Source organism: Dyella ginsengisoli LA-4, assembly GCF_000334915.1.
GTDB lineage: Bacteria > Pseudomonadota > Gammaproteobacteria > Xanthomonadales > Rhodanobacteraceae > Dyella_A > Dyella_A ginsengisoli_A.
In genome coordinates, this window is sequence record NZ_AMSF01000058.1 from 57672 (window position 1) to 112851 (window position 55180).

Sequence of the window (55180 nt, forward strand, 5' to 3'; positions counted from 1 at the left end):
TAGGCGAAGAACTCTTCCGCGAGGTCTTCGATCATCTCCCCCTGCATGATCTGCCCGAGCACGACGGCCGCGCGTTGCAGGCACGCCAGCGACTGTCCGACAGGATCGTAGATGTCCAGAACGACGGTGCCCTTGGCGAGATAGCAAAGCCCGCCATCTGCGCCAAGATGAGGAACCGCTGCGGGCAGCTCAGGAGGGATTTCCAGCAGCCGGATGCGAGGCAAGTCGAAGAACGTGGGGTCGAGCTGGACTTCGCACGGACAACCCTTGTCCGCTTGGGGCGAGGTCAACCGCCCGTGCAGCCTGAACCAGCCGTCATCCGTCTTGCCAACAAACGCGAAGCCTCGCTGCTTGAAGGCCTCGATCACGTCTGCGACCGCTGCGGCGCTGCTCATCCAGCTTTCGTTCGTCCGATGAGTTCGCTAGGACCAGCAGTAGCGGGAGCCGCGGCAATGGTGGCGGCAACGGACACCACCTTGACCCGATCCGGCTCGTTCGGAAAACGCGGGCCGAATTCGCCTCGCATCCAGATGCAGGCCTGTGAAGGACTGCCGGCGCCGGTTGCTCCGCGAAGCACCTTCTCAAACTCTTCGAATGCTTTGGCCGCATCTTCGACACCCGCTTGGCCAAGTCGCTCCGTGAGCGATTCGGACTCTTCCACGGGGTTGTTCACTCCCCCACGCAACCGGGCTGGCAGTGCCGCGACGACATCCAGCAGAGCGAGGTCGTCGCGCCTATCGCGTTTCTCAAAGAGCGGGGCCGCGGCGGCCATCAACAGGATCGAGGCAGGTCCTCCGCTGGACCACTTCCAATCGCGGAACGCCTTCAAGTAACGAACCACGCGGCGGAACTGCTCCCCCTTGGCTTCCACTTCGCCCAGGAACCATTCCTTCACGGGCCTCGGGTCAGAGGACATCCAGTTGCATTCACGATGGGCCAGGAGAACCTTGTCAGCCGGCAGCGCGGTCCAGGCATCGCGCTCTGCCATGTTCACCGCTTCCGTCAGCGAGTCGTAGCCATATCGCTCCATCGAAGCCTTTGCGAGCGTGACAAATTCCTCGTCGGGAATGGCGTACAGAGGAATATCAATGTGAGCATACGCAGCAATGACGATGCGGATGCAGGTCGGCTTGTCGGTGACAAGCTTCCACCGCCTTTCCTCGACCAGCGGCTTCAATGCTTCTTCCGCAGCGGCAAAGAACACCGTCGCCGCAGTGCTGGGACGCTTCGTCTGCGAGACGAAACTCATTGGCAGATAGCAGCCATCATCGACATCCGCCTGCTGAGGGTGTTGTGCCGGGGCGTTCAGCGTCTTGTATGCCCACGACCCTTGCGTGAAGAAGCGCGGCTGCGGCACGTCTTCCGTGTATCCGTTTGCCCTAAGCACGCGGGGGATGCCTGTGCGCAGGCAGTCCCTGACGTCAGTGCGTGCGCTGGCGATCCAGGCGCGCTGCCCAGGCGTCAGATCCAGCTCGTCGTGCATGCAGGATTCGTCATCAAGGGTGGTGAAGAAGAGTGGGCTCAAGTTCAGCATGCGGCCTCCGGAACATTCTTGTTGGGGCCGTGATAGAAGATGGGAGCGCCGGCCTGGTGCGCTCGAAATGGTTGGAAAAGAGGATCGCCGAGCGCACGCTGCGCCGCGTGGTTGCCGCGATCCTTGAGCGTATTCGTGGCGCCAATGGAAACCCGATCCAGCGCCTTCACGTCCTTGCTTTGATCCGGCGTCGCCTTGTCGTCGATCTGGAAGTAGTTGTTGCCCAACGCCTGCCGCAGCATGTAGTCCACCGACGACTCCTGGGCGGAGATCACGAGATCGAAGAGTCCCCCGCGCCACTTGCCGAATCCGCGGTCGAGGCTGGCGCCGCCACGAACGGTCGCACCGATGGTCATCGTGCCGATGGCGAGGACCCGAACCAGCGCATCCTGCTTCGGCGCCAGGAACGTCTTGACTTCGTGCAACCCGAACAGGCCCGGGGCGTTGCCCACCAGCCCCCCATCCGCGAAGACACCGCGGTCGTTGCGCGCCAGAGGAAAGTAGACGGGCGCGGCGGCTGTCGCCAACGCCACATCAACGACCTTCATGCGGTGATCCAGCTCAAAGGACGGATGGTGCGGTGTCTTGAAGAACTGCCCGCGTCCCGTCGAGTAGTTGACTGCCGGCACAAGAACACGATGCTTCAGGTCACCTATCGTGGTCCCTTGGAAGCGCTCGGTCAGTACCTCTTTCAATCCCGCTGAGTCATGCTTTGCAGTCAGCCAGAATCCCAGAAGCCGCCGCGGCAGGCTGCGGCAGCCAAAGATGCGGCTGCCCTGTTCTTCAAACAGTGCCTTGAGTTCGTAGGCCGGAATTTCCGCAGCCAGCCCCAAAGCCAGCATCCCTCCTGCCGATGTGCCGCAAATCAGATCAAAGTGCGAAGCGATCGGACGGCCCAGCACGGTTTCGAGTTCGGCGAGAACCGTGGCGGTGTACAGGCCGCGATAACCGCCCCCTGACAGGGCGAGCACATGGTAGGTAGGGATGCCCGTCATGGCACTTCAGCCCTTCGGCGGGAAGGAGTCGTTGCCGTGGCTGTCCTTGTCACGGATACGGCCATCCGGACGATGGATGACGAGTTCGGATTGCTGGTTGCGTGCGATATCCCTCGCTGCGTCAATGGCCTGTTGCTGCGTGTCGTGCACGGAGGTCGCCCGCTGATTGCCGGCTCCCTTCACGGCCCAACCGTCCTGATGAGGAACAACATGCTGATTCTTGCCTGCCATGATGACTCTCCTACAGTGGAACTATCGAAGTCCCAGCCGCTCGGCTAGGTTGTCAACGGCCGCCCGCTGTAGCACAATTCGTTGCTCACGCAGACAACAGGAAGGCCGAGCCAATCCAACCTGGAGCAGGCGTAAAACCTACATCTGTTGTCTGGCTGGACAACAATGTATCAGAGCGCGTGCGCCGGTGCAACTGGGCGTGCGGTGTGCGCCTTTGAACATCAACCGGATGTGGAGGGGCAACAGAGGGCTTGGCCCTTCTTCCCGCAACCGCAAGGATCAGAACTCATGCCGCAAACAGGCCTAGGCGTCGCCCTCAAGACGCTACGCGAACGCAGAACCCTTTCCCTGCGTGAGATCGGCCAGCTATCGTCAGTTGATCATGCTTATGTCCACCGTCTCGAAACAGGCGAGAAGACAAACCCATCCCAAGACTTGGTTGAGAAGCTATTGAAGGTTCTCAAGCCGGGGGAAAGAGATGCCGCACTCGTGATGTGGCTGGTTGACCACGCAGATGCTGATCCAAGCCTTGTTGAATTCGTGCTACAAGATCCCTCGATCAGCATCGATGTTTTTTCGGCCGCGGCTGGAGTCAGGCATCGGGGAAATGCAAGGCCTGATCCCGCGACGCTCATCGCCCGAATCAAGAAGGCCTTCGACGACGACGAGGACGACTGAACATGGACGAGGCGGATGTCAGGCAGAGAGCGCGCGCGTTTGTCGCGAGAGTCGATGTTTCGAACATCCGAGAAGACCTGTCCCCGTATGTGACCGCGGCTAACGCCAAGGTCAAGAAGGATGAGCTTGGCGATGGGGAGTCCGGCTATACCGTTACCAAGCCGAACGGGAAGCACATCATCACGGTGAATTCGCTGGAAACCGAAGAGCGCCAGCGCTTCACTGTCTGCCACGAAATAGCTCATATCGTGCTCGGCTTGGAATCAAGTCACGACGAGGTGCCGTCATGGTCCTATGCAAAGCGACATCCGAACGAGATCGCCTGCGACACGTTTGCCGCTGAACTGCTGATGCCCTATCAGCAATGGCTCTCCGCTGTTCCCAAGGAAGAGCCCTCCCTGGATCTCATCCAACACATGGCCGACTTGTTCGGCACATCATTCCCTGCAGCGGCGTCAAGGTTTGCCAGTCTTAGTGACATGCCGTGCGCATTCGTCACCATGGAGCGCGGTGCGGTGCGGTATGCCGCACGCTCAACGGCCTTGCGGCAAGCTGGGGCCTGGATACCTCCCAGGTCGGTCATTCCAGCAGGCTCCGTGGCTCACCGAATCCGCTCTTCAGGGAATAGCTCCACTGATACGGGGGAAGTTTCACAGGACGTCTGGTTCGACAACTGGGAAAAGGGCCTTGACCTCTGGGAACTTTCAAGACATTACCAGCGCACCGATACCACCATCTCCTTGCTATGGTTCGACAGCGACGATTTGCCGGAGGTTGAGGTGAACCGCTTCGGCGCACGTGTCGAAGACGATGGAGGCTTGGCTGAACTGACGGGAGAACTGCCATGGCCGGGGCGAAGCAGGCGCCGCTGAAAAGCGATCACGGCCACGACCGCAAGGAGGTTACTCCTATACGCCATTCGCGCGTTCTTACAGGTACTTCTTGAACGTCGCCGCCGCAATGCACACCGCCACGCCGAGCAACGCGGCGCTGGGCAGCAGGATCAGCAACGGGTTCACGCTGACCGGCAGTGCCAGGTAAGTCACCCACGGCAGCACGGCCAATGGGATCAGGCTGGCCCTGGCGCGGTGATAGATGAACCCCGATTCGCGTCCCGCGCCGAAGCGGCGGATGTCCCGGCGCACCAGGCCGTCCACGAGGCCGACGAAGGCGGCCATCAGGAACAGCGGCAGGGTCAGGCACAGCACCAGCAGCCGCACGAGGAAGACCAGCGTCGTGTAGGCCGCCGCGATCAGGTAGCTCTCCACGTTCACGTAGACCAAGCCGATGTAGTAGCGGAAATCCTTGGTCGGGCGATGGCTGCCGGCGCTGGCCTGCCCCGAGGCGTCGCGTATCCAGTCCAGCAGGCCGCTCTTCACGAACAGCCAGTCGTAGCCCTGCTCGACCAGCCGGTGCGCGGTGCGCCCCGGCTCCTGCACCAGCGCGCTGCGCGTGAAATGCGTGGAGAGCTGATCCAGCTCGTAGTGCAGCATGCCCTGCGCGTGGCGCCAGCCCTGCTCGGGCCAGAAGAAGTGCATGCCGACGCATTCGATCAGGATGCACAGCAGCAGCGCGCCGCACAGCACGCCGAAGAAGCGGAACGGCAGCGCGACCAGGCCGGCGATCAGCCCTTGCTGTCGTTGCTGCTGGCGCTGGGCCGCGACGGCCGGATCGCTCATGCTTCGGCCTCTTCAGCCGCGGCCATCTGCTTGAAGTCGTCCAGCAGGTCGTCGGGCAGCGCTTTGTCCTGCAAGCCGGGGATGCCTTGGTTCTCCCACCAGTCTCCTGCCTCGACGTAGTGCTGCCGCATGTAGCCGGCCAGCTCCTGCAGATCCTTCGGCATGGCTTCGTCGGGGTCGGGTGCCGGAAGCGGCATGCGGACTTTCCAGAGGTTGCCGCCCTCGGTCAGCGCGAAGCATTGCCCCTTGGGTAGTGCCACCACATGCGCGGGCTCGATCAACGGCACGCTGTTGCTGCTGATGCGGTCCTGGGTGTTGGACGTGAAGGCGGTATTGCCGTGCGGGTCGGAGCTGTCGGTGGCGCCGCTCATCAGTGCCGTGGCGTACACCTCGACCTTGGGCAGTTGTCGCGTCAGCAGCTCGGCGGTGGCGGTCTCGCGCACGCGCAGCATGAACAGGTTGTTGAAGTTGCCGACCACCTGGCCGGCCTTGGCGCGGTTGCCGATGCGCGCCTCGATGTCGCTCAAGGTCTGCGTGTAGGCCGTCACCTGCACGCCGGCACCGCCGCCCTTGTTGACCATCGGGATGAACTCGTCGCCCATGAGTTCATTGAATTCGTCGGCATGGACGTTGATCGGAATCTTGGTGCCCGCCGCGGCGCCGGGTAGCCCGTCGTCGATGCCGAACTTGTAGATGTGGCCGGCGACCGAGACCAGATCGCTGAACATCGAGTTGCCCACCGCCGCCGCGACTTCGGCGTCGGACAGCGCATCCAGCCCCACGTAGACCACCGCGCGTTTCCGGATGACCTGCATCCAGTCGAAGATCGGCCGCGGGTCGGACAGGTCGGAATAGTTCGGTGCGAGCAGTTGCGCGATCTTGCCGGTGGTCAGCTTCTCCAGCAGCGGCAGCAGCGAAGCGACGATCTTGTCGAAGTACGTCCTGTCGTAGCGCACGGCGCTGCGCAGGCCGTCGAGCACCGGGTCATAGACGCGCACTTGGGAGAGGTACTGTTCGAGGGCCACCACGCGCTTCTCGCGCCCGATCATGTTGCGCGGGATGTTCTTGTCGTTCAGCTTGGCTTCGAGCTGGACGATGACCTCCCAGGCCTTCGGCTCGTTCTTGGCGAAGTAGTGCTGGGCGTACTCGATGAACAGCGCGTCGATGTTGATGACGTGGCGCTGGATCAGCAGGTAGTCCGGCCGCTGCCCCAGCTCGACCAGGGCGCGCGCGATGATGTTGACGAAGCGCCAGGCGAATTCGCGGAAGGCGGCGCTGTTGCCTTCGCCCGAGAGCTGTCCGGCGATGCGCGTTGCCACCTCGGAGATCCGCCCGAACCGGCCCACAGCGTTGTAGCGCGCCGAGATGTCCGGCCAGCCCAGATGGAAGACGTAGAACTCGCCTTCGCGCCCGGCGCGCTTGGCCTCCACATACATGCGCTTCAACAGGTCCGCATCGCCCTTGGGGTCGAAGACGATCACCACCTCGTGCTCGCCGCGGACCTTGCGACGGATGTCCTGGGTGATGAACAGCTCGGCCAGCCGCGTCTTGCCGACGCGCGTGGTGCCCAGCACCAGGGTGTGGCCGACGCGCTCGCCCAGCGGCAGGGTGACGTCGACCTCGTGCGGCTCGATGCCATGCAGGCGCGGCAGTCCGCCGACCGGCGGCAGCGGCCGCGCCGGGTTGAGCGGGCTGTCCCAGGCCAGCGCACGCGCCAGCGTCGAGACGGGAAACGGCGCGAACTCAAGCCGCTCCTCCAGCCGCCGGGCGGCCCGGTAGATCGCCGTCGGCTCGACATAACGGCGGAACTCCGGCCGGTAGGTCTGCATCAGCCGGTGCGTGTGCCGCTGCTCCCAGCGAAAGCCCCGGCCGACGAACAGCCGTTGCTGACTCACCGGCACGTCGCGGCTGGTCATCACGTAGCGCGGCAGGCGGCGGATGTTGCGGCGATAGCGCAGGATCGCCCAGGCATCGCACAGGCGAATCGCGCCGAAGGTCAGGAAGGCCAGCGCCGAGCCCAGGCCGAGCAGCGGGTTCAGCGCGAGCGACCACGGTGCCACCAGGCACAGAATCGCGGCGCCGGTGCAGACCGCCACGGTATGAAGCTCCACCGCTGGCCGCAGCAGCACCTCGACCGCATGCGGTTGGGCCATTTGCGCACCTACTGCTCGACGCCGGTGGCCGTGATGAGCACCGGGTAGTGGCGCAGGCCCAGGCGCTGGGCCAGGTCGTCGCCGGAGACCGGCGAGAGGGTGAGGCCGGGAGCCAGCCTACGCAGCGCCGTCAGCGCGGCCACCGACTCCACGTTGACCACTAGGCCCACGGCGCCCAGCTCGCGCAGCGCCGCCTGCCGCTGCCGCAGCCAGGCGCGCGAACGCTCGTCGTCGCCGATCAGGAACAGCGCCGTCAGGCCCGGCGCCCGGATGACGCGGCGCTGCACCTCGCCCGGCGACAGTTGCGTCGAGCGCACCGGCAGCATGGCGGCTTCGGCGTCGGCCGTGTTGCCCGCGCGAGGGGCCGGCATCGGGGCCGGCGGCGTGGCCTGATCTGGCTGAGGATTCAGCGACTGGTAGTACGGCAGCGCGGAGTCGCCGCCACGGTCTTCGACGACGATCAGCGGCGCGGAGGCGGTCTGGGCGAAGACGGTGGTCGTGGACAGCAGACCGATGGCGGCGATGAGGACGATGTGGTTCATGGCGTGTTGGCCTGGAGGGTTGGAACGGGAACGCCGGGGTCGAGCACGCGGGTCAGGTGCCGATGCACACTGCGCCGGTAGCGCGCCGCGGGTGCCCCGCCGGCGGGCCGGTGGTAGCGGCCGATGGCAAGCAGCCAGTCCTCGCCCGGCGTGTGCTGTTCGCGCAGGATTTCCGCAGCGATGGCGAGGTTGCGGTACGGGTCCAGCAGCTCGCAGGGCTGCGTGTAGCGATGCGTGTGGTAGCCGAGATTGACCTGGCCGAGGCCGGCGTCGATGCGATTGGCCGGCGTGTGGGCGAGCGCACGATGCAGCCCCGCGCAGGCCTCGGCGCGGGTGGCATAGCGCTGCGGCGTGCCGGCGACGTTGAGCGTCCACGGCCAGGGGATCAGACGCCCGCGCAGCTTGGCGCCGCTCTCCTGCAAGGCCACCGCGTACAGCACCGCCGCCGGCACGTCTGCACGATGCGCCGCCAGTCGATAGGCCGGCGGCGGCACTTCCCGCGCCAGAGCGGCCAACGCCCAGCCGCCGGTGGCGAGCAGCAGCGCGGCGCTGGCGCAGCGGATGGCGACGCGGGACGGCCGACGCTCCCGGCCCGGCGTACCTACTGCCGCTGCCATTGGCCGTTCACCTCGCGCACCACGGCCGGCAGATCGCCGGGGAGGCCGAGCGACAGCCAGCGCCCCGCATCGTGGTTGAGCGTGATGGTGCGGGCGCGCACCCTGGCCGGGTCGATGCCCGCCTGGGTGGCCCACTGCCGGATGCGCGCGTCGTCCTGACGGCTGCCGACCATGTAGAGATCGAAGGCCGTGCCGGCCGCCTGCAACTGCTGCACGCGCTGCGCGCACGGCGCGCAGTCGGCCTTGACGAAGACCGCCAGGCGCCCGGAGCCGGTGTTGCCGGCACCCTGCGCCTTGGCGCCGAGCAGGCTCACGCGCGGCTGGCCGGGAAACAGGCGCTGCCACGCCGCGTCGTAGGCCCGCTGGTAGGCCAGCGTCTTGCCGACGCGCCGGGCCTCGGCCTGCACCTGCAACTCCGCGTAGCGCCTGCGCTCCTCCTCGCTGCGGGCCTCGATGCCCAGCGCCGTGAGCGGATCGAGCTGGGGCGAATAGACCCCGAGCGGCCCCTGCATCAGTTGCCGGTAACGTACCCACTCCTCGGGGTGAAGCCCCCACTCCCGCGCCTGACGCTCGTCGAGCGCCGCATCAGCGCCCGGCTGCACCTGGGCGGGCACCATGCGCAAATTCGTCACCGGGGCCGGCTGCGCGGATGCGCCGAAAGCGGCGAACAGGACGACGGCAGCGAGCAACGGCCGCAGGTTCATGGCGACCTCCTACGGCACCGCAACGCGCTGCGTCTGGCCGTTCACCTGGAACACACCCGCCTGCGCCTCGATGGACTGCAGTTGCCAGCCGCCCTCGGCATCGCCCTCGCGCAGCAGCCGGGCGCCCGCGAGCGAGGCCGCGGCGGTGGAGGTGATCGACAGAAAGCGCTCGCCTCCACGCAGCTCCACGCCGAGCACCCGGAACGGCGGCTCCGGCACCTTGGGCTTCGTCGCAACCGGAGCGCGCGGGCGAGCGGCGGATGCCACCTGCCGGGCCTTCTCCAGGCGGGTTTCGATTCCGTTCACGCGCGCCTGCAGCGTCTGCAGGTCGACGGCCAGAGCCCTCGCCTCGTCGGCCTCTTCGATGCGCGTCATCCGTTCGTCCAGCGCCTGCCGCGCGGTGGCGAATTCGGCCTGGCTGATCGGCGTCGGCCGGCGCTTGTCCGCATCGGCCTGCTGTTCGAGATCGGCCACGCGCAGGCCCAGCGCGTTGACCTGCGCATCCTGTGCGCTGCTCTGGGTCTGTTCGGCGAGCCGCGACAGGCCGACGCTGTTGATGAGTGCCACGGCACTGATGAGCAGCAGCCAGAAGGCCGCGGAGATCTTGAGCCAGCGCGTGCGGGAATTGCGCTCGGATGGCGCTTGGGGAAAGGTCATGGCTGCATCTCCTCGGGCCGGTCGGCGTCCGGCACGGGCGTGGCGGTGCCGGGCGGGTTGGCGGAAAGGAAGGTGGGAGCACCGTGCCGGCTGAAGCAGACCTGGCGGGTCAAGTCATCGACCGACAGCTCCCAGGCGGGGTCGGCAAGGGTCAGCAAGGCATCGCGCAGCATCAGCGGACCCAGGCGCAGGTGTGCGGCGGGCAGCGGCAGCGCGTAGAGCGATGCGGCCTCGGCCGCATCGCAGAGCCGGTAGCCGGAGCGCAGCAAAACGTGGCGCATGGCATCGCCCACGCTGGCATCAAGCATGGGCGGAATCGAGACCTCCACCGCCTGCTGCAAGAGATCACGCTGCGCGGGCTCCGGCACCAGCTCGACCAGGGTGTAGCGGCCGTAGCGGGCCACGGGCACCAGTCGCTGCTCCAAAGCTGGCTCGTCGGGTGGCGGCGCTTCTATGTGGTCAGGGGTGGCCGGTGTCGTCGTGCAGCCGGACAGCAGGCCGCTGAGCACGACGAAGATGCAGAGGAAACGAGGCAAAGACGGCAGCATGTGGCACCCCACGGTGACGGGATGCCTGCACCATTGCAGAACCGTGCTGCGCGGGCTGCCGAAAATCCGAAACGCGCGGCGCCCCATTTCCCCAAGAAGGGGCGCTCGCTACACAGTTCGACCACCCAAACAAGGAGAAGGAAGTTGGCGAAAGACGATGCAGATAAAGCGGGCAGCACCGCCGCTGTCGAAAAAGGTCTTGGAGCGCTGGAGAGAGCCTGGGATGCCCACTGGGCGTTGCGGTTGATTTGCCTCGTCCTGTTCCTCGACATGGCCATGATGCTTCGTGCCGGTCGAGGGCTGTGGCAGTGGTCGGCCGGCGACAAGGCGCTACTGAGTGATGTGGGATGGGTCGCAGTCCTCGTCGTCGCCTTCAGCTTCGCGGTAGCCATCGTGATCCCCGTCGTCCTGATCGTGCTGCGTCAGATCAGCGTTATCGTCCTCAGTTGGCTGCCGGGCTTTCTCACGGCTTCGGCTGAGCCGGCCTACCAGAGGCCACTGGGATATGCACCTGCACGCGACTTCCGAAACCTGGCTCTGCGCGAGAAGGACAATTTCCTGTTCCGCATGTATGAGGCACATGAACAGAAGAAGCAGGCCGAGAGACTGGCTCGGGAGCGAGCCGGCGAGCTGACGGCGGCAGCCCTTCTGGCGGCGCTGGCGGATTGGCTGCTCGTGCAGTGGATCTCCGGTAGCGTCGGCTTGATCGGCACGATCGTCGAGGCGCTGGCCGGCTGGGCGCCCATCGTCACGGCGGTCACCCTGCTGTGCGCTGGTTTCATCCTGAAGTGGGCCTGGTTCTCGGACACCCCTCCCGACGTGATCTACTACCCGCCGCTGGATCAAGAACTGCGGGACAAGGAACGGGAAGCCCGCGGGCTTTGCTGAAGAAAGAAGCGGCCCCCGAAGGGGCCGCCAAGTTCAGCAACGCTCAATGCACCAACTGCCGAGCCAGTGCCACCTCCACCGAGTCGCCATCCTGGTTCAGGACATCGAGCCCGGATTCAGGAACGTCGCCCGAGGTGGATTGCGACACCATGATCTTCCGGGCCATCAACCCCAGGCAGGTCATCTGCGAGGAGTTGGCGTAGCCGAGGTAGATCACGCGCACCGGCTGCTTCTGGCCGATGCGCCAGGAGCGCCGGGCGGCCTGCTGCAACGAATACACGTTGTAGCCGGACTGGAGGAACACGATGGTCGGGAACTCCAGCAAGTCCAGGCCGGTTTTCACCAGCTCGGGATTGGTGATGAGCACGTCGATGCCACGGTCCAACTGCTCGGCGATCCAGTCCTCGCGGCGGGAGGCATCCACGCTCGCGCGCAGCACCGCCACCTTGAAGCCTTCCTGCTCCAGCAGCACCTTCAAACGCGACGTGGTGTCGCGCGTGCCGGTGTAGACCGAATAGACCAGGGTCTTGCGCCCTTCTGCCTTCTCCTGCTTGCAGATCTCGATCAGCTCGCGTTCCTTGGGCATCACCTCCAGCTCGTTGAACTGAGCCGGAACGAACGCCAAGGTGTTGCGCGTGCGCGGATGCACCACCGTTTCCGACCGGAAGCAGCAGTCCGGCCAGGCCAGCAGCACGTTGAGGACCACACCGAGCAGCGTCGTGTCGCGCTTCGCCAAGGCCTGCTTCAGCTCCTGGGTCAGCCGACCCGCCAGATCGCGGTAGGCCGCGGCTTGCGCCGTGTCCATCGCGACTTCGCGGAACTCCTCGTCGTAGGGCGGCAGCACGTTGCCACCGATGTCCTTCAGCTTGAGGAAGACCGTGAACGGCAGGACGCAACGCAGCACGCCCTTGGGACCGAACCCCGGCGCTTTGACCGTGCGCACCGATACCTTGGTGCCCTTGGCCGTCTTGTGCGCCGTGCCCGCGCTCTCGGAATAGATGTCCTTGAGCACGCCGTGATCGCGCATGAACGCCATCGCGGCCGAGGTCATGCTGCCGCTCTTGGTCGGGCGGTAGCCGTCTTCGATCATCCGCCCAGGCAGGGCTCGGAACAGCAGGTGGAACAGGTCGTCGCCGTAGCCGCCCATCAGTGTGCCGGTGAGCAATAGCGTCTTGCGCGCCTTGGCCGCCAACACCCCCATGGCCTGGCCCTGTGCGGAGCCGCCGTTCTTGTACTCGTGCGCCTCGTCGGCGATGAGCAGGTCGAACGTGCCTTGGGGAAGCTGCCTCTTGATGAACTCGGACGGCTGGTAGCCGCCCTCGCCGAAGCCGAACTCCATGTTGGCCATCGCACGTTCCATGCGGTGGGCTTGCCGGTCCGAGAAGACCAGCTCGCCGTTGCCATCCATCAGGTTGATGAACTCGTGGATGTTGTCCCCGAGCATCGACGCGAGGAAGGCGTCACCGAACTTCTGCATCAGCTTCTGCGCGGTGACTTCGCCAATGGTTGGAATACGCTTCAGTGCCTTGAGCACGGTCGAGGACTGGTCGCTGGCGGACAGGCCTCTGGGACGGATCAGCGTCCACAGCGGTGAGGTGCAGTGGCTGCATTTACGGCGGGACTCTTCCGCTTCTAGATCGATGGTGTTGACAGGCTCGCCGTCCAGGTCGGTGATGACATGCCCGCAAGCCGGGCAGGCCCCCACGTCGCCGTGAGGCGTGCGCCGCCGAACGAAGACAGGCTTCCAGTGGAACCCCATCCGCATCCGCACGCGGCCCAGGACGAAGAACTCCTGGCCCTGCGCCGGCACGCCCAACTGCTCACGCAGTTTCAGCAGCTTGACCAGCGTGTCCGGGCCGTTGAGCACCCAGACCTTGGCCCCGGCCACCGTCTCCTGGATTTCGCGCCGCCACTTGTAGACCAAGTGGGGTGGCGAGAGCACCAGGGTGCGGCGGTAGCCTTCGGCGTTGAGCACGGCGGCGGTGGCAATACCCACCGTCGTCTTGCCGCAGCCCATCTCGCCGTTGACGATCGCGGCGCGTTCGCCGCGATCGACCAACAGCTCGGTGACGGCGTGGACCACATCGGCTTGCGCCGGGAACAGCTTGCGCTTGAGCGCGGCGAGGATCAGTTGCCGATGCACCCGCACCTGGCCGGTGTAGACCGGCGGATTGGCGCGGTTGAGCGAATCGAGCAGCTCGTCGCCGAACTCCGATACGAAGTCCTGCAGGCTGAGCGTGAGAGGTGAAGCGGCCGCTTCGAGCAGGTCGCCCTGCACAGCGGTTTCGGGAACAGTTTCGAGATCGAGGGACATGGTGATGCTCCAAAGCAATGGGGCATGCACCTCCCCCACGGGGCGGTGACATGCCCCTGGGTGGGAAGAAAGAAGCGGCGCGAGACCGCTGGATGCGGATCAGTATTCGCTGGGCAGCAGCAGTGTGGTGACGCTGCGATCCCATTCGGTGATGATCCAGAGCTTCTGGTCGGACGTGACCTGGTAGGACGAGAACAGACGATCCTCGCCGGACTTCAGCGCGGCGTCGTTCTGCCGCCGATCGCTGTCGCTCAGGTCGCCCCATTCGCCATGAAGATGGCGGCGCAGGTACGGCGTGGGGTTGAGCCGACCCTGTCGGACCAGCTCGTCGACGCCGGCGGTCATGACCACCTGCCCGGGCGAAAAGCGTGCTTGTGACGCGAGGTTGAGGACTGCGAGTGCCATGGTGGTTTCTCCTTCTGGAAGAAGGGGCCACGGCACCCCATCGGGGGCAACGTGACCCCGGTGGGTGGATGAAAGCGACGGCGAACCGTCAGGGAACAGCGATCAGCGGATGGTCAGCACTTCGCCCCACGTGGGCGAGCCCAGCGTCAAGTCCCATGCACGAATGACCGGCACGAACTTGTCGGTGAGGATGCGCGTCTCGGCCACGGAGCCGTCGTCGCGTTCGGTGTATTCCGTCTGGAGGGTCTTCTCCTTGTGGGTATCACCTTTGACGACGAGCACGCGCCCGGTCCTGGACGTCACCACGCCGGAGATCGCGCCTGCGGCCAAGGCCAAGGCGAGATGCCAGTGCGACAAGGCCCGCGCGGGCGGACGCAGCGATTGCTGCGCGGCGCCCAGGTGGGTATCGAGCGCCGGCCAGAGACCTTGCAGCCGGCCGACTTCATCGGCGAACTGCTCGGGCTCCATCGTCACGCGATAGAAGTGCTCCGGCTCGGCCGGGCTGGCAGGGACGGTGTACGGCAGGAACGGCCATTCGAGCGGCAGTTCCTCGGCTTCGGCGTCACCCTGTCCGATCTGCAGCAGCAGACCGCGCACGGCTTTGACCGACTCCGACGCCTGGTCGCGTTGACGAATCCTGCGACCGAAGATCACCACCTGCTTGAACTGCGTTTCCACCGCACGGTAGATGCGCAGGTCGGCGAAGTGGCGCGTCAGCCATCCGACCAGCTCGGGGTCGAGCACGTAGGACGGCACGATGAAGATCAGCACGCCGCCGTACTGCAGCAGCGGCAGCGCGCGCTGATAGAAGAGCTTTTCCAGCCGCGCACGGCCCTGGCCCTGATAGCCGATGTTGCCGTTCACGTCCTTGCTCAGGTCGCCATACGGCGGGTTCAGCCACAGCAGCCCGAAGGACTGGCGCGAGATCAGCGTGTCCATCAGGTCACCGTGGATGCAGCGATCGACCAGTTGCCGTGCGTGGCGGGCACGCTCGGCGTCGTACTCGACGACGAAGGCCTGGACCTGCTCGCGCCCGAGGGCGTGGGCGGCTTCGGCAATCGCCACGCCTTCGCCGGCGCAGGGATCGAGGATGGACATGGAGCCGGGAGACGGCGCCAGTGCGGACAAGGCCCGCTCCAGCGTCGGCTCGTCGGTGGGGAAGTAGCCGTTACGAATGAAATTGCGCGCCAGGCGCGGAAACATGAGTGCCATGGATTTCTCCTGGTGATGGATGAGGGAAGGCGGGCACGCGCGGCGCGCATGCCCGTGGGGATGGCTCACGCCACACGCCGAAGCGGTGCGTTCGCGGCCAGTTCGTACTGCGTGGTGCCGAGGGTGCCGTTGCGGATCAGCTCGCCCAACGCCTTCGTCAGCGCCGGAACATCGAGGGCCAGCCGATGGCCTTCCAGCGGCCCGAGGGCCAAGGGAAGACCGGTCAGCATCCGCCGTGTCTGCAACAGCTCCAGCACGGTGTCGCGCCAGTGGTCGAGCAGTGGCAGCGGGCAGGTGTCCTGCACCAGCGTCCACAGCCGGTCGAGCCGGTGAGCGGAATTCCTGGGCAGAAGCGCCAGCGCGCTGGCGTTGGCCTTGTCTGGCTTCACGCAGCGACGATCGAACAGCCACACATTCGTCAGCGAACCGAACAGCGTTCGCCGATAGGCGCGGGTGATGCGCTTTTCCAGGTTCTCGACGTTGCCGACGAAGACCGGGATGGATGCGCCCTGCTCGGTGATGACGTGGAACTGGTCGAGCCCCTGTTCATCCCGGCCGAGGGTCAGGCGGGCAAGGAACTCCTGAACGGCGGTGTCGCGCGCCCAGATCGAGAGAAAGACGAGATTGCCCTGCTCGTCACCGACGCAACCGTCGGCCATGAGGTCGGGGCATTCGTCGATGCGGTACAGCGGTTTCGCGGAAGAAGGTGCAGGCATGGTGATGTCCTCTTGGAAATGAAGGAGCAACCACAGCCCGCGGGGCCGTGCTCGCCCCGGTTGGGTGAAGGAAGATGCGTGCCGCTAGACAGCGCGGCCCGCGTGGAAGCGGTGAACCCGCTCGCGCCACTCGGGGCTTTGCACCGGCGCCATGTCGAGATAGCGCAGCGGGCACGAGTAGTAGTACGGATGCACGGACTCATCGAGGGACTTGTAGCCCCAATCGCCGCCCGAGCTTTCCAGCAGATGGCAGCCGATGTAGCAGACGGACTCACCGGCCGCGAGGCCCATGACGCCCGCTTGCTTGGCGGTGACGCGAACCACGGTCCACAGAACGTCGCCGTCCAGCGTGTGGTCGATGACTTCGCAGCAAGCGCGTTCGGACGCCTGCGGAGCGATCAGCTCGCGGATCAACTGATCGCGCGTCTGACGAACGAAGGTCCAGCCCATGAAGGTCTCCTTGAAGAAATGGCCGGAGCCCTCCCCGTCGGGGGAGAACCCCGGCGGGTGGCGGAATGCCGCGCAAGGCGGCGGATGGATCAGGCAGCTTTGAGGTGCCAGTCCTGGGACAACGGAGCGAACTCGTAGCCGAGCTTGTCGAGACGGTCGCGCTGCTGACGCAGCACACGACGATCCACGGTCGCATCGAGCTTCACGGTCTCGCCCAGGGGCCACAAGGAACCGAACAGCGCCGCGTCGTCTGCCTCGGCCGAGGCCGCAGCGGACACGGGGGCCGGTTCGCTGCCGAACGGCGTGGTATCGACCAGGGGATCACGCGGACTGCGCGACTTCGCCTTCGGCTTGGCCGGGGGCGATGCCGGCGCGGGCGTCTGCGCTTCCTCGTCGATCGGATCGACTTCCTGCGGACTCAGCCGGCGGGCCTCGTCGCGGCTCAGGGCGTCGATGTTGGATAGCGTCATCCCGCCCAGATGGGCGCGGATTTCGATGACCATGCGGCCGTTGGCGTTGTACGTGGAGGGGCGAATCTCGACGATGACGAAATCACCGTCGTACTTACCCTCGCGGTACTGATCGAGTTCGGCGTTTTTCACGACGAACTCGCCGATCGAGGTCGCCAGGCGGCCGACGTTGAAGTCGCCGTTCCTGCCGTGGATGGTCTTGATGGCCAGTTGGCCGGGGATGGTGATCATGAAGGTCTCCTGCGGACGAAGAGAGGACAAGGCCCCGGGGATGGGGCCTTGCGGATCAGAACGACTCGGCAACGGCCAATGCGGGGGCATCGGCAGCGTCGTCGGCAGCATCGGCGACGGGCTTGGAAGGCTCCGGTGCCGAGGCTTGCTGAGCGTCGGACGTCACAGGGACTTCCGGGTCCCGCTCGTCGGTCTCGGTCGGCTTGGGTTCGGCCTTGTAGACGAGCTGGCCGTCGACCTTGATCCAACTGACGAACAGCAGGCGGGCCTTGAGGCTCACCCCCTGCTCGCCGGCACGCTTGCCCTTGGAGTAGGTGAAGGTGTCGGTCCACAGGTCGCCCAGGCGGAACCCGATCATCACCTTCTTCTCGGCGTCGACCGCCTGAATGCAGCGGCGCACCAGGTGCTGCGCTTCCGATCCCGATACGCGCGTGTCGAAACGCACATACGAGACGTCATCGCTGGGACCGTTCAGGGCCGCGATGTCGCAGGCCAGGAACGCATCGCCTTTCTTGGGCTTCACTTCGCGGATGCGATTGAGATACCCGAGGCCGGTGATGTGCAGATCGAAGTAGGACTTCTCGGTGGAAGTGGTCATGGTGAATCTCCTGGGAACAATGAGGCGGAGACACACCCGACCCAAGGCGGGGAAGGTGTGGAACCCCCGCGTGGGTTGATGGAACAGCTTGGTGGCATCGCCATCGAGAACCGATGGCCGTTCGCGCATGGATGCCGGTGCGAACTGGGGTGATCGACGCGGTCGGAACCGCGTCGCAGCCTTGAAGATCGTGGCTGCCTGGGCATGTCGCTGACGGACGTCAGCGGAACATGGCCGGAAGCGTGGCGCCGGGACGGCGCGCAGGCGAGCGGCAATCGGCACTCGCGGCTGTCCGCATTGCCGGGAAGAAATAGGCCCCCTGAGCGGGGGCCAGGGATGGGCGGTCAGTTACCGCTGGGCGTGGAAGGAACCGCCTGCAGCGACAGGTGTGTCGCGGTGGCGGACACGTCGAGGTCGTCCTCGCTGTGCAGGATGCGCGCAAACACGCCCTCCTGCGGATCGAAGAACTCGCCAAAGTCATCGCCGCCGAACTCGGCGCGCGCCAGCTCCCACCAATAGTCGAAGGCATCGACATCCGGGTTGCAGCCGGCGGCGTAGGCGATGGTCTTCTGGCGACCATCGGGCCGGCGCTCGCCGCGCTCGGCCAGGAAGTACACGCCCTGATCCTTGACCAGGATGACGTGGCATTGATTCGCCACCGCTTCGGCGAGCACGGGCCGCAGCTCCGTGCCTTTGAATCGAACAGTCATGGGTGTGATCTCCAGGGAGGCAGGAAGAGAGGCTTCCCGCCGCGAGGGCGGGAAGCTGCTGGGAGGTCAGTGCCGGACAGCCTTGCGACCCGACAGGCACTGCACGCGGATGCGTCTCCAGCTCCCGTCGTCGATCAGCCGTTCCAGCGTCTCGCCGAGGGTGTCGAAGAACACCTCATCGACCCGTTCGATCAGCTCTCCGTCGCGGTGCAGCTCCACCGCGTAGAGGTCGGGGCCACGCTCATACAGCACGGTGACGCGACCCTGGAACTTCATCGTGGCGACGGTGAAGCCGATGGCCGGCGGCGTGCGGATGATGTCGGCGGGCAGCGGATCGACCCAGGTGATGTCCCGCGCACCGGCATCCACCAGCATGTGGGTGATGCGACGGAAGCCGTCGGGAGCGGGCAACTGCTCCAGTTGGTCGATCAGTTCCTGCAGCTCGGGGCAGCGGGGCTCGGGGATCGGCAGCTTCGCCGGTGCGGACCCGAGCACGAACCGCTTCACCGTGTAGGGCTGGCCGTCGGCGGTGAACTCGGTCTGCTCCTCGGGCGTGTCCGCCCGCTGACCGTCGAAGCGGCGTCTGACATAGGGTTCGACCTGCACCTTGGCGCCCTCGTCGGGCACCTCGGTCACGAGCGTTCGATCGAGCACCGCGAACTCGGCTCGTCCCGTCTTGACGACGATGGCCTCGTCGGTGGTGGCGATGACCTTGCCCTCGAAAGGCTTCGGGTCGATGTGAAAGCCCAGCGTCGAAACCTTGGGCTGGCCGTTGAAGATGTTGAACTTGAACGAACGGACGTTGGAAGGCACATGACCGACAACGAGCGTCGGCATCTGTGCGCGGATGGCTTGGGTATCCATGGGGAGACTCCTTGTGGCAACCAAGGGACTCCCGCCCGCAAGGGAGGCGGTCCCTTGAGGGTGAGGTGGATGGACGCGGTATGCGTCCGGCGAAAGAAACGACCAGCACGGCGAACCGCGCCGCAGTCTCGAAGGTCTCGACTGCCTGGGCATGCTGCCGGCAACGCCAGCGAACATGCGGCCAGCGTGCGGCACATGGCGGCGGCCGTCCGTTGGGAATCGGCAATGCGCCGGCACCGCGTTCCGCGAAAAAGAAGAGCCCCGACGTGGGGGCTCGAATGGGTTGCGGGTTACTCGTCGTCGTAGAGCGTCAGCCCGTCCAGCACGGGCGCGTCGGCATCGAACACCAACATGCGAACGTCAGCGAGCGCAGCCAGGTGCAACACTTCCACGAGGGACTCCGGCACGCCCTTGGCCCGGTGCTCCTGCCGCAGCTCTTCGGCGGTGATGCCCTCGACATGCTGCAGGTTCGCATCCGTCCAGGGCGTGGCGATCAGCTTCACGCCGACCGCCGGGCTGTAGGGAATGCGGAAGGCCACGAACAAAAAACCGCCCGGCGTGGCGATGTCCGCCAGTTCGGCGAGGAAGCGGCCGGCCTCCTCGGTGATGTGCGCCGAACTGATTTCCCAAGCACGGCTGTAGAACCCGGTCTCGAAGCGCAGGCGGCGTACCACCTCGCGCGCGGCTTCCTCGGAGTAGGTATCGCCGACGTGCAGCGGCTGGCCGGCTTCTTCGGCCATGACGGCGTAGACGAGGTTTCGGGCGATGCCGTGGCTGGGGCACTGCGCGTCCAGCTCGGGCGGCACGTTCTGGCCTTCCGTGATCAGCGCGAAGTCGTCGCAGAAGACGCAGGCATGGCGCTCGACCTGGCTGTCCGGCAGGTGCGACTGCGAGACGTGCAGCGGCAGATAGCTCAGCGGGCAGTCGTCGTCGTAGGAAATGGCGAGCAGCCGTTGCACGGACAGGCCATCGTAGCCGCGGACGAAGGGGTTGTTGGAATGGGACATGGGATTCCTCCAGCAGAGGATGGCCGAGGCAATCCCCTGCCGGGGATTGAACCCCAGCGGGCGGATGAAGTGGCAGCCGGTCAGCCGGCAGCGGTGTCGGGCCGCCCTGGTGGCGGGCGGTGCAGGTCAGTGGAAGATGCTGATTCGGAACATGGCCGCTCCTGCGAAAGGAAGGAGGGACATGGCCCCGAACGGGGACGCATGTCCCTCGTGGGGTGGGATGAAAGGACGGTGGGTTGCCAGGCGCGGCTCACCAGCCGTTGTAGTGCAGCGTGAGGTCAGCGATGACCTGGCGCCGTTCCAGATCGAGGCCGCCGAAGTCGGACAGCCCCTCGAAGCCGCAACGCTTGAGCATCGCGCCGCCCTCGCGGGAGTTGTAGAAGCTCACCATCGCGGACAGGAACATGCGTTGACCGCTGCTCAGCACGCCCAGGGCGTCGTTGAGCATCAGCATGTTGGGCCGCAGGTCCCACTTGGTGGTGGCACGCTGCAGACCTTCGCGTGTGCCGTCGCCGAACCACTCGTGGCCGGCGATCTGCGCGCCGCGCTTCCAGGCCTCGAAGAAGGCCTGCGGTGCAGCGTCGAAGTGCGCCTGTTCCAGCGCCATCTGATCGAGCACGTCTTCGGGTAAAGACAGATTCATGAGAGAACTCCTTGAAGGGTGGGAATCAGGGGTGAGCGCGCTGTGTCCAGGCATGGGTATCCAGGGCGCGCTGTGCTGCGAGGTGGGTCGGGAAATACTCGACGGACTCCCGCGATACCGGGCCTTCGTCGTCTTGCGTGCCGATGTAGTGACCGGCCGCGCTGCGCAGCACCTGTAGCGGCAGACGCTTGCCGGTCCAGGCCAGCGCCAGCGCACCACTGCGCACTGCGGTTGCAGAGGAAGATGCGGAAGGTTCAGACATGCCGTGCTCCTTGGTGGTGGGGCGGGGAGCACGCATCCCGCAGGGGATGGGGTTCCCCTCGGGTGGTTGAGAAAAGTGCATCGTCGCCAGGCCGGCGAGCGTCCGCGGTGGGCGATGCGAAGCGGACTGGATCGGTCGACGCGGCGAACCGCGTTGCAGTCTTGAAGACCGAGACTGCCAGGGCATGCCGCTGACGACTTTCAGCAACGCATGGCGTGAGGATGGGCGCGAAGCATGGCTGCCGTCGCAGGGAAAACCGAATCGCGGACGGCCCGCTTTAGGGCAGGCCCGCGTCACGGGACAAGGCAAGGACCAGGGCGCCGAAGGCCACGCGGGCCTTCGGCTGGAGAGGAAGGAAAACCACCTGTGGGCTGCGTCAGCGCAGGCCGTCGTCAAAGCCGTTCGCTGCGTCAGCAATCGCACCCGGCCCGTTTCGTGGCTGGGGCCGGAAACCTCTGGCGTGCATCCACACACAAAGGGAGCCCGTTGTTCCGCCGGCGGGCACCGGCACGGAATACCCTCGGCCCAAGGGGCCTCCTCACGGCTCGCGCGGCGGCAAGGCGTCAGGAAGCCCCTCGTGGCCGAGGCAAGGCACACCGATCAAGGGAATGGCGGCGGGCGCGATTCGTGGAGCAATGACCTTCTCGCCCCGTCGCCCGATGGTGGGCAGACGGGGCGCGCACACCGTTGCAGAAGGAGACGCGCGCTTTGGAGTCCCGCGCGGTGCGGGACGTTTGCCTCGCCGCCAGTGAAGGGCCGGCGCGGCAGGGGGAAGCGAGGATCAGGACGCCTTGGAGGCAGCGCGCCGCTTGCGCGGTGCGCTGCGCCGGCCCGTCGGGGACTCGAGCGGCAACGTGCCCTTGCAGTCCGGGTAGCGCGAGCAGGACCAGAACGCGCCGCTCTTGCCCGTGCGCTGCTGCATCGGTGCGCCGCACTGCGGGCAGGCCGGCGCCGGCGGCAGCTTGAGCGAGAGCGTCGCGCCGCGGTACTGCTGCACGAGCTGGCCGACCCACACGGACTGCTTCTCGATGAAGGTGTCCAGCGCCATCTGGCCGGCCTCGATCATGTCCAGCGCCTGCTCCCACACCGCCGTGGTGCCGGGGTCGGCGATGGCCGAGGGCACCGCGTCGATGAGCGTGAATGCCGCGTCGGAAGCGCGGACGGCGCGGCCTTTCTTGACCAGGTAGCCGCGACCGATCAGACCGTTGATGATGTTGGCGCGTGTCGCCTCGGTGCCGATGCCGGTGGTATCTCGCAGCTTCTGTTTCAGGCGCGGGTCGGTCACGAACTTGGCGACGGTCTTCATGGCCTTGATCAGCTCGCCCTGCGTGTAGGGTTTGGGCGGCAGCGTCTTCAGCGCCTTGAGATCCACCTTGCCGACCGGGCAGGACAGGCCCGCATGCAGGGCGGGCAGCACCTGGCTGCGCTGCGCATCCTCGCCATCGGCATCGTCCGGCCCCGGCGTCGCCAGCACCTCACGCCAGCCGGTGACGGCGATCTGCTTGCCCACGGCCGCCAGCGACTGACTGCCGCACGAGAACTGCGCTACCGTCCGGTCGAACTCATGGTGCGGGAGGAACTGCGCGAGGTAATGGGCGCAGATCAGCCGGTAGACGGCCAGTTCCTTCTCGTTCATGGCCGACAGGTTGGCGGGCTCCAGCGTCGGGATGATGCCGTGGTGAGCCGACACCTTGCCGTCGTTCCATGCACGCGAGCGCTGTTGGCGATCCAGGCGCTCGATCAGCGGCCGCAGGCTGGGGTCGGTCTTGACCAGACTGTCGAGTACGGTCGGCACCTCGGCCAGCATGCTCTCGGGCAGGTAGCCCGAATCCGAGCGCGGATACGTTGTCGCCTTGTGCGTCTCGTACAGCGCCTGGGCAATGTCCAGCGTCTCCTGCACGTCGAGGCCCAACTGCTTGGAGCACACCTCCTGCAGCGTGCCCAGGTCGAACGGCAGCGGCGGTGCCTCGCGCACGCGCTCGGTGTCCACCGACACGACCTGCGCATCGCGTGCCGCGCGAATGCGATCCGCAGCCTGCTGCGCCACCGGCTGCTGAAGGCAGCGACCCGCTGCATCCGTGCTGCCTTCGGGCGGTATCCAGCTCGCGGTGAAGGATTGGCCGGCATGGGATAGCAGCACATCCACGGCCCAATACGGCATGGAGACGAATCGCGCGATCTCGCGATCACGATCCACGACCAACTTCAGCGTCGGCGTCTGCACGCGCCCCACCGACAGCACGCCCGTATAGCCGGCCTGACGCCCCAGCAGTGTGAACAAGCGGCTCAAGTTCATCCCGATCAGCCAGTCGGCGCGCGATCGGGCGAGTGCGGAGTAATACAGCGGCAGCGTCTCGGCGGACGGCTTGAGCGCACCCAGCGCTTTGCGGATCGACGCATCGTTGAGCGCCGACAGCCACAGGCGCTGAATCGGCCCGCGGTAGCCGCACAGGTCGATGATCTCGCGGGCGATCATCTCGCCCTCGCGGTCGGCGTCGGTCGCTATCACCAGCTCGCCCGCCTTGGCGACGAGCTGCTGCACGACCTTGAATTGCGCTGCGGTCGCCGCCTTGGGCTCGACACGCCAACGCTCAGGAAGAATGGGCAGTTGCTCGATGGCCCAGCGCTTGTATTGCTCGCCGTAGCCTTCGGGCGGAACCGCCTCCACCAGATGACCGATGCACCAGGTCACGACGACACCCGCGCCGCTGTAGCAGCCGTTGCCGCGTTGAACGGCACCCAGCACACGGGCGATGTCCTTGCCCTGGGAGGGCTTCTCGCACAGGAACACGCGCATGAAGCCTCCTTGGAAATGTGCGGTTCATCGGATGGGCGTCAGCTTGGCGGGGCCAGGAGATGCCGGCAGCAAGGAAGCCGATTGATGCAGACACCGCTTTGTGATCGGCAGGCGGTCCGTTGCCGCAGCGGTGCGCATAGACCGCAGGAGTTGGCACAGCAAGAGCGTCGTTTCTGGAGGGCGGCTGGAACTCCGTGGACGACCTTGGAGCTATCCCCTGGGGATAGCTCGCTGGTGCATCGCGGGCGTATGACGGTTGCTACAGCCGCCCTCGGGGGAACGGCGATGGGCGAATTACTGTCCGCCGGCGGGCTTGGCGCTGAGCGCCACCGACTCGATGCGGTACGGCAGGATGCCCACGCGCCGCGCCTCGACCTTGAACGTCACGCGCTCGTTCTCGTCGGCGTCCTCCCATTCGTCGCGCACGGTGCGGCCCTCGACCAGCACCCGCATGCCTTTCTGGTACAGCGTCTTCCAGTGCTCGGCGTCGCGGTGCCACAGCTCCACGGGCGCCCAGAAGCCGCCGCGATCTTCGTACTCGCCGTCCTTCTTCGGGATCGGGTTGTCGAAGTAGACGTTCAGGCGCAGCAGCCGGCGCGGCTCGTCGTTGCCGTTCGGAAATTCGCGGTAGTCCGGCGCAGAACCGATGTTGCCCTCGCCGACGAAGTGCGTGCTCATGGTGACTCCTTGGTGGTGGGTGGAACGGACGCGGTATGCCCGTGGACGCGCCGCAGGTAAGCCGCTTCGGCCTGCGCGGCCTTGTTGGCGCATTCCAGGGCTTCGCGAGCGATGCTGTGGGTCAGACTGATCTGCATGTTCAGCACGATGCGCTGCAGTTCGATCGCGTACAGCTCGTCGATCAGCGAGGCCGGCGTCGCGGGGTTGGCCAGCAGGGCCTCCCACAACGCCACGCCCATGGAGGAACGGTCGAGGTTGCGCCAGCGCAGGAAGGTCGTCCCTGCGCCAGTGGCCTGCTGGGCCAGTTGCACGTCGAGCAGGCTGAAGGGATAGGCGCGCGCCTGGGGCAGCACGCGCCGCTGCGCCAGGCCAATCACGTCGTCGCGCAGCGCTGCGCACTGGCTGGCCCAGGTCTCCAGACTCCCCTTACCCTTAAAAGGCTGTAAAAGGCCTTTTAGGTAGCCTGCGTGTTCCAGCCGCTGGAAGTCCGCCTGTTCCAGCGCCACGAAGCGCGTGGAGTGGCTGATGGGGATCGATGCTGTCATGCGCCCGCAGCCTCATCGCCCGCCGCACCATCGGCTGTGCCATCCGTGTGAGCCGGCGCATCGGGCTCGATGGCGGGCGCTGCAGGCGGCGTGCCGGGCTTGGTCGTCCGCCGCGCGATCGGTGGCGCGAAGCGCGAGCGGCGCGTGCCTTCCAGCACGTCCTGCGGCAACTCGCCGAACTTCTCCAGCGCCGCTCGCGCCGCCGCGTTCTTCGCCGCGAAGTCGTCGCGCGTGGTGCCCGAGTAGCGGTACTGCTGGGCCAGCGAGAACAGGCTGCGCAGCGCGTGCGCGCCATCATTGAGCCAGCGCTCCAAGGTGCTGCGGTCGATCAGCGCCGTGTGGTGCGCCAGGATGAGTTTGCGCGCCAGGTCGTCGTAGTCAGCCAGCAGGTACACCGCCATGAAGCCGAGCTGGGCGTTCACGAACAGCGGCAGCTTCACCGGCTGCACGTTCATGTTCTCGCCCAGGGACAGCGCCGCTGGCACGTCGGCCAAGGCCTGATCCACCTGTTCGCGCAGGGTCTGCAGACGGGTCTTGGTGTCGGCGAGCTTGTCCTCGATCCGCAACATCCACCAGTCCGAGTACGGGTCGTCCTGCTCGGCGCCGCGCTTCATCTTGTTCATGGCGCCGATGAAGCCGTTGAGACCGATGATGCCTGGGCGCCCCTCGGTCGGCGCACGGCCGTGCCAGATGCGCGAAGCGTGGTGCGTGTGCAGCGTCAGCGACATCGCGCTGCGCAGCGATCCGAGATTCAGTTGCAGGGGTTCTGTGCGTTCGTTGGCCATGAGAGCGACTCGCGGTGAAGGGGCGAGTCGCCAGCATCGGCATCGGCCGGAAGGCTGTCAGTCAACAAACCGCAGCCCATGCGCGCCCGGTTTGTTCTGCGCGGAAGGCTGTGTGTGCCGGCTATCCCCTGGGGATAGCTCGGCGGAGTCGTTCGCGACTCGCGCGGAGGTGAGACCGCGTCGCGGGGCTATGCCTCGCGAGGTCTGTACCAGGCGGCCCGTTGCCCCTCCACCTCACGGTAGCGAAGCTCGAACAGGCGGCACTCGTGCACCACCTGCCGCCAACTGCTGCAGCCGTACTTGGCTGGAAGCTGCTCGGGATGCCGGTCCGCGATCCAGCGGCCAGCGGCGGCGATCGGTGTCCAGCCCTCGACGGCCAACTGCGCGGCGGCCTCGCGTAGCGCACGAACGATGCCGGCGGCCGGCCAGTCCACCGTGCCGTCCGGCGCGATGCCATTGACCAACAGGTCGTGGAACACATCCGACTGGACGAATTCCGCTGCCAGGCGCCGCGCCTGATCCATGTGCTCGGCCCAGCCGCGCAACTGCTCGAAGTGTTGATCGATGCGCGTGTAGGCGGAACCGAGTTCGTCCTGTGCAGCGCGGCACCCGTCCACGGTCCATAGATCGTGCTGGTCGATGAAGTGGTGCACCAGTGTGTTGCGCAGCGATACCAGGTCTTTGAGGTCGGCCTGGGTCTTGGCGTAGTCCTGCGCAGACAGGCTCAGTTGCACGCGCGTGCGAAAGGAGATCACGTCGCCGGGAAGATCGTCGTCGCGTTCCTCGCCGCCATTTCCATCGGTGACGACATACGAACCAAACAGTTGTCCGATCAACGTGCCCAGGGTCTTGGTCGCGGCATCTTCAATCCGCGCTGCGCGAATGGCCTCCAGCGAATGCGCCGGGCCTGAAATCTCGTGGTGGGCCACGATGGCTTTCATGAGGCGCTCGTATTGTTGAAGGCGCAACAGGCATCTGCCCAGCAAGCGCTGAACGTCTTGCTGTAGTGGTTGCAGTGCGTTTGTGGCGGGGGAAGTCGTCATGTCCATCGTCGGCCGGGCTCGTGCGTGGCTGTCCTCGTCTGATTCACAGGCGACAGTTTCGCCTGTCATTCGGCGGGCGACAATCGAGCGCGGCGGAAAGATGTCTGTTCCAGCTATCCCCTGGGGATAGTCAACATCAGCGATCACGCAAGGCTTCTCGGAGCTGAGCCAGGTAGGCACGTGCGACCTCGGGGTCAGCCGCACGGGATGCCGGCGGTGACGAGGGCGCAGGTGACGGGGGCGCTGGCGGTGCCGATGCACTTTCTCCGGCCCAGGCCTTGAACTCCCCGCGGATCGCCTTCTGGATGATGCCAAACAGGTAGCCGGCCGGGTTGCGTACCGCGCTGTTGTGGCAGCGTGCCGCCCACTCGTCGAGAACGGCCTGCCTCTGCGCCTCGTCCACCTGCTGCAGCGCCACCAGCGCGCCGGCCTGCTGCTCGTCCTTCAAGCGCAGGAAACGCTCGGGTAGCCGCAGGTTCTGCAAGGCCCTCGCGCGCGGTACTGTACGTACTTCATTTTTACGATCATTACGTACTGTACGGTCCTCCTTCGGAATCCGAAGAGAGCCGTCCGGCGCGGGTTTCGGTCCTGCTTCGGATTCCGAAGACGGGCGCGCAGCATTCCGAAGAAGGGCTTCCTGGCCTTCTTCGGATTCGTGGTCCGCACCCTCCTGTGGATAACCTGGCGTCGTCCAGCCATGCAGCGCCATGCGCTGCGCCAGCACCTGCAAGCGGGTCGGCAATGTGCGACCGCTGAGCAGCGGGTCTTCGGCAATCTCCTTGAGCGTGTTCATGCCCACGATCTGTACCGCCTTGGCGGCATGGGTCAGCGCCTGGCTGACCAGGCCGAGGTAGTCGGCATCGAGCTGCATCGCCTCGAAGGGCGACAGCGGTTCGTCGTGCAGCACGTAGAGGTTGCCTTGGATGCGGCCGGTCTTCGGGTCGCGCCGCCGCCGCGCCAGGCTGAGCCAGCGCGTCAGCCGCAGCAGCGTCAAGGCGCGCGCCACGGTCTCGTGCGAGGCTTGCGCCGCACAGGGCATGGACGCCAGATAGGGGCGGAGCTGGTCGTAGGTGGGAAAGGCGGTCACGCCGTCGTCGTTGAGCTGCAGGCGAAACACCTGCCAGGCGTTGCGCTCCAGCGGCGTCAGGCGCCGGTCGAGGAACAGCCTGCGCGGCACGCTCTCATGGCGGTTGCCGCTGTAGAGGAAACCGTCGGCGGCCGGCGCCGTGCCCTGCGCCGGTTCCTTCGGCTCAAGGTGCCGCAGCGCCTCGTCGAACAACGCCGACAGCGCAACCGGGCCATCGCGCCGTGATGCGCTGCCCGTGGTCATGGCTACACCAGCCCCTGGTCGATCCAGTTCCGTATCGCCGACCAGATCACCGACATGGGCAGGGTCATGGCCTCGGCCAGGTCCATGGTCAGCGCCAGCATCGCCATGTCGTCGGTCAGGGCGATATGGCGCTCGGCGACGCCGGCCTTCCAGCGCTCCCACAAGGCCACGTCCTGCGCCTCATCAAGCACCGGATGCCGGCCCTTGCGCTTGGGCAGCCCGAGGATGTCACGGCGCAGCGCCACTTCCTGATGCGTGAGGCCGTAGAACTTGCTGACCATCTCCGTGCTCGCCCCCAGGCGCAGCATGCGGTCCACCGTGGCGATCTCCCGCTCCACGTCGTGCACCTGGCTCAGAAGCCGCTTCAATACCTCCCGGTTCACCGACACCGAACACCACGACACCGTGGCATTCACCAGCATGCTCACGAGCTCGGGGTGTTTCAGCGCATCCAGCTCCTCCTCGCCGAAGCCCATGGCCTTGCAGCGGCGCAACTGGCCGTTGCGCAGGTCATGCAGGGCCTGGGCGATCACGGCCTGGTTGAGCGGGTGCGGTGCCGACATACGGGAGCCTCCTGCGCTCAGGAATCCTGGCTCGCTACGCCGGCTTCCAGATCCAGCAGCCGGCGCGCCAGGCGCAGCAGACGGAACAGCTTCACCAGCGCAGCATCGCTCAGGCGTGTGGCCGAGCCGCCGTGGCCATGCAGCAGCGCCGCCAGCTCGTCGGCCAGCCGCGCGCGGTCCAATCCGTTCGCGGAGGGCGGAGCCGCACTCAGCACATGCAGCAGGGTCAGCACCGCCCGCGCGAACGCCGGCAGCGCCTTCGCCTGGCCCACAACCGGCGCCGCGCAGACGAAGCCGATGCCGCCGACGCTGGCCTCAATGTGGTCGGCGACCGCCGCTTCCTCGCCGATCTCGCGCGCGAACTGCGCGATGTGCACGCGCAGGCGATCCGGCACGTCCAGCCCCGGCTCGACGTACCAGACGTCCGAGATGGGATAGAGCCCGCCGACCTGCACGGGGATCGCACGCAGCGCATCGGCCTCGAAGTCGGGCAGCTTGTCGCCGAGCTGGTCCGCGACCATCCGCTGGATGGACTGCAGGCGCTCGGTGGTCGGTGCCGGTGTCACGATGTGCCCTTGCAGGCGCTCGTCGCGTTGCCCGTGCTGGTCCTCCGGCGCTTCGGGCGATGCAAGCGGTGTCGCTGCTGGCGCCGAAGGCGCGACCGGCGTGGTGTCGCGCGGCACAGACGAGGCGGGTGGCTGCCGAGGCGCGGAGACCGGCGGGGGAGGACCAGCAGGCACGACAGGCGCTGCCGGTGGCGTCGGTGCCGCCGGTTCGCTGGTCAGCGCACGCTGGCGGCTTTCGCTGTCGTTGATCTCCAGCGCCAGCGTGTCGTAGTCCGCCTCCAGCAGCTCGGCCATCTGGCCGACCAGCTCGTCCTGCACCCGCTGCGGCGAGAAGTCGTCCGGCTGTGTGTCGAACTGCGTCAGCACGTCCTGAAACAAGGTGGCGAAGTCCACAGTCACGGTGCGGCCCAGCGCACGCCGCTCCCAGGTGCGCTCGCACGCCTTGCGCAGCACCGCGAGCCGGTCCACCTGATGCCGGCCCAATCCGCCGTACAACAGCGTCGGGATCGCCGGCAGTAGATAGCGCACCGCATCGTTCATGCGGCTGATGTGTGACTGCGGCACCGGATAGCCGTCGGCAGTCAGTCGCCGCGCGAGTTCGCTCTGCGACAGCGCCTGGCCGCTTTCCTGCTCGTAGAACTCGCGCGCCTTCTCGATGCCCAACGCCCGCTCGATGAAGGTCAGCCCGCCGCGCAGCTCGTTCTCGGCCAGATGCCCGGTCAGCGCCACGATTTCGCCGCGCGCCGGCCACGGGCGGAACAGGCACGCAATGCGGAAAAAGCGCTCCTCCTTGGTCTCGCTCCACAACTCGCGCAGGATCGCCAGCCGCGTGTTGCCGCCGTTGCGAATGATGTAGTGCGCCTCGCCCGGCCTGCGTGTGATCGCAGGGGGCGCGTCCAACCCGCGTTCGCGGATGGACGCCTTGATCTCCGCATAGGCCGGGTTGCGCGTCACGCGCGGGTCGTGGTCGTAGGGCCGCAACTGGTCCAGCGTCACCACCATCGGCGTGTCGGCGATGGGGTCGCTCAAGGTCGCGGCCGAAGGGCCGCTGCGCTCGAAGCCGGTGGCCAGCAGCTTGGCAGCCATGTCCTGCGGCGTCAGCTCAGCCACGGCCGTTCTCCTGCGCCTGCCGGTCGGCGCGGCGGAGTTGCGCGCGGGCATTGCGGTCGGCACGGTGGTCGCTCGCCGTCGAGCTGGTGTAGATCGACGCGCAGCCTTGCTTCGTGAATTTCAGGTGCCCGCCGGACGTGCGCACCACGCGCCAGCCTTCGCCCAGCGCGAACTCGATCAGCGCGCGCAGCCGTTCGCGGCCGCGCGCCAGTTCATGCGCGCTCGCCATGGCCGGCCCCTCCCGCATCGGCCCGGCCGGTGACCAGCGCGAAGCGCTCCCGCCACGCGGGGAACAGCTCGCCGGCCAGCGTGCGCATGGTCTCCAGCGCCGCGGGCGCCGTGCGCCCAGCCGGCTGCCGGTACTCCACCCGGTGCACCGGCAATTCTCGTGTCGCAGCGCGCGGATAGGCTTCGATGGCCGGCACGTCGGTGCCCAGCACCTGCACGCCGGCCTGTTCCTGGAACACCTGTCGCAGCGCCTGCTGGACCAGCCGCGCGTTCGACGACACCGGATGCACACGGTTGATGAGCAGGCGCAGCGGTGGCGGCTCGATGCCTAGGTGCCGATACGGCGCGATGTCCTCGATCAGTTGCAGGGTGCCGCGGCGCAGTTCGCGCGCGGCCAGAATCTCCGGCGTCACCGGCGACAGTGCCAGGTCGGACGCCAGCACCGCCATCTCCAGCAGCACGCTGCGCGCGCCCTGCGTGTCGATCAACAGCAAGTCGTAGTGCGTGCGGAAGACGGGAAGCAAATGGCGCAGTCGCAGGCGCCCATCCGGTGCGTGCAGCAGCAGCGTGTTCAGTTCGCCGCGGTCGTCGTTGGAGAGCACCAGGTCAAGGCCCGCGATCGCGGTGCGCGACACCAGTTGCTCGATGCGCCGCTCGTTGAAGGCCAGCATCTCGTAGATGCCGCCGGGCGCGCGCACGTCCAGCGTGAAGTAGCTCGACAGCGTGGGCTGCACGTCCAGGTCCAGCAGCAGCACGCGCAGCCCGGCATCGGCGATGAAGCCGCCCAGGTTGGCCGCCGTCGTGGTCTTGCCCACGCCGCCCTTGGTCGAAATGATGGACACCACCTGCATGGGCTTCTCCTCGTCGAATGGCATGAACCGAGAAGAAGCGTCAGGCGCGTTCTTTGAGGCGATCGGCGATCCACTGTTCGATCTCCACCGAGTCCCAGCCCACCGCGCGCACGCCCAGGCGCAGCGCCTTGGGGAACTTGCCTTCCTTCATGAGGCTGTAGATGTGCGCGCGCTTGAAGCCGGTCTTGGCTTCGACCTCGGCGCGGCGCAGGATGCGGTGCTCGGGCGGCAAGGCCGGCGCGATGGTCTGCGAAGACATGAGAGGCACTCCTTGACGCTCGATGGCGTTGTTCAGAAAGTGCCTCGCATTCCATATGCTGCTGCTGCGAGATTCACTGCAACTGCAGAACACGCAACTGCAATTGCAGTCTGCTGTTACAGGCTCAGCGCGATGCCTCCAGATGGCGACGCGCCTGTGCCAGCTTGCTCCACAGCGTTCGCTCGCTGATGCCGGGCCGCCCTTCATGGTGGGCCAGTAGCGCACTGATCACCGCATCCATGTTGCGGAAGGACGAGTAGGCAGAGCCCGCGGGGGACTTGCCCAACAGCAATGTCAGCAGGCCGCCAATGATGTTCAGGTAAGTCGATTCGCTGCGCAGGCCCGGTTCACTCGCATCGCCCTCACGAATGCTACTGGCATGCTCCTTCGCCAACGCTTCGTGCTGTGCCTTCAGCGCCGCATGTAGTTGTGCGAGTTCGGCAAGCTGCAGCTTGGCGGCCTCGCGATCGGCTAGCAACACGTTCAGCATGGCGACGCTCACCGAAGGATGCAGTTCGCGCTCGATGCCGTCGAACAGGAATGGAGGCCGCTCACCGGGGTAGTAATGCGACATCCACGCCTTCAGGTCGACGTGGCGCACGATCAACGCAGGATCGTCGAGTGCGGGGCGCTGAGGTTCCTGCGCCATGCCTGCCTTGCCGTAAGAAAGCTCATCGTGTGCCAATGCGTCGAAGATGCGCTCGGAGAAAAGGCGCAGCAAGGGCCAGCGCGGAAAGTCGTTCGGCTCAGGCATGGCACGTGGCCCGAGCGTTTCCAGAATCCGCGGCTCAAAGCGCAACAGTCCCGCCCAACGGACGGCCGCCTCGATCGGGCGGTAGTAGATCCTGGCGCCAAAGGCAAGGCAACTCGATTTCTCCATGTCGCGTGCGTCCCATCGTCGGATCGAACTCTGGCAGACGCGCACCGCCCAAGTGGGCGAGGCGATTGCCCAGAAATCCGGATGAAGCGCAGGACCGGCCGGGATCGTGGAAGGAAGCGTTGCATCGGCGCTGACGGCCGGCTAAGGGCGAACTACATCTTGCTACGCTTGAAACTCCTCAACCATGATGCGGGCGCTTTGCCTTTGGACCGGCACGCGGCTTGGTGGTCGCGCTCCCCTGGAGTCAAGCATGGGTGCCGCGCTTTACCCGAAACCTGGCCAAAGTTTTCCGTAGGAATTCCAACGGCGTAAAGTGCCAATGCGTCAACAGGATGAGCCGGTTTGCAACCGGCAAAAGCTCATGCGTTCCGCGTCAGTGAAATGACCGCGGCGGCGAGCCCGCAGGCGAGTGCCGGAGTACGGAAGGGCGCAGCAATTGCGTCGAAACTGGAATCAGTACAGCGCATGAGCCATGCAGATCGGGTCAGCCGCAAGACCAAAGATGAATCGCGCAATCCGAGAAAACTAGCCGCGCACCTTTCGATAGATCTGCGTCAAATCGCGCGTGATGTGCTTGCGTCCTGATGACATACACGTTCGGCGCGTTCGATGAACCGCTGCAACGGCTCCGTCATGCCACCCTCGGTTCGTAACAGATAGGTGGTTATCGATGCGCTCTGACCGGCCAACGGGCGGACAACAACATCCGCCGGCTGGCAAGTTGCCAAGTGCGCGGCAGTGGAAAAACCTAGCCCGTACCCTGCGGCCACCAACGTCAGCATCAGCCCGTGAGAAGCGGCATACTCAGCCACGATCGGTTGGACATCGACAGAGCGGAACAGTCGTTCGCTCTGCCGACCGCAACCTTGGCATGCCCGTGGATCACAAAGTACCAGCGGATAGCTCACCACTTCCTGCAACGGCACTTCCTTGAAGGCTACAAGCGGGTGCCGTGCGGGCAGGATCACTACCAAGGGGTCGGCCCACAGCGGCTCAGCAATGATCCCGTCCTCCACTTCATTGACCATTGCAAAGCCGGCGTCGAACAGATTTGCGTTCAGCCCCTGCACGAGTTCGGTCAGCGGTACTTCGGAGAGCCGGATGTTTACCTGCGGCGACTCTTCGCGGCACAGTGCAAGCAGTGCTGATAGCCTCGCCCGTCCTATGTCTCTCGACAGCGCGATTCGCAAAATGCCCTGAGAACCGGAGGCAGCAGCCTTCGCGCTGGCCACTGCCTGCTCAACGCTCAACATGATGCGGCGGGCGTCGTCGAGGAAGACTCGCCCTGCCCAAGTCAGGGTTGCGCCCCGCGGCGTGCGACTGAGCAACGTCACGCCTAGAGTTGTCTCCAACTTGCGGATCGTGCGTGATAGGGGAGATTGTTCTATATGCAGCCGCCTAGCGGCTCGACCGAAGTGCAGTTCCTCGGCTACAGCAATGAAACAGCGAAGATGACGTAAGTTCATGCGCAGTCCCTCGTGACGTGACCAGTCCTTATGATCGTAGGGAGCCGCATGCGTGCGGAGACGAGGCCGGCATGTCTTGCAGCGGCTGCCGTCGCTGGCTCACAGCACGCGGGCAATGGTGTCCGGAGTTATTGCAACGCTGCTTGAACGCGGGCGGCGGTCATGGCGGATGGCTAGCTAGAGCACTCGCGCCAGCGCGCCTCGGCTAGTCTTCTGTGGCCGCAGCGACCCGAGGAAGACAGTCGCGGCGTCTTACGTCACTCCCCGAGGGCGAGCGATTTGGTCTGTCGACACGGGCGGCGGTGCAGCGTCTGAAGTTCGCGCCAGCGGGCATCGCGCCGGATGAACTGTCGATGGGCATGTTCGGCGAATTCGAGATCGCCACCTGTAACCGCGCTGCTGAAGCACTGCGGCCGGAGCAGTCGCAGCAAGCGGCTGACGCGGGCGGACAAGCAATTCCTGTAACATGTGCCGCGCATCTTCACTGCCTTGCAGCAAGCCCGCGACAGCGTGAGGGGAGCGGCCAACGGCCTTCACGGTCAGCAACGCATTACGCTGTCCGATGGCATCACCCCGTCGCGCTTGCCGACCTTGCTGGCGTTAAGCTGGCAGGAGGAGCCCGACGTCGAGTTGCGCCTGTTCGAGGTGTCACTGTCGCAGCAAATCAAGGGGCTGCATGGCGATCTGCATGACCTAGGGCCCAGTCTGGTGAAGTGGATGACGACATCGTGGCTAAGGCGCTTTGGAGCGCCCCCCCCTCATGGTCGCGGCGCCGGCATGGCATCCGCTGCTCAAGCACAAACGTATCTCACTGGACGAGGTGCTGCGTTATCCGCTGGTGCTGGTGACCCACATGCATACGGGAGTCATGCACGTCAGATCCAACGAGTGCTGCCGCGGGTGAAGCAGGAACCCGTGATCGCTGCACGGGTGGCTTCCTGGGAACCTGAAACGCGTCGAGGTATATTGATTGGACAGAAGCTAGTCTTCCGTCAACAGGTGTAGCCATCCCTTGCTAGCGGCTTCCACCATAGAACTTTTCCACGAACGAGCGACGGTAACTCTGGTGGCAGGCTAGGCAGCTTTGCTGGGTTTTGGAGAAAGCCGCGATGACTGCTTGGCCGTCATTCCGCTGTGCAGCCTCGCCCATGGCGGTCGCGGCGTCATGGACCTGTCCATCAAGACCCCGAAACTTTCCAGCGTCTGCCCCAAGCCAAGCAAGGATGCGCATCTTTTCCGACATGGGCGGCTCGGCATGCTTGGCGATTCGTGGTGCTAGCTCGGCGACCAGCGGCCAGTCTTCTTTGGAGATCGCGCCCGTGACGGCTTGCATGTCGCGACCGAGTCTTTCCATTATGGTACGAAGCGCCATTGGCTTTGCCGCCTCTACGGACTGCGCACCGAGTGCCGTGGCGAAGGTTGCCAAGAGCACGGACAGCGGGACGGTGAAAAACGATCTGGGTTTCAAGGGCTGGTTCACGAATTTCTCCATTGATGTTGTGACGAATGCTTTGGGTCTAACGATTGGTTGCAGGTGTCCTCAAAATTCCAGACTCAGCGCGATCGATCCGAATGCGTGATGGCCCGCCTGCTGGTCGAACTCGCGGGTTCTCCAAACGCGCATCACGGCGAGCCGTACGCCACGTCCAGCAACGATCCATTGGCTACTGATGCCGAGAGCTGCTTGCGCGATCCAAGGCCGCCGGCTGACGTGATGGCTATGCCGGAACATGTTTCCGTCGAGTGAGAAGTCCCAGGCGACGGCTTTACCCTCCAGATTCAGGAAGACATGTGCCCCAGGTTTGGGCGCCAGGACCGACTGCGGCGTTGTCGTGCGCAGATCGGCAACACCAGAGGGCGGGCGGTTCTCTGCGCCAGGGCGGATCGGATAGCTGCCGAAGTCGTTCGGTATGTTCCAGCCCGCGCGAAACTCCACGCCGGTACTGGCGGCGGTTTCGATGTTTCCGACCCGCAGGGCATAGCTGCCGATCACGTCGCTGCCCCATCCAGGGCGGACCGCACCCTCCGTGTACGGCTTGAACTTGCGCTCCATGGCCATCTGAAACGCCGGCTCGTTGCGCAACTGGTTGTCCCAGCCGCGAAATCGCTCAATGCCGCGTGCCCGATGCACCAGATCCTGAGATTGCTCGGCCAGCGACCAGGGGCCGATCACGCCCAGGGTCAGCTCACGCACGTCAAGCATTTCGTAGCTGGCGGCTTGTGGGTGGATGCGGCGATTCCACGCCAAACCCAGGTAGAGCAAACCAGCGTACGGTCGGTCATCTGGAATCACGTCGGTGCGCGTCTTGTTCTCGGGCGTGTACATGGACTGGCCAAAGCGCACGACGAGGTTTTGCGACGATGTCTGGGCGCCGGAATCGCGCCAGAACCCGGGATCAGCCCAGCCGATGAAGCGGGCGTACAAACCAATCGGCTGAGGCAGGCACTCCGGACGGAGCCCGCCTTGCAGATCACGTGAGACTGCTGTTAGCGCGACACCGTTGGTGTAGTTGCGATCGGAGCCGGTGAACAAATCGTTCTCCAGACGCAGGGTGCCGCCCCGCCAGCGCAGGGATTGCTCTGGCGAGCAGGAGGGAGGATTTGCAGAGAGTGAGACTTCGGAACCAAAAGCAGAAATCGGGCTGAACAATGCACCCGCAATCAACAAGATGACGCACTGCATCGGCTGCCGCACCTTGGTGCCGCGCAGGCTCCAGCGATACCCGCCGATGCCAATCATGTTGCCCCATCGCCTGCCGCCCTGTTGACGTAAAAGCGTTCGAGGGCACTGACGATTTCCTCCGCATCGTCTACGCAGGTGAACAAGTCGAGATCGGATGAAGAGACATAGCCTTCGTCGAGCAGAAGATCGAAATCAACTACGCGACGCCAGAATGCACGGCCGACCAGCACCACCGGAACACGCTGCATCTTTCTGGTCTGGATCAAGGTGAGCACCTCGAACAGCTCATCGAGCGTTCCATAGCCACCGGGGAAGGCCACCAAGCCCTTGGCGTGTAACAAGAAGTGCATCTTGCGCAGCGCGAAATAGTGGAATCGGAACGCCAAATCCGGGCACATGTAGGGGTTGGGTGCCTGTTCGTGGGGCAGCGTGATGTTGAGGCCAATCGAACGTGCGCCGACCTCGAAAGCACCGCGGTTGGCGGCCTCCATGATGCCGGGCCCACCCCCGGTGACGACGACGAAATCACGGCGATTTTGCTGCTGGAAACGCGCCGAAATAAGGCCCGAGAAACGCCTCGCTTGCTCGTAGTGACGTGCCTGTTCGACCCGGCGATTGGCCCGCGCAAGCTCTTGCCGCAGCCCGACATCCTCCGGAGTGACGCGCGCCTGACGCTCCAGAACGCCAAGACGGGCTTCTGCCGTCTCGGCATCGCTCACGCGTGCGCTGCCGAAGACCACTACCGTCGAGCGAATGCCTTGCTCGTGCAGGATGCGCTCGGGCTTGAGCAGTTCGAGCTGTAGTCGCAGCGGCCGCAGTTCGTCCTGGCCAAGCAGCTCGATGTCTTCGTACGCAAGCCGGTACGTTGGCGACTCGCGGATGGCGCGCAGGCGTTCATCGAGATCTTCTGCGGGCTTCATCACTCGTGCGCCAGAAAGTCCGGCCAGCGCAGCGCATGGCCATACTCGGGCACCGTGACCTGCCAGCCGAGTTGCTGCTGCAAGAGGTCAGCGAAGGTTTGCGCGGCCGACGATTCCCCATGCACCACGAAGGTTTGCGCCGGTGCTTGAATGAAAGCACGGGCCCAATCCAGCAGCGCCTTCTGGTCGGCATGCGCCGAGAGGCCGTCCACGCTGTGGATCGCCGCACGTACCGGGATGTCCTCGCCGAAGATGCGTACACGTTCGGCCCCCTCGATCAGGCGCCGGCCAAGCGTCCCCTGCGCCTGGAAACCGGGAAACAAGATGCTGCATTCGCGGCGTGGCAAGTTGTGGCGCAGGTGGTGCCGGATACGTCCCGCGTCGCACATGCCGCTGGCAGAAATAATGATGGCCCCGGAGCGAATCCGGTTCAGCGCCATGGACTCCTCAGCGCTCGCTGTGAAATCCAGGTACGGGAGGTTCTCGCCGCGCGCGTGCCATCCGGCCAACCGCTTCGCCTGTTCGTCGAACAATTCGAGATGTTCACGCGTGATGCGTGTGGCCTCGGTGGCCATCGGCGAATCGACAAACACCATTGGACGCTGCAGACGCCCTTCGCAGGTGAGACGATGTAGGTGGTAGAGCACCTCCTGGGTTCGGCCGACCGCAAAGGCCGGCACGATGACGTTGCCGCCGCGCTCGAACAGGGTTTTCTCGACGATGCCGATCATGTCCGCTTCGGTCGCCGAGAAATCCTTGTGCCGGCGGTCACCGTAGGTGGACTCGATGACGAGGATGTCGGCTTCCTCAATGGGTGTCGGGTCGCGCAGGATGGGGCGTCCCGGCTGGCCCAGATCGCCGCTGAACACGATCTTCGTGGGGTAACCGTACTCGGTAATCCACACTTCCACGATGGCCGAACCAAGGATGTGTCCGGCATCACGAAAGCGGGCGCGCACCCCGACGCGGGGTGCGAACTCCCGGTCGTATTCGATACCTCGTACCTGCTGCAGGCATTCGTGTGCATCCTGCAGGGTATACAGGGGTGGCGGCACGGTCTTTTCTTTGAGCCGCTTGGCAACCCGCTTGGCATCGCTTTCCTGGATGTGAGCGCTATCGGGCAGCATCACCCCGAGCAGATCAACCGTCGCTGGCGTGGCGTAGATGGACCCCTTGAACCCGGCGCGCGTGAGTTTGGGCAATAGCCCGCTGTGGTCGATGTGGGCGTGGGTCAGCAGGACGAAGTCAATGGACGCCGGGTCGAACGCGAACGGCTCGTGGTTGCGTGCTGCTGCTATACGCCCACCTTGAACCATGCCGCAATCGACCAGGAAGCGGACATTAGCCGCTTCGACCAGGAAGCACGATCCGGTGACTTCTCGGGCTGCGCCCAAAAAACTGAGTTTCATAGGGCGTTCACTCGGGTTTTCGCATCGGGCAAGTGCTGAGGCCGAGCAGGCGATAGCCAGGACAGCGGCCTGCCAGGCCGGTGAGGAGTGGCATGATTCCAATGAGTCCCAGCCAACGCCAAGATGAGTCCAGCCACAATGGGAGACTGAGCAAAATCAGTCCGATGACGATGCGCACAATGCGGTCGAGATTTCCAACGTTGATTTGCATGACGGTCTCCTTTTGTTGAGTCAGCGGCTTGAAAACGCGACGGGGGCGGCAGCGCCCCGCAGCGGATGGGTTGCGGTCGATGCCGTCGTGGATACGTCCCAGCCACCACCAAGGGCCTTGTACAGCGCCACCAGTTGCACGGCGGCGTTGGTATGCGCGCGTGCGGCTGCGGTTTCGGCCTCGTGCAGACTGCGCTGGGCAGCCAGCAGTTCGACCAGCGCAATGTCGCCCGCCGCGTAGCGCGCCTTGGCGTGGCCGTAGCTGGTGCGCGCGGCATCCAGTGCCATACCGCGGCGCTCCAGTGTGTCCAGCCCGCCGTGGTAGTCGCCAAGCGCGCGCTCGGCATCGCCCAGCGCCGCCAGCACGGCCTGCTCATAGGCCAGCGCGGCCTGTCGCTCGGCCGCCTCGCGTGCCCGAATTTCGGCTCGCACACGGCCACCGTCGAACAGGCGCCAGGAAATCAGCGGCAGGATGGAAAAACGCGAGCTGGATGCATCGAACCAATCGCCCGTACTGAGCGCTTGGAACCCGCCGCCGACACCGATGGAGAGTTTGGGGAACAACTCGGCCGTGGCCACGCCGATGTCGGCGGAACTCGCTGCCAGGCGACGTTCCGCAGCCAGCACGTCCGGGCGCCGGCGCAGCATCTCTGCGCGCTCGCCCACCGGCAGCGCCCGCAGCGTGCTCGGCGTCAAGGGGCCATCCAGCAGTGCCAGCTCCCGCTCCGGCGGCGCGCCCAGCAGCACGCCCAGGCTGAGTATCGCGGCGCGCTGACGCGCCTGGATATCCGGGATGAGCGCGTTGACTGCTGTCCATTGGGCGTACGCCGCCTCCACGTCGGCGGCCGACGCGTCGCCCAGCGCATGCCGCAGGCGCACCAATTCCAAGGTCTGCTGCAGCGTATCCAGTGTGGCCTGTTGTGCGTGCAACTCGTAGCGGGCGCCGACGGCGGTGAACCAGGTGCGCGCGACCTCGGCCACGATGCGCATGCGTACGCCCTGCGCCTCGGCTTCGGTCGCCTGCAGGCGGGCGCTGGCGCCTTCCAGCGCCCGCCGCTTGGCCCCGAACAAGTCGGCCTCCCAGGCCGCGTCGAAGCCCGCGTCGTAGATGGTCTGCGTTGCGTCAAGGCCGGGGATCGAACCTACGGGCAGGGGTCCGTTCTCGCTTTGACGGCGCCGGTTGACGCTCGCGCCAGCGGCGGCGGTGGGCAATGCCTCGCCGGCCACACGATCGCGCAGGGCGCGTGCCTCATCGATGCGTGCCGCAGCCTGGCGCAGATCCAGGTTCTGTGCCAGCGCCGTGGCCATCAGGCGATCGAGGATGGGATCGTCCAGTGCAGACCACCATTGGCTCAAGTCTGCGGACTGGGATTCGCTTGCCAACGGCAAGCTCCAGCCGCTGCCGACGTCGACCGGCGGCGGCTCGCGGTAGTCGGGGCCCACGCTTGCGCAGGCAGTCAGCAGCACGCAGGACAGGGCCAGCGCGAGCGGACGCGCGCGCCCAGGGGTCAGGCCGGTGACGGTTGCGCGAAGAAAGGGAGTGCGGGGCTTGGATTTCATTGCAGGCGTCCTCGGACGAATACGGTGGCCATCGTCAGCGTGGCCAGGGCGATGACCGCCAGCGGCCACAGGCTGGCGAGAATGTCACCGGGCGGCATGGCCTTGAGAAAGCTGCCTTCGACGATGATGAGGAAGTGGGTCAGCGGAATGGCCTGAGCCAGCCATTGCATCATGAGCGGCATGTTTTCCACAGGCGTCGCAAAGCCTGACATCAGCACCGCCGGCACGCCGACGGCGAACGCCCCCAGGATGGCCTGCTGCTGCGTCATGCTGACCGCGGAAATCATCAGACCGATGCCGACCACCGAGGCGATGAACAGCACCAGGCTGGCAAGCAGGAGTGCAAACGAGCCCGTAAACGGGATGCCGAACAGGAAGACGCCCGCGCTGATCATGAACAGGCCCAGCGCGGTGCCAATTGCGAGTGCCGGCAGTGATTTGGAAATGATGATCTCGGGCGTCGAGGTGGGCGACACCAACAACTGGTCGAAGGTCCCGAGTTCACGTTCGCGCGCGATCGACAGCGAGGTGATGAGCAGCGCGCTGAACAGCGCCAGGATGCCCGTCAGGCCGGGCACGATGAACCAGCGGTAGACCAGATTCGGGTTGAACCAGTGGCGCACGACGACCGGCGTTGGCGCTTGCGCGTCGGGCACGACCTCGGCGCCGACATCGGCGGCGATGGTGGACAGATAGGCCACGGTGATCTGCCCAGAGTTGCTGCGCCGGCCATCGACCAGTACCTGCGCGCGGCCACTTTCGCCGGCGGCGATGGAGCGCGAAAAATCCACCGGGATGGCGAGCGCGGCGATCACCTCGCCACGGTCGATCAGCTCGTGCAGCTGCTGCTGGCTGTCGACATGCCGGACGTGGGTGATGAAGCGGGCGCTGTCCAGGCGCTGTACCAACTCGTGCGACCACCGCCCCGCATCCTGATCGTAGACGGCGATATCGACGTTGCGCACTTCCAGCGTCGCGGCAAAGGCAAACACCAGCAACTGCAGGATCGGCGGCACGAACACCACCATGCGGCTGCGCGGGTCGCGCAGGACGCTGAGTACTTCCTTGATGAACTGGGCGCGCAGGCGGGTGAACGAGAATGCGGAAGTCAACATCGCGTCACTCCAGGTTCTTGCGCGTGGCGCGCTTGGCGATCACGAAGAACAGCACCCCGATCGCCGCCATGGCCGCCAGGTTGGGCAGGAACACGGCCCAGATGTCGCCGGCCAGGAACACCGTCTTCAGCGAATCGACGAAGTAACGCGCCGGAACCAGCCGGGTGATGGCGCGGATCGGTGCCGGCATGGCGTCGATCTCATAAAGAAACCCCGACAACATGAAAGCTGGCAGGAAGCCCGTGAACAGCGCGATCTGCGCGGCCAGGAACTGGTTGCGTGCCAATGAGGAAATCAGCAGACCCTGACCCAGCGCCGGCACCATGAACACCGCCGACAAGAGCAACAGGGACAGCAAAGAGCCGCGCATCGGGACGCCGAACACGAACACCGCTAGCGCCGCTGCGCCCAGCGTGGACAGCATGCCGAGCACGAAGTAGGGCAGCAGTTTGCCGATCAGGATCTCGGCCACCGAGGCCGGCGTGGACAGCACTGCCTCCATGGTGCCGCGCTCCCATTCACGCGCCACCACCAGTGCAGTCAGCATGGTGCCGATGATGGTCATGACGATGGCGATGGCGCCGGGAATCAGTGCGCGTCGGCTTTCCAGCTCGGGGTTGAACCAGTAGCGCGGCTCCAGCATGATGGACTGCGCTGGTGCTCCGACGTCCAGTCCGGCACGCCAGGACTGGACCACGCCACGGGCGTAGTTCTCGACGTAGTTGGCGGTATTGGGGTAGGAGCCATCGGTGACGATCTGCACCAGCGGCTCGCTGCCACGGAGGGCCAGACGCTGCTCGAAATCTTGCGGGATCACCACGTAGCCGCGCAGGTCGCCTGAGACCAGTTGGTCGGCCACTTCGCGTCGGTCATGAGCGAAGTGCGTATCCAGGAAGCGGGTGCCCGAAAACGCTGCGGCCAGCGACTGTGCCGATGCGCCGGGTGACTCCAGGACCACGCCGACACGGACATCCTTCGCATCCAGCGACACCGCATAGGCGAACAGCAGCAGCAACACCACCGGCAGCACGAACGCGATCAGCAGCGTCGATGGGTCGCGCAGCGCCTGGTAGCTTTCCTTGGTCACCAGAGCGATCAAGCGCCGCAGATCAAAACGGCGCAAGTCGGTCTGCAGGGGGCCACTCCCGTCTTTGTGCATTGTGGCGCCGTTCATGTGGCGGCCTCCAGCTCACGGTCTGACGACTCCACCAGATGAATGAAGGCGTCCTCCATCGTCGGGTCGGGTCGTTCGGGGCTGACCGCCGAACGTTTGAGCGCGTCGGGCGTATCCAGCGCGATCAGTTGCGCACGCGAGAGCATGGCTACGCGGTCGCAGTATTCGGCCTCGTCCATGAAGTGGGTGGTGACCATGATGGTCACGCCCTTGCGGGCCAGTCCGTTGATGTGGGTCCAGAATTCGCGCCGGGTCATGGGATCTACCCCTGAAGTGGGTTCATCCAGAAACAGTACCGGGGGCCTGTGCATCAGCGAACAAGCCAATGCCAGGCGCTGCTTGTGGCCCAGCGGCAGGGAATCGGGCGTGGCGGACAGCCAGTCGCCCAGATCGAAGGTTTCGATCATCTCGGCAATGCGCTCGCGCCGGGTGTTGCCTTCCAGTCCGTAGACGCCGGCCGAGAATTCCAGGTTCTGCTGCACCGAGAGCAGGCCGTAGAGCGAAAACTTCTGCGCCATGTAGCCGAGCCGGCTCTTGGCTGCGCCGGTGGCGCGGCGCAGATCATGGCCCACCACATGCGCTTCGCCAGCAGTGGGTTTCAACAGGCCGCACAGCATCTTGAAGGTGGTGGACTTGCCGGCACCGTTGGGGCCGAGCAGGCCGAAGATTTCGCCCTTTTGCACCTCGAAGCTGACGTTGTCGGTGGCGGTGAACTCGCCGAAGCGCTTGGTGAGGTTTCGGCACGACACGGCAATGTCGAAACCCAGCTCAACCGGCGGCAGACGCTCGGCCAGCGTCGACGTGCCGCCGGGGCCGCCACCGAGCAGATCGATGAAGGCGTCTTCGAAGCGCGCAGGCACCTGCGCCAGCCGCACCTGCGCCTGATCGGACAGGGCCTGGAGCTGCTCCGCCTCGGCGCCCTCGCGCAACACCACGCGCACGCCGGCGCCCTGGATCACGCCATCGCTCACGCTGGGCAGGTCGAGTGCCTGGGTCAGGACCGCTCGGCGCTCGGCACCGACGTCTTCCAGACGGAAACTGCGGCCTTCGAGCCGCGCGGTGAGTTGCTGCGGCGGGCCATCGAACAGGAGCTGTCCCTGGTTCAGCAACAGCACGCTCTCGCAGCGCTCGGCTTCGTCGAGATATGCGGTGGACCAGACCACGGCCATGCCCTCGTCGGTCAGCGCCTGCACCATGCGCCACAAATCCTGGCGGCTGACCGGGTCGACACCCACGCCCGGCTCGTCCAGCAGCAGCACCTTGGGCCGCGCCATGAGCGCACAGGCAAGGCCCAGCTTCTGCTTCATGCCGCCGGAGAGCTTGCCGGCCAGACGCTTGGTGAAGGGCCCGAGCCGCGTGAACTCCAGCAGCTCGGCAAACAGATCGGCGTTGCGATCCACATCCATGCCGCGCAACTGCGCATACAGGCGCATGTTCTCCATCACCGACAGGTCTTCGTACAGACCAAAGCGTTGCGGCATGTAGCCGCTGGCGACGTGGATGGCGTCGTTGTCCTTGACTACGTCATAACCGGCCAAGGTGACGTGGCCGGCGTTCGGCATCAGCAGGCCGGTCAGAATCCGCATCAGCGTCGTCTTGCCGGCGCCGTCGGGGCCGACCAGACCCGTCAGCCGTCCATAGTGGATGCGCGCGCTCAAGCCCCGCAGCGCCTTTACGTCGCCGAAATGCTTGTCCACGTCTTCGATGACGATGGCAGCGTCTTCGCCCGCACCCGCAGGCACGGCGGCGATAGCAGGGCTTGCCTGCATTTCAACGCTCCCCCGCCGGGATACGGGTGCCGGCTTTCGCATCGACCTCGATCGTCACCGGCATGCCCTGGCGCAAGGCACTGTCGCTGTCGGCTTCGTCGATGACGATGCGCAGGCGGTAGACCAGATCCGTGCGCAAATCCGTCGTCTCCACCGTCTTGGGGGTGAACTCGGCGCGCGGCGAGATGAAGCCGATCTGGCCGCGATAGACCTTCTCTGATGAATCGCTTTTGACGCGCACCACAGTACCGGGCGCGATGCGCCCCAAGTCCGACTCGCCCACGTAGGCGCGCACGTAAACCGGCTTGTCCAGGCTCAGGCTGTAGACCGCGCTCTGGCTTGCGACCATGCTGCCGGGCTCCCGCACTCGTGCGATGACGGTGCCGCTACTGGGCGCCATCAACTCGGTGTCCGCCAAGGCTGTCGTGGCTTGCGCTGCGGCGGCCTGTGCGGCCGCAAGGCGAGCTTCTGCCGCGGCGATGTCTTCCTTGCGAAAACCTTCGGATGCTTGCGATAGGGCCGCCTTGGCCGCTTCGACGCCAGCGGTTGCCTGGTCGCGCGCCGTGCGGGCGGCATCGACCGTGCGCTGGCTGCTGGCGCCCGATGCCAGCAGGCCACTCTGGCGCTGGAAATTGCGCTCGGTCTCGGTGGCGAGCGCCTGGGCCTGCCTGAGGGCTTCGCGCGCCTGGGTGATTTCCTGCGGTCGCAGGCCGCGGCGCAGCTTGGCCAGTTCCGCCTGCGCCACCTGCACCTGGGCCTGTGCTGCCGCAAGTGCTTCCCGATAGGGTTGCGCGTCAAGCGCCGCCAGGCGCGCGCCCGCGCTGACGGCATCGCCCTCATCGAAAGCCATTTGCATCACGCGCCCGGGCTGACGGAAGGCCAGTTGCACCTCGCGGATGTCGACGTTGCCGTAGAGGCGCAATGCATCTTGTTGTCCATGGTCGCGCGACAGCCAGAACGCCAGTGCGCCGCCAAGAGCGAGCACGACGACGGCGATCACGACCCAACGGGTTTTCTTGAAGAGGAGGTTTGGAGTTTTCATCGATGGGTTTCCGCTGGATAAAGGTGCTCAGTGCTCGCGTGCGACCGGCGCATTCGCCGCTGACCGGCGCCAGGCGATGGCCGCTATGCCAGCCCACACCAACGTGCGCAGCGTCATGGCGACCACCGTGCGTCGCTCCCAGGCGCCACCCAGAGCCACATGCACTCCGAAAGCGAGGAACACGAGTGCGGTCGCCACCGTGATGACAATCGCCAACCACGCGGCCCAGCGCCGGCGCATCCACAAGCCGACGCCGGCGACGATGTAGGCGAACCCGGCCAGAAAATTGAACCAGAGCACGAAGGGCACATAGTGGCCGGCGGCTTGGCGCGCCGCGCCGTCGACAAACAGAACGGCGCCGCCCTCCCGAAGAGTGAGCAGGCCGAAGCCGATCGCGAGCAGGGAGATCAGCCAGTGCCAGATGCTGCGTTGTGGATGAGTGGTCATCTTCATGGCCTTTACTTGATCGCGGAAACTCCCAAGCCTTCGCCGTCGTCGCGGTGTGCGTGTGCGTTCCGCTGGGCGGTCGGGCTGAGTGTTGAATGACGCGGATTCGCGCTGGAGGCGCAACGCGATCGCATGACCGTGGTGTGCCTCTCGGCCGACCGGGCAACTGCGTGGCGGCAGGATGGAAGGCGTTTCATCGGGTGTGCGTGATGCCACGGAGATAGATGGCAAACACGGCTGGCGCATCACGACGGATGCGACTGACCTTGCCGGCCAACAGCGACTGCATGACCAGTCCCTGGATCGTGCCGATGAACAACACGGCGGCGGCATCTACGTCCAGATCCGCATCCAGGTCGCCTTGGGCCTTGCCTGCCTCCATCAGGCGGCGCAGGCGCTGTTCGTATTGACGGAGCAAGGTCTGCACCATCCGCTTGGCGAGCGTCTCGCCAGAGCGTTGCAGTTCTCCGAACAGCATGCGCGGCACGCCGGGATGCTTGGCCACGAAGTCGATGTGCGTCATGAACATGGCTTCGAGTGCCGCGGCAGGAGACGCGGCGCCCTCGGCCGCCTTGTCCACGCGCACCAGCAGACGCTCACCGACCCAGGTCATCGTTGCCTCCAGGATCGCGTCCTTGGTGGGGAAGTGGCGAAACAGCGCGCCCTGCGTCAAACCCATTCGATCGGCGATGGCCGTGGTCGTGATTTCGGCCGGGTTTTGCTCCGCGGCCAAGTCCACCACCGCTTGCACTGTGGCAGCACGCCGCTCTTCAGCGGACAGATGTTGAGGACGTTCGCTCACCGATCAGACTCCATAAAGTAAGTGACTTATTACTATCCTAACATGCAAAACATCCGCGTCGCAAGATCGGGAATACGGTTCATCGCATGGGAAAGGATGGTTCCTGCCCCATCCATGGATCGTGGCCAAGTGAGCTGACGAGACCCAGGAAGCGAACACACTCCTCTGGCACATCATGAGTAATCGGTCGGCAGGTCGGCCACCCCAGTCAGAGCAAGAGAAGCGGTTTCGTTCGAGCGAAGGCGGAAATCCCCCGGGCGTTCTTCAAGGCTTTGCATCTTTTCCCGTAGGCATTATGATAGTAATAAGTTACTTACAACATCGGAAGACCAGAGATGAACACCCTTGCCATACCTGACAAGCCCGCGCCGGCACCGTCCGAAGTCGTCTGTCGCCCCGATGTCCTGGATACGCTTGCGAACGCGTGCCGGGCACGCGGCACTGGCGGGTTGTCACCGGCGGCGGGTTTGCTGGCTTGGTACGACTGGGCGCTGCACCTGAGCCTTTCACCGGGCAAGCAGCGCAGCCTGATCGAAAAGGGATTGCACAAGCAGCGACGCTTGGCGCGCTACGTCGCGCACGCTGCAAGTGCCCACGGCTGCCCCACGTGCATCGAGCCGTTGGAGCAGGATCGGCGCTTCGAGGCGCCGGCCTGGCAGCAATGGCCGTTCAACGTGATCCACCAGGGCTTTTTGCTGCAGCAGCAGTGGTGGCACAACGCCACCACCGGCGTGCGCGGCGTGTCGCGCCATCACGAGAACATGGTCACTTTCGCCGGGCGGCAGTGGCTGGACATGTGGTCGCCATCGAATTTCATCTGGACCAACCCGGAAGTGCTGGAAGCCATCAGAACCAGCGGCGGCGCCAACCTGTGGCGCGGCGCGATGAACTTCCTCGACGATACACAGCGTCTTGCGCTTGACGATGAACCGGCCGGGGTCGAAGGCTTCAAAGTCGGCCAGGACGTGGCGGTCACACCAGGAAAGGTGGTGTTTCGCAACCACCTGATCGAGCTGATCCAGTACACACCCACGACCCCCGATGTGTATGCCGAGCCGGTGCTGATCGTGCCCTCCTGGATCATGAAGTACTACATCCTCGACCTGTCACCGCACAACTCGATGGTGAAGTACTTGGTCGACCAGGGGCATACGGTGTTCATCCTTTCCTGGAAGAACCCGACCGCGGCCGATCGCGACCTCGGCCTCGAGGATTACCGATGGCTGGGGGTCATGGATGCACTGGACGCGGTCACGGCCATCGTGCCCGAGCGCAAGGTGCAGGCGGTTGGCTATTGCCTGGGCGGCACCTTGCTGACGATCGCCGCAGCCGCGATGGCGCGCGATGGCGACGAACGGCTGCACAGTTTGACGCTGCTGGCGTCGGAGACCGACTTCCGCGAGTCGGGCGAAATCGCGCTTTTCATCGACGACAGTCAACTCGCCTGGCTGGAAGCCGGGATGTGGGACAAGGGCTATCTCGACGGCAAGCAGATGGCCGCCTCTTTCCAGATGCTCAACTCGCGCGACCTGATCTGGTCGCGCCGCGTGCGCGAGTACCTGCTGGGCGAACGGCAGGAGTTCAATGACCTGATGGCATGGAATGCCGACGTGACGCGCATGCCGTATCGCATGCACAGCGAGTACCTGCGGCGTTTGTATCTGAACAACGATCTGGCCGAGGGACGCTACCAGGTCGGCGGACGGCCGGTGGCGATCGCCGACATCGAAGTGCCGATGCTCATCGTCGGCACGGTGCGCGACCACGTTGCCCCCTGGCCATCCGTGTACAAGATGCATCTGCTCAGTGATGCGGAGCTGACCTTCGTACTGACCAGCGGCGGGCACAACGCCGGCGTGGTCAGCGAGCCGGGGCACCCCCGGCGCAGCTACCAGATTGCGACCCGCAGCGTCGGCGCTCGCTACGTCGATCCGCAAACGTGGCGTACCGAAACCCCGCTGAACGAGGGCTCCTGGTGGCCAGCCTGGCAGCAGTGGCTGGCACGACATTCGACCGAGCGGGTATCGCCGCCTGCCATGGGCGGCACGCAGGTCCCGCTTGGTGATGCACCGGGAACCTATGTGGCAATGCGCTGATACGACGCGCCGAAGCCGAGACAAGACAAGACCATTTCAACAGGGACATCGCTAAGGATGGCCTACACCCGCCCCGAAGGGGGCCCACCATGACCGAAGGGCACTGCAATGAGCAACGAACTGCCAATCCATCTCTACAAAGCCAATGCCGAGCTGCAACTGCAGATCACGCGCTTGCTGCAGGAGAGCAGCCATCACTGGCTCGAGGTCATGCAACAGCTCAGCGCTGGCAGCGTGCTGGAGACCACCTCGCGCATCCAGGGCCTCCAACAGGCGGCCGACTGGCAAGCGCTCGCGACCTTGCCGTCCGAAGTGTTCTGGCGTCTGTGCCAAGGCCGCATGGGCGATGCCCAAGCGGTCGGGCAAGTAGCAGCCAAGAGCCAGACGGCCTTTGCCAATGGACTGCGCCAGGCGCTCACGACTTGGCAGGAGTCTGTCTCCGAGGCATTCGGCGCGAGTGGCGACGCAGCCTCTTTCACGCAGCTTTGCCAGCGCTGGACGCAGCCCTGGACCGCCCCAAGCGCCGTACCCCAGGGCAAGACCAAGAAATGAGGGGACGGCAATGAATACGACGCAACGGACGGCGCTGGTGACGGGAGGCAACCGGGGGTTGGGCGCTGCGATCGCCCGTGCCCTGCACGATGCCGGCCACCGCGTGATCGTCACGCATACCCCCGGCAACACCACGATTGGCCAGTGGCAGCAAGCGCAAGCGACACAGGGCTACAAATTTGCTGCCTACGGGGTGGATGTATCGAACTACGAATCAACGCAGGAACTGGCGCGGCGCATCCACGCCGACGGTCATCGGATCGACATCCTGGTGAACAACGCCGGCATCACCCGCGATGCAACGCTGCGCAAGCTCGACAAGGCCGGTTGGGATGCCGTACTGCGCACCAACCTGGACTCCATGTTCAACGTCACCAAGCCGTTCATCGATCCGATGGTCGAGCGCGGCTGGGGTCGCATCGTCAACATCTCGTCGATCAACGGCAGCAAGGGCCAGTTCGGGCAGACCAATTATTCGGCGGCCAAAGCCGGCGTGCACGGGTTCACGAAGGCGCTGGCGCAGGAGGTCGCGCGCAAGGGTGTGACGGTCAACACCGTGTCGCCGGGTTATCTGGCCACCGAGATGGTGATGGCGGTGCGGGAGGACATGCGCCAGAAGATCATCGATGCGATTCCGGTTGGCCGTCTGGGCCAGCCGGACGAGATTGCGGCACTTGTCGCCTTCATCGCCAGCGAAGCCGCCGCCTTTATGACCGGCAGCAACGTGGCGATGAACGGCGGCCAGCATATGTATTGAGTAGTCGAGGGGCCTGCGGCATGAAAGTCTGGACCATTCGCTTGGGCAGTTCACCGAAGAGCATCCTTTACACACTCGGGTGCTCGGACACGAAGCATGCGCATTGACACGAGGGTGTTTGCGTGCTGACGGATAGTGATCTGCAAGCCCTCCGGTTGACCGCACGTTTAGCAGGCGTCGTCACCCTGATCCTGATTGACATCCCCATCGCTTGGTGGCTGGCTCGTACCAAGACCTGGTGGAAAGGGCCGATGGGAGGCTGCCTTGGAGCCTAGATTGCTACGCTATTTCGTTGCAGTCGCGGAAGAGCTGCATCTCGCCCGCGCGGCCGAGCGTCTCGGGATCGAGCAATCTCCCGTATCACGAGCAATGCGCGACCTGGAAAGCCAGCTTGGCGTGCAGTTGTTCGACCGCAGCACCCGCCTGACGCGGCTGACCTGGGCCGGCCAGGTGTTCCTAGGCGAATGCCGACGCGTGATGGCCACCGTGGAGCAGGCAGTCAAGAGTGCCAAGGCGGCGGCACAGGGCTACCAGGGCCATCTGCGCATCGCGATCTGCGACGGCCTGGCGCAGCCCCGCATCGCCACCTTGCTGGCACGCAGCCGCGAGGAGGAGCCCGAGATGGAGATTCGCGTCTTCGAGCTGCCGTTCGCGCAGCAGCTCAAGACGCTGCACGACGATCTGCTGGACATCGGCTTTGCGTTGTCAAACGCGGTACATGATGGCCTCGTCGCCGAGCCGGTGTGGACCGATCCGCTGTCGGTGATCGTGCCCGCACGCCACCCCTTGCTGGCACACGTGCAGGTGCCGCTGGCCGAAGCCCTGAAGTTCCCGCTGGTTCTGTGCCATCCCGAATCGGGATCGGGCTGCCGCCATCAGATTCAAGCGCTGCTGCAGGACGCAGGCACGCCGCTCAAGCTGGTCGATGAAGTGACCAGCCTGGGCGTGATGCTGACCCTGGTCGGTGCCGGCTACGGCATCGGCTTCGCCATCGCCTCGCAGGTGCAGACGCTACAGCGCCCGGACATCTCCATTCGTCCCTTGGCCGGCAGCCCACCGGTGCTCTCTACCTACCTGCTGCGCCGCCGGGGCGAACCCTCGGAGCCCATGAAGCGGTTCATCGAGCGGGCGAAAGGCGGGCGGGACCGCGCCTGTCGATGATGAGTCAATCCTTTGAGGACGCAGCTCACCTGTCCGTAGCGGCCTGTGGCGTGATGTGCCAGTGGACAGATAGACTTCGGTATGAAATCCGATGCTCTGGCTGTTGATGGATGTGCTTGGCTCGCTTTGGATCACCCGCAACGGCCTGCGTTGACCAGGCCGAAGACTTGAGTCCACAATCGAGTCCATTCCGTGACGCTTGGATCGGAAAAAACGTTCGTAATAAACGAGTTAGCGACCGGGTGCTGTTCCCTTCACCCGCTCCACTCTCTTCCCCGAACCGACCCCCCATCCCCCGACGCGTGCGCTGACCATGGCGGCTGTGATCACCCTCGGCTGGCGGGAGCGCGTCGCGTTGCCCGACCTCGGCATCACCGGACTCAAGGCCAAGCTCGATACCGGTGCCCGCTCCAGCGCCCTGCATGTGGACACGCTCGAGGTGTTCCGGCGTGACGGCACGGACTGGCTGCGCTTCGAGGTGAGCAGTGGGCGCCGCCGCGTACGCGCTTGGCAGGCCGAGGCAGCGGCATCCGATCGCCGCGTGGTCACCGATACCGGCGGGCACCGCAGCGAGCGCTGGTTCATCCGCAGCATGGTGAGCGTGGCCGGCGAGGTGTACCCGATTGACATCAGCCTGACCGATCGCCGCCACATGCTGTTTCCCATGCTGCTGGGGCGTACCGCGATCGCCGGGCGCTTCGCGGTGGATCCCCGGCTTTCCTACACCCAGCCGCGCGCGGAGCGCGCCGTCACGGATACCCCATGAAGATTGCCATCCTCTCCCGCAACGCCCGGCTGTATTCGACCCAGCGCCTGGTCGACGCGGCGCGCGAGCGCGGGCACGTGGTGCGCGTGCTCGACCCGTTGCGCTGCTACGTGCGCATCGCGCCGGGCAACATGGCGATCCGCTACAAGGGCAAGGCGCTGCGCGACATCGACGCGGCGATCCCGCGCATCGGCACGCAGAGCACGTTCTACGGTACCGCGGTGCTGCGCCAGCTGGAGATGATGGGGGTGTACACGCCCAATCCGTCCGACGCGGTGCTGCGCGCGCGCGACAAGCTGCGCTGCCTGCAGATCCTTGCCTCGCACGGTCTGCAGATGCCGGCCACGGTGTTCGGCGACAACCCGGACGACACCAACGACGTGCTGGCGATGCTGGGCGACCCGCCGCACGTGATCAAGCTCAACGAGGGCAGCCAGGGCACCGGCGTGGTGCTGGCCGAGAAGCGCAGCGCTTCGCAGAGCGTGATCGAGGCGTTCCGCGGCCTGTACGCCAACTTCCTGGTGCAGGAGTTCATCGCCGAGGCGAACGGCAGCGACCTGCGCTGCTTCGTGGTCGGCAACAAGGTGGTGGCCGCCATGCAGCGCGACGCCACCCCCGGCGAATTCCGCGCCAACCTGCATCGTGGCGGCACCGCCAGCAAGGCCAGGCTGAGTGAAGAGGAAAAGCGCATTGCCGTGCGCGCGGCTCAGGCGCTGGGACTGGGTATTGCCGGCGTCGATCTGCTGCGTTCGAACCGTGGACCGCTCTTGCTCGAAGTAAATGCCTCGCCCGGACTGGAGGGCATCGAGGCCGCCAGCGGCGTGGATGTGGCCGGGAAGATCATCGAGGCGCTCGAATCCAAGACGCGGAAGAAGAAGTAGGGAGTCCCGGAAGGCCGGTCGAATTACGAAAGGGAATGTACGAAGACCTTCGTTGACACGTTTCCGGAGCGTGCCTAGTATCGACCGCACCCATTCGAAGGACGCTGCCATCGTGGCGGCGGCGGGGGCGGGAGGTCGCATGCGGTTACGGAAATGGATGATGGGTGCGCTGGTGCTGGTGGCGTTCTGCCAGGGAGGCATTGCTTACGCCACCAAGGACAAGCCGATCGTCAAGGCGCAGAACAAGGACGATTTCGCCGCCGTGGCGGCCGCCGTGCGCAAGGAGATGGTGCCGGGTGGCCGGTTCGAGTTCATCGACAGCAAAGAGCGCGAGACGGTCGACAAGCGGCTGGACGAGATGGCGTCCCTGTTCGACAGCTACGGCACCGTCGACCAGATGAATCCGGATGCGAAGATCAAGCTCTTCAACGACCAGGAAGAGGTCAACGCAATCCTGCGGCACCGGGATGACGACCGCCGCATCTGCCAGTCCGTCGCGCCGGTCGGGTCGCATATCCCCCGGACCATCTGCATGACCTATCGCGAGCAGGAACTGGAGCGTCGACGCACCCAGCAGTTCCTCGACGATACCCGGCTGAACAATCCGCAGCTCAGGAGCGGCAAGTAATCACATGCAGTTCGCATGCGGCATGAGCCGCCATCGTCAAAGGCCGCGGACGGGGTGTCCGGGATGAAGGCCGGAGCTTCTTCCTTGCCGCGGCCGACCGAGGCCGAGCTCGAGATTCTGCGGGTTCTGTGGTCGCGCAAGGAGTGCACCGTGCGCGAGGTGCACGAGGCGCTGCGCGGTGGCCAGTCCGGCTACACCACGGCGCTGAAGATGCTCCAGGTCATGCATGCCAAGGGCCTGGTGCTCCGCGATGACTCGTCGCGAGCGCACGTCTACCGTGCGGCCATCAGCAAGGAGCGGGCGCAGAGCTGGTTCCTTGGGGATCTCGTGAGGCGCCTGTTCGACGGATCGTCTTCCCAACTGGTCATGCAGGCGCTCGGCAACGACGAAGCCAGTCCGGCGGAGCTCAAGGCGATCCGGAACCTGCTGGATGAGCTGGACCGGAGGGATTCCTGATGGGCGTGGCCCCGCAGATGCTGGCCGTGGCGAGGTTGATCGGCTGGATGATCGTCCACTCCCTGTGGCAAGGCATCCTGCTTGGGCTGGCATATGGTTGCTGCCGCGCTCTCGTGCGCCGCGGTGAGCCGCGTTACCGCCTCGGTCTCGCCGCCATGGGTGGCCTGGTGCTGATGCAGGCGATCACGCTGTGGATGTTGTGGCCGCCGAGCGGGGCGCCGGGGGGAGGCGACCCGGTCGCATACCTGGCGGCCATGCCTGTCACCGAAGGTGTGGCCGCCATCACCGCTCCCTCGTGGATCGACGGGATCGACGCGGCCTTGCCCTGGATCACCCTGGCCTGGTCCGCCGGAGTGATGCTGCTTGCCTCCCGTGCGGGCGTGCAGTGGCTGGACCTGCGCCGTCTGGTGCGGTCGGCGCAGGCGGCGCCGTCGTGGCAGGAGCGACTGGACCGGATCGCCCTGCCGTTCGGGCTCTCCGGGCGCGTGAGGGTTCTGTGCAGCGGTGCCGTGTGCAGCCCCGTGCTGATCGGGGTGATCCGGC

General features: G+C 65.4%; 60 protein-coding genes and 1 pseudogene (2 of these 61 only partly in view). 13 read left to right on the top strand and 48 right to left on the bottom strand.

Annotation, left to right across the window (positions count from 1 at the left end; all coding sequences use genetic code 11):
• The 4 genes in view from C693_RS0114090 to C693_RS23090 are tightly spaced (at most 6 nt apart) and all read right to left on the bottom strand, a layout consistent with a single transcriptional unit that may run on beyond the window.
• Positions 1 to 395, bottom strand: the 5' portion of a protein-coding gene (locus C693_RS0114090; RefSeq protein WP_017462922.1) for a ThiF family adenylyltransferase. Its footprint begins 1237 nt before the window's first position; only the first 395 of its 1632 coding nucleotides appear in the window; its start codon is at positions 393 to 395; its stop codon lies beyond the left edge, outside the window.
• Positions 392 to 1534 carry a CBASS cGAMP synthase gene (locus tag C693_RS0114095; protein WP_017462923.1) on the bottom strand — a complete coding sequence of 381 codons (1143 nt, stop codon included), beginning with the start codon at positions 1532 to 1534 and terminating at the stop codon, positions 392 to 394. The genes C693_RS0114090 and C693_RS0114095 overlap by 4 nt, the downstream gene beginning before the upstream one ends.
• Positions 1528 to 2529 (bottom strand): CBASS cGAMP-activated phospholipase, encoded by a 1002-nt coding sequence (locus C693_RS0114100; protein ID WP_017462924.1) that lies wholly within the window; start codon positions 2527 to 2529, stop codon positions 1528 to 1530. Before C693_RS0114100 ends, C693_RS0114095 begins: the two co-directional genes overlap by 7 nt.
• A 6-nt stretch (positions 2530 to 2535) precedes the next feature.
• Entirely contained in the window at positions 2536 to 2760 is a 225-nt protein-coding gene (locus tag C693_RS23090) for a DUF2188 domain-containing protein (protein ID WP_023093135.1), read from the bottom strand.
• Between the two features lie 288 nt (positions 2761 to 3048).
• Between C693_RS23090 and C693_RS0114110 the strand changes: the two genes are divergently transcribed.
• Together C693_RS0114110 and C693_RS0114115 are read left to right on the top strand one after the other, a co-directional pair.
• Positions 3049 to 3438, top strand: coding sequence for a helix-turn-helix domain-containing protein (locus tag C693_RS0114110; RefSeq protein ID WP_017462926.1), 390 nt, complete (start codon positions 3049 to 3051; stop codon positions 3436 to 3438).
• Positions 3439 to 3440: 2 nt separating this feature from the next.
• Positions 3441 to 4310, top strand: a complete 870-nt coding sequence (locus C693_RS0114115) for an ImmA/IrrE family metallo-endopeptidase (protein WP_017462927.1) — start codon at positions 3441 to 3443, stop codon at positions 4308 to 4310.
• A 57-nt stretch (positions 4311 to 4367) separates the two neighbouring features.
• On the opposite strand, the gene C693_RS0114120 is transcribed toward C693_RS0114115, so the two are convergent.
• From C693_RS0114120 to C693_RS0114150, 7 genes are read right to left on the bottom strand one after another with little or no spacing between them, the layout of a single operon-like run.
• A complete protein-coding gene (locus C693_RS0114120; protein ID WP_017462928.1) occupies positions 4368 to 5117 on the bottom strand; it encodes a TIGR03747 family integrating conjugative element membrane protein in 750 nt (249 codons plus the stop codon).
• Positions 5114 to 7270 carry a type IV conjugative transfer system coupling protein TraD gene (gene traD, locus C693_RS0114125; protein ID WP_017462929.1) on the bottom strand — a complete coding sequence of 719 codons (2157 nt, stop codon included), beginning with the start codon at positions 7268 to 7270 and terminating at the stop codon, positions 5114 to 5116. The genes C693_RS0114120 and traD overlap by 4 nt, the downstream gene beginning before the upstream one ends.
• 8 nt (positions 7271 to 7278) lie before the next feature.
• Positions 7279 to 7812, bottom strand: a complete 534-nt coding sequence (locus C693_RS0114130; RefSeq protein WP_017462930.1) for an integrating conjugative element protein — start codon at positions 7810 to 7812, stop codon at positions 7279 to 7281.
• Positions 7809 to 8429, bottom strand: a complete 621-nt coding sequence (locus C693_RS0114135; RefSeq protein WP_017462931.1) for a lytic transglycosylase — start codon at positions 8427 to 8429, stop codon at positions 7809 to 7811. Before C693_RS0114135 ends, C693_RS0114130 begins: the two co-directional genes overlap by 4 nt.
• Positions 8414 to 9133, bottom strand: coding sequence for a TIGR03759 family integrating conjugative element protein (locus tag C693_RS0114140; RefSeq protein ID WP_017462932.1), 720 nt, complete (start codon positions 9131 to 9133; stop codon positions 8414 to 8416). Before C693_RS0114140 ends, C693_RS0114135 begins: the two co-directional genes overlap by 16 nt.
• Positions 9134 to 9142: 9 nt before the next feature.
• Positions 9143 to 9790 (bottom strand): hypothetical protein, encoded by a 648-nt coding sequence (locus C693_RS0114145; protein WP_017462933.1) that lies wholly within the window; start codon positions 9788 to 9790, stop codon positions 9143 to 9145.
• Positions 9787 to 10425 carry an integrating conjugative element protein pill, pfgi-1 gene (locus tag C693_RS0114150; RefSeq protein ID WP_430536807.1) on the bottom strand — a complete coding sequence of 213 codons (639 nt, stop codon included), beginning with the start codon at positions 10423 to 10425 and terminating at the stop codon, positions 9787 to 9789. The genes C693_RS0114145 and C693_RS0114150 overlap by 4 nt, the downstream gene beginning before the upstream one ends.
• Positions 10426 to 10482: 57 nt before the next feature.
• On the opposite strand from C693_RS0114150, the gene C693_RS0114155 reads away from it, so the two are divergent.
• Complete coding sequence (locus C693_RS0114155; RefSeq protein ID WP_017462935.1) at positions 10483 to 11226, top strand: hypothetical protein; 744 nt, start codon at positions 10483 to 10485, stop codon at positions 11224 to 11226.
• Between the two features lie 43 nt (positions 11227 to 11269).
• Here the strand turns inward: C693_RS0114155 and C693_RS0114160 are convergent, their stop codons facing one another.
• The 25 genes from C693_RS0114160 to C693_RS23095 form a co-directional block, all read right to left on the bottom strand.
• On the bottom strand, positions 11270 to 13540 hold the full coding sequence (locus C693_RS0114160) for a helicase-related protein (protein WP_026107431.1): 2271 nt from the start codon (positions 13538 to 13540) through the stop codon (positions 11270 to 11272).
• Positions 13541 to 13639: 99 nt separating this feature from the next.
• On the bottom strand, positions 13640 to 13945 hold the full coding sequence (locus C693_RS0114165) for a hypothetical protein (protein ID WP_017462937.1): 306 nt from the start codon (positions 13943 to 13945) through the stop codon (positions 13640 to 13642).
• Positions 13946 to 14047: 102 nt separating this feature from the next.
• On the bottom strand, positions 14048 to 15157 hold the full coding sequence (locus C693_RS0114170; RefSeq protein ID WP_017462938.1) for a DUF6094 domain-containing protein: 1110 nt from the start codon (positions 15155 to 15157) through the stop codon (positions 14048 to 14050).
• A gap of 65 nt (positions 15158 to 15222) precedes the next feature.
• Positions 15223 to 15873: a hypothetical protein gene (locus C693_RS0114175; protein ID WP_017462939.1), complete on the bottom strand. Its 651-nt coding sequence runs from the start codon at positions 15871 to 15873 to the stop codon at positions 15223 to 15225.
• Between the two features lie 84 nt (positions 15874 to 15957).
• Positions 15958 to 16323: a hypothetical protein gene (locus C693_RS0114180; RefSeq protein WP_017462940.1), complete on the bottom strand. Its 366-nt coding sequence runs from the start codon at positions 16321 to 16323 to the stop codon at positions 15958 to 15960.
• Between the two features lie 89 nt (positions 16324 to 16412).
• On the bottom strand, positions 16413 to 17024 hold the full coding sequence (locus C693_RS0114185; RefSeq protein ID WP_017462941.1) for a DUF3275 family protein: 612 nt from the start codon (positions 17022 to 17024) through the stop codon (positions 16413 to 16415).
• Between the two features lie 55 nt (positions 17025 to 17079).
• Complete coding sequence (locus tag C693_RS0114190; protein WP_017462942.1) at positions 17080 to 17622, bottom strand: STY4534 family ICE replication protein; 543 nt, start codon at positions 17620 to 17622, stop codon at positions 17080 to 17082.
• A 344-nt stretch (positions 17623 to 17966) separates the two neighbouring features.
• Complete coding sequence (locus C693_RS0114195; RefSeq protein ID WP_017462943.1) at positions 17967 to 18332, bottom strand: DUF3085 domain-containing protein; 366 nt, start codon at positions 18330 to 18332, stop codon at positions 17967 to 17969.
• A 66-nt stretch (positions 18333 to 18398) separates the two neighbouring features.
• A complete protein-coding gene (locus C693_RS0114200; RefSeq protein ID WP_017462944.1) occupies positions 18399 to 19196 on the bottom strand; it encodes a hypothetical protein in 798 nt (265 codons plus the stop codon).
• A 290-nt stretch (positions 19197 to 19486) separates the two neighbouring features.
• Entirely contained in the window at positions 19487 to 20203 is a 717-nt protein-coding gene (locus C693_RS0114205) for a hypothetical protein (protein ID WP_017462945.1), read from the bottom strand.
• Between the two features lie 250 nt (positions 20204 to 20453).
• Positions 20454 to 20846 (bottom strand): hypothetical protein, encoded by a 393-nt coding sequence (locus C693_RS0114210; protein WP_003141051.1) that lies wholly within the window; start codon positions 20844 to 20846, stop codon positions 20454 to 20456.
• Positions 20847 to 20871: 25 nt separating this feature from the next.
• A complete protein-coding gene (locus C693_RS0114215; RefSeq protein WP_010792170.1) occupies positions 20872 to 21108 on the bottom strand; it encodes a hypothetical protein in 237 nt (78 codons plus the stop codon).
• 781 nt (positions 21109 to 21889) lie between these two features.
• Positions 21890 to 23905: a DNA topoisomerase III gene (locus tag C693_RS0114220; RefSeq protein WP_017462946.1), complete on the bottom strand. Its 2016-nt coding sequence runs from the start codon at positions 23903 to 23905 to the stop codon at positions 21890 to 21892.
• A 294-nt stretch (positions 23906 to 24199) separates the two neighbouring features.
• On the bottom strand, positions 24200 to 24583 hold the full coding sequence (locus C693_RS0114225; protein WP_004362284.1) for a single-stranded DNA-binding protein: 384 nt from the start codon (positions 24581 to 24583) through the stop codon (positions 24200 to 24202).
• Positions 24580 to 25128 carry a DUF3158 family protein gene (locus tag C693_RS0114230; protein ID WP_017462947.1) on the bottom strand — a complete coding sequence of 183 codons (549 nt, stop codon included), beginning with the start codon at positions 25126 to 25128 and terminating at the stop codon, positions 24580 to 24582. Before C693_RS0114230 ends, C693_RS0114225 begins: the two co-directional genes overlap by 4 nt.
• Entirely contained in the window at positions 25125 to 25913 is a 789-nt protein-coding gene (locus C693_RS0114235) for a PFL_4669 family integrating conjugative element protein (protein WP_017462948.1), read from the bottom strand. The genes C693_RS0114230 and C693_RS0114235 overlap by 4 nt, the downstream gene beginning before the upstream one ends.
• 188 nt (positions 25914 to 26101) lie before the next feature.
• Positions 26102 to 26854 (bottom strand): OST-HTH/LOTUS domain-containing protein, encoded by a 753-nt coding sequence (locus tag C693_RS0114240; RefSeq protein ID WP_017462949.1) that lies wholly within the window; start codon positions 26852 to 26854, stop codon positions 26102 to 26104.
• Positions 26855 to 27092: 238 nt separating this feature from the next.
• Positions 27093 to 28286, bottom strand: a complete 1194-nt coding sequence (locus C693_RS0114245; protein ID WP_017462950.1) for an STY4528 family pathogenicity island replication protein — start codon at positions 28284 to 28286, stop codon at positions 27093 to 27095.
• A 2-nt stretch (positions 28287 to 28288) separates the two neighbouring features.
• On the bottom strand, positions 28289 to 28849 hold the full coding sequence (locus C693_RS0114250) for a DUF2857 domain-containing protein (protein WP_004255086.1): 561 nt from the start codon (positions 28847 to 28849) through the stop codon (positions 28289 to 28291).
• 17 nt (positions 28850 to 28866) lie between these two features.
• Complete coding sequence (locus tag C693_RS0114255; RefSeq protein ID WP_017462951.1) at positions 28867 to 30525, bottom strand: ParB family protein; 1659 nt, start codon at positions 30523 to 30525, stop codon at positions 28867 to 28869.
• Positions 30518 to 30754, bottom strand: a complete 237-nt coding sequence (locus tag C693_RS0114260; RefSeq protein ID WP_012584779.1) for a hypothetical protein — start codon at positions 30752 to 30754, stop codon at positions 30518 to 30520. Before C693_RS0114260 ends, C693_RS0114255 begins: the two co-directional genes overlap by 8 nt.
• The gene (locus tag C693_RS0114265) at positions 30738 to 31604 is read right to left on the bottom strand and encodes a ParA family protein (RefSeq protein ID WP_017462952.1); all 867 of its coding nucleotides are present in this window, start codon (positions 31602 to 31604) and stop codon (positions 30738 to 30740) included. Before C693_RS0114265 ends, C693_RS0114260 begins: the two co-directional genes overlap by 17 nt.
• Before the next feature lie 40 nt (positions 31605 to 31644).
• Positions 31645 to 31863 carry an AlpA family transcriptional regulator gene (locus C693_RS0114270; protein WP_004255100.1) on the bottom strand — a complete coding sequence of 73 codons (219 nt, stop codon included), beginning with the start codon at positions 31861 to 31863 and terminating at the stop codon, positions 31645 to 31647.
• 124 nt (positions 31864 to 31987) lie between these two features.
• A complete protein-coding gene (locus C693_RS0114275; RefSeq protein WP_010792182.1) occupies positions 31988 to 32743 on the bottom strand; it encodes a hypothetical protein in 756 nt (251 codons plus the stop codon).
• Between the two features lie 554 nt (positions 32744 to 33297).
• Positions 33298 to 34209: a LysR family transcriptional regulator gene (locus C693_RS23095; protein WP_059401254.1), complete on the bottom strand. Its 912-nt coding sequence runs from the start codon at positions 34207 to 34209 to the stop codon at positions 33298 to 33300.
• Between the two features lie 414 nt (positions 34210 to 34623).
• On the opposite strand from C693_RS23095, the pseudogene C693_RS24265 reads away from it, so the two are divergent.
• Positions 34624 to 35148: pseudogene (locus tag C693_RS24265) on the top strand (LysR substrate-binding domain-containing protein); the annotation flags it as partial.
• 76 nt (positions 35149 to 35224) lie between these two features.
• Here the strand turns inward: C693_RS24265 and C693_RS0114295 are convergent.
• The 12 genes from C693_RS0114295 to C693_RS0114345 all read right to left on the bottom strand — a co-directional run bounded on the left by C693_RS0114295 (position 35225) and on the right by C693_RS0114345 (position 47340).
• Entirely contained in the window at positions 35225 to 35689 is a 465-nt protein-coding gene (locus C693_RS0114295; protein WP_017462955.1) for a cytochrome c, read from the bottom strand.
• Between the two features lie 60 nt (positions 35690 to 35749).
• Positions 35750 to 36949 (bottom strand): lipid A deacylase LpxR family protein, encoded by a 1200-nt coding sequence (locus C693_RS0114300; protein ID WP_013721840.1) that lies wholly within the window; start codon positions 36947 to 36949, stop codon positions 35750 to 35752.
• The gene (locus C693_RS0114305) at positions 36946 to 37812 is read right to left on the bottom strand and encodes a TIGR00730 family Rossman fold protein (RefSeq protein ID WP_017462957.1); all 867 of its coding nucleotides are present in this window, start codon (positions 37810 to 37812) and stop codon (positions 36946 to 36948) included. Before C693_RS0114305 ends, C693_RS0114300 begins: the two co-directional genes overlap by 4 nt.
• Positions 37812 to 39221 carry an MBL fold metallo-hydrolase RNA specificity domain-containing protein gene (locus C693_RS0114310; RefSeq protein ID WP_013721838.1) on the bottom strand — a complete coding sequence of 470 codons (1410 nt, stop codon included), beginning with the start codon at positions 39219 to 39221 and terminating at the stop codon, positions 37812 to 37814. The genes C693_RS0114305 and C693_RS0114310 overlap by 1 nt, the downstream gene beginning before the upstream one ends.
• 7 nt (positions 39222 to 39228) lie before the next feature.
• Positions 39229 to 39432, bottom strand: a complete 204-nt coding sequence (locus C693_RS23105; protein ID WP_010792188.1) for a YgaP family membrane protein — start codon at positions 39430 to 39432, stop codon at positions 39229 to 39231.
• 20 nt (positions 39433 to 39452) lie between these two features.
• Entirely contained in the window at positions 39453 to 40991 is a 1539-nt protein-coding gene (locus C693_RS0114315; RefSeq protein WP_017462959.1) for an efflux transporter outer membrane subunit, read from the bottom strand.
• Positions 40988 to 42106 carry an ABC transporter permease gene (locus tag C693_RS0114320; RefSeq protein WP_017462960.1) on the bottom strand — a complete coding sequence of 373 codons (1119 nt, stop codon included), beginning with the start codon at positions 42104 to 42106 and terminating at the stop codon, positions 40988 to 40990. The genes C693_RS0114315 and C693_RS0114320 overlap by 4 nt, the downstream gene beginning before the upstream one ends.
• A 4-nt stretch (positions 42107 to 42110) precedes the next feature.
• Positions 42111 to 43280: an ABC transporter permease gene (locus C693_RS0114325; protein ID WP_017462961.1), complete on the bottom strand. Its 1170-nt coding sequence runs from the start codon at positions 43278 to 43280 to the stop codon at positions 42111 to 42113.
• Positions 43277 to 45049, bottom strand: a complete 1773-nt coding sequence (locus C693_RS0114330) for an ATP-binding cassette domain-containing protein (protein WP_017462962.1) — start codon at positions 45047 to 45049, stop codon at positions 43277 to 43279. Before C693_RS0114330 ends, C693_RS0114325 begins: the two co-directional genes overlap by 4 nt.
• Position 45050: 1 nt before the next feature.
• Positions 45051 to 46091 carry a secretion protein HlyD gene (gene hlyD, locus C693_RS0114335; protein ID WP_017462963.1) on the bottom strand — a complete coding sequence of 347 codons (1041 nt, stop codon included), beginning with the start codon at positions 46089 to 46091 and terminating at the stop codon, positions 45051 to 45053.
• Between the two features lie 27 nt (positions 46092 to 46118).
• Complete coding sequence (locus C693_RS0114340) at positions 46119 to 46544, bottom strand: hypothetical protein (protein ID WP_014819567.1); 426 nt, start codon at positions 46542 to 46544, stop codon at positions 46119 to 46121.
• Between the two features lie 187 nt (positions 46545 to 46731).
• Entirely contained in the window at positions 46732 to 47340 is a 609-nt protein-coding gene (locus C693_RS0114345) for a TetR/AcrR family transcriptional regulator (RefSeq protein WP_004255154.1), read from the bottom strand.
• A 335-nt stretch (positions 47341 to 47675) separates the two neighbouring features.
• Here C693_RS0114345 and C693_RS0114350 point away from each other — a divergent pair, with 335 nt between their 5' ends.
• The 9 genes from C693_RS0114350 to C693_RS0114390 all read left to right on the top strand — a co-directional run.
• On the top strand, positions 47676 to 49436 hold the full coding sequence (locus C693_RS0114350) for a PHA/PHB synthase family protein (protein WP_013721836.1): 1761 nt from the start codon (positions 47676 to 47678) through the stop codon (positions 49434 to 49436).
• 108 nt (positions 49437 to 49544) lie between these two features.
• The gene (locus C693_RS0114355) at positions 49545 to 49988 is read left to right on the top strand and encodes a phasin family protein (RefSeq protein WP_013721835.1); all 444 of its coding nucleotides are present in this window, start codon (positions 49545 to 49547) and stop codon (positions 49986 to 49988) included.
• A 10-nt stretch (positions 49989 to 49998) separates the two neighbouring features.
• Positions 49999 to 50745 (top strand): acetoacetyl-CoA reductase, encoded by a 747-nt coding sequence (gene phbB, locus C693_RS0114360; protein ID WP_013721834.1) that lies wholly within the window; start codon positions 49999 to 50001, stop codon positions 50743 to 50745.
• 276 nt (positions 50746 to 51021) lie between these two features.
• A complete protein-coding gene (locus C693_RS0114365; protein ID WP_226038649.1) occupies positions 51022 to 51906 on the top strand; it encodes a LysR family transcriptional regulator in 885 nt (294 codons plus the stop codon).
• Positions 51907 to 52219: 313 nt separating this feature from the next.
• Positions 52220 to 52672 carry an ATP-dependent zinc protease family protein gene (locus tag C693_RS0114370; protein WP_017462968.1) on the top strand — a complete coding sequence of 151 codons (453 nt, stop codon included), beginning with the start codon at positions 52220 to 52222 and terminating at the stop codon, positions 52670 to 52672.
• Complete coding sequence (rimK, locus tag C693_RS0114375) at positions 52669 to 53553, top strand: 30S ribosomal protein S6--L-glutamate ligase (RefSeq protein ID WP_017462969.1); 885 nt, start codon at positions 52669 to 52671, stop codon at positions 53551 to 53553. The genes C693_RS0114370 and rimK overlap by 4 nt, the downstream gene beginning before the upstream one ends.
• Before the next feature lie 139 nt (positions 53554 to 53692).
• A complete protein-coding gene (locus C693_RS22700; RefSeq protein WP_157798634.1) occupies positions 53693 to 54181 on the top strand; it encodes a hypothetical protein in 489 nt (162 codons plus the stop codon).
• Positions 54182 to 54265: 84 nt separating this feature from the next.
• Positions 54266 to 54637, top strand: coding sequence for a BlaI/MecI/CopY family transcriptional regulator (locus tag C693_RS0114385; RefSeq protein ID WP_017462971.1), 372 nt, complete (start codon positions 54266 to 54268; stop codon positions 54635 to 54637).
• Positions 54637 to 55180, top strand: the 5' portion of a protein-coding gene (locus tag C693_RS0114390) for a M56 family metallopeptidase (RefSeq protein ID WP_017462972.1). 1136 nt of this gene lie beyond the right edge of the window; only the first 544 of its 1680 coding nucleotides appear in the window; its start codon is at positions 54637 to 54639; its stop codon lies off the right edge, out of view. The genes C693_RS0114385 and C693_RS0114390 overlap by 1 nt, the downstream gene beginning before the upstream one ends.

Coding starts and splice junctions, on each gene's coding strand:
- C693_RS0114165 (WP_017462937.1), bottom strand. CDS start 13,945: ATGGCACTCGCAGTCCTCAACCTCGCGTCACAAGCACGCTTTTCGCCC.
- C693_RS0114190 (WP_017462942.1), bottom strand. CDS start 17,622: ATGACCACTTCCACCGAGAAGTCCTACTTCGATCTGCACATCACCGGC.
- C693_RS0114235 (WP_017462948.1), bottom strand. CDS start 25,913: ATGGCCAACGAACGCACAGAACCCCTGCAACTGAATCTCGGATCGCTG.
- C693_RS0114240 (WP_017462949.1), bottom strand. CDS start 26,854: ATGAAAGCCATCGTGGCCCACCACGAGATTTCAGGCCCGGCGCATTCG.
- C693_RS0114150 (WP_430536807.1), bottom strand. CDS start 10,425: ATGGGGCGCCGCGCGTTTCGGATTTTCGGCAGCCCGCGCAGCACGGTT.
- C693_RS0114120 (WP_017462928.1), bottom strand. CDS start 5,117: ATGAGCGATCCGGCCGTCGCGGCCCAGCGCCAGCAGCAACGACAGCAA.
- C693_RS0114310 (WP_013721838.1), bottom strand. CDS start 39,221: ATGAAACTCAGTTTTTTGGGCGCAGCCCGAGAAGTCACCGGATCGTGC.
- C693_RS0114320 (WP_017462960.1), bottom strand. CDS start 42,106: ATGTTGACTTCCGCATTCTCGTTCACCCGCCTGCGCGCCCAGTTCATC.
- C693_RS0114185 (WP_017462941.1), bottom strand. CDS start 17,024: ATGATCACCATCCCCGGCCAACTGGCCATCAAGACCATCCACGGCAGG.
- C693_RS0114115 (WP_017462927.1), top strand. CDS start 3,441: ATGGACGAGGCGGATGTCAGGCAGAGAGCGCGCGCGTTTGTCGCGAGA.
- C693_RS0114220 (WP_017462946.1), bottom strand. CDS start 23,905: ATGCGCGTGTTCCTGTGCGAGAAGCCCTCCCAGGGCAAGGACATCGCC.
- C693_RS0114160 (WP_026107431.1), bottom strand. CDS start 13,540: ATGTCCCTCGATCTCGAAACTGTTCCCGAAACCGCTGTGCAGGGCGAC.
- C693_RS0114325 (WP_017462961.1), bottom strand. CDS start 43,280: ATGAACGGCGCCACAATGCACAAAGACGGGAGTGGCCCCCTGCAGACC.
- C693_RS0114205 (WP_017462945.1), bottom strand. CDS start 20,203: ATGTCCCATTCCAACAACCCCTTCGTCCGCGGCTACGATGGCCTGTCC.
- rimK (WP_017462969.1), top strand. CDS start 52,669: ATGAAGATTGCCATCCTCTCCCGCAACGCCCGGCTGTATTCGACCCAG.
- C693_RS0114135 (WP_017462931.1), bottom strand. CDS start 8,429: ATGGCAGCGGCAGTAGGTACGCCGGGCCGGGAGCGTCGGCCGTCCCGC.
- C693_RS0114140 (WP_017462932.1), bottom strand. CDS start 9,133: ATGAACCTGCGGCCGTTGCTCGCTGCCGTCGTCCTGTTCGCCGCTTTC.
- C693_RS0114180 (WP_017462940.1), bottom strand. CDS start 16,323: ATGGGCTGGACCTTCGTTCGTCAGACGCGCGATCAGTTGATCCGCGAG.
- C693_RS0114230 (WP_017462947.1), bottom strand. CDS start 25,128: ATGACAGCATCGATCCCCATCAGCCACTCCACGCGCTTCGTGGCGCTG.
- C693_RS23090 (WP_023093135.1), bottom strand. CDS start 2,760: ATGGCAGGCAAGAATCAGCATGTTGTTCCTCATCAGGACGGTTGGGCC.
- C693_RS0114095 (WP_017462923.1), bottom strand. CDS start 1,534: ATGCTGAACTTGAGCCCACTCTTCTTCACCACCCTTGATGACGAATCC.
- C693_RS0114270 (WP_004255100.1), bottom strand. CDS start 31,863: ATGTCTTCGCAGACCATCGCGCCGGCCTTGCCGCCCGAGCACCGCATC.
- C693_RS0114130 (WP_017462930.1), bottom strand. CDS start 7,812: ATGAACCACATCGTCCTCATCGCCGCCATCGGTCTGCTGTCCACGACC.
- C693_RS0114260 (WP_012584779.1), bottom strand. CDS start 30,754: ATGGCGAGCGCGCATGAACTGGCGCGCGGCCGCGAACGGCTGCGCGCG.
- C693_RS0114305 (WP_017462957.1), bottom strand. CDS start 37,812: ATGAAGCCCGCAGAAGATCTCGATGAACGCCTGCGCGCCATCCGCGAG.
- C693_RS0114170 (WP_017462938.1), bottom strand. CDS start 15,157: ATGGCACTCATGTTTCCGCGCCTGGCGCGCAATTTCATTCGTAACGGC.
- C693_RS0114215 (WP_010792170.1), bottom strand. CDS start 21,108: ATGTCTGAACCTTCCGCATCTTCCTCTGCAACCGCAGTGCGCAGTGGT.
- C693_RS0114200 (WP_017462944.1), bottom strand. CDS start 19,196: ATGGATACCCAAGCCATCCGCGCACAGATGCCGACGCTCGTTGTCGGT.
- traD (WP_017462929.1), bottom strand. CDS start 7,270: ATGGCCCAACCGCATGCGGTCGAGGTGCTGCTGCGGCCAGCGGTGGAG.
- C693_RS0114250 (WP_004255086.1), bottom strand. CDS start 28,849: ATGTCGGCACCGCACCCGCTCAACCAGGCCGTGATCGCCCAGGCCCTG.
- C693_RS0114275 (WP_010792182.1), bottom strand. CDS start 32,743: ATGGAGAAATCGAGTTGCCTTGCCTTTGGCGCCAGGATCTACTACCGC.
- C693_RS0114100 (WP_017462924.1), bottom strand. CDS start 2,529: ATGACGGGCATCCCTACCTACCATGTGCTCGCCCTGTCAGGGGGCGGT.
- C693_RS23105 (WP_010792188.1), bottom strand. CDS start 39,432: ATGCAAATCAACGTTGGAAATCTCGACCGCATTGTGCGCATCGTCATC.
- C693_RS23095 (WP_059401254.1), bottom strand. CDS start 34,209: ATGAACTTACGTCATCTTCGCTGTTTCATTGCTGTAGCCGAGGAACTG.
- C693_RS0114110 (WP_017462926.1), top strand. CDS start 3,049: ATGCCGCAAACAGGCCTAGGCGTCGCCCTCAAGACGCTACGCGAACGC.
- C693_RS0114245 (WP_017462950.1), bottom strand. CDS start 28,286: ATGACCACGGGCAGCGCATCACGGCGCGATGGCCCGGTTGCGCTGTCG.
- C693_RS0114315 (WP_017462959.1), bottom strand. CDS start 40,991: ATGAAATCCAAGCCCCGCACTCCCTTTCTTCGCGCAACCGTCACCGGC.
- C693_RS0114265 (WP_017462952.1), bottom strand. CDS start 31,604: ATGCAGGTGGTGTCCATCATTTCGACCAAGGGCGGCGTGGGCAAGACC.
- phbB (WP_013721834.1), top strand. CDS start 49,999: ATGAATACGACGCAACGGACGGCGCTGGTGACGGGAGGCAACCGGGGG.
- C693_RS0114210 (WP_003141051.1), bottom strand. CDS start 20,846: ATGAATCTGTCTTTACCCGAAGACGTGCTCGATCAGATGGCGCTGGAA.
- C693_RS0114340 (WP_014819567.1), bottom strand. CDS start 46,544: ATGAAGATGACCACTCATCCACAACGCAGCATCTGGCACTGGCTGATC.
- hlyD (WP_017462963.1), bottom strand. CDS start 46,091: ATGAAAACTCCAAACCTCCTCTTCAAGAAAACCCGTTGGGTCGTGATC.
- C693_RS0114350 (WP_013721836.1), top strand. CDS start 47,676: ATGAACACCCTTGCCATACCTGACAAGCCCGCGCCGGCACCGTCCGAA.
- C693_RS0114145 (WP_017462933.1), bottom strand. CDS start 9,790: ATGACCTTTCCCCAAGCGCCATCCGAGCGCAATTCCCGCACGCGCTGG.
- C693_RS0114355 (WP_013721835.1), top strand. CDS start 49,545: ATGAGCAACGAACTGCCAATCCATCTCTACAAAGCCAATGCCGAGCTG.
- C693_RS0114175 (WP_017462939.1), bottom strand. CDS start 15,873: ATGCCTGCACCTTCTTCCGCGAAACCGCTGTACCGCATCGACGAATGC.
- C693_RS22700 (WP_157798634.1), top strand. CDS start 53,693: ATGCGGTTACGGAAATGGATGATGGGTGCGCTGGTGCTGGTGGCGTTC.
- C693_RS0114330 (WP_017462962.1), bottom strand. CDS start 45,049: ATGCAGGCAAGCCCTGCTATCGCCGCCGTGCCTGCGGGTGCGGGCGAA.
- C693_RS0114195 (WP_017462943.1), bottom strand. CDS start 18,332: ATGACTGTTCGATTCAAAGGCACGGAGCTGCGGCCCGTGCTCGCCGAA.
- C693_RS0114370 (WP_017462968.1), top strand. CDS start 52,220: ATGGCGGCTGTGATCACCCTCGGCTGGCGGGAGCGCGTCGCGTTGCCC.
- C693_RS0114300 (WP_013721840.1), bottom strand. CDS start 36,949: ATGATTGGCATCGGCGGGTATCGCTGGAGCCTGCGCGGCACCAAGGTG.
- C693_RS0114225 (WP_004362284.1), bottom strand. CDS start 24,583: ATGAGCACGCACTTCGTCGGCGAGGGCAACATCGGTTCTGCGCCGGAC.